Here is a 53,923-nt window from a genome sequence, read left to right as displayed (position 1 = left end):
CTCAGGTTGATGCTTACACTCCGCGGCTCCGCAAGCACTACGAAGAAGTGGTGCGTCCGAAGCTGATCGAGGAGTTCGGTTACAAGAACCCCATGGAAGTGCCGACGATCACCAAGATCGTCCTCAACATGGGCGTTGGCGAATCGACCGGCGACTCGAAGAAGGCGTCCGTTGCGGCTGCCGATCTCGCGCTCATCGCCGGTCAGAAGCCGGTGATCACGAAGGCCCGCAAGGCGATCTCGCAGTTCAAAGTGCGCGAGCACATGCCGATCGGCTGCAAGGTCACGCTCCGCAAGGCTCGTATGTACGAGTTCATGGACCGTCTCGTGACGATCGCGCTTCCCCGCGTCCGCGACTTCCGGGGCCTGAACCCCAAGTCGTTCGACGGCCGCGGCAATTACGCGCTCGGTATCAAGGAGCACCTCGTGTTCCCTGAGATCAACTACGACAAGGTCGAGCAGGTTTGGGGTATGGACGTCGTCATCGCCACCACGGCGAAGACCGACGACGAAGCCCGGGCGCTGCTGCGTCACTTCAACTTCCCGTTCCGGCAGTGAGGACAACTGTCCTCAAACGCGGACACTGGAGATAGATCGAATGGCTAAGAAAAGCTCTATTGAGAAGAACAAGCTTCGTCGCAAGCTCGTGAAGAAATTCGCGGGCCGTCGCGAGCGCCTCCTGGCGGTCGCCAACGACGAGTCGAAGTCCATGGAGGAGCGCTTCGACGCGCGCCTCAAGCTGGCTGAGTTGCCGCGCAACTCGAGCCCGTCGCGCATCCGCAACCGTTGCGAGGTGTCGGGCCGTCCGCGTGCTTACTACCGTAAGCTCGGCATGTCGCGCATCGCTCTGCGCGAACTTGGCTCCCAGGGCATGATCCCGGGCCTTGTGAAGTCCAGCTGGTAAGGGAGGGCATCTGATGATCAACGATCCGTTGGGCGATATGCTCACCCGTATCCGCAACGCGCAGATGCGCCGTCGCGGTTCGGTCGTTACCCCTGGCTCGAAGCTTCGCGCTCGCGTCCTCGAAGTTCTGAAGACCGAGGGCTACATTCGCGACTACTCGCAGACCGAGTTCGGCAATGGCCGCACCGAGTTTTCGATCGAGCTGAAGTACTATGACGGCCAGCCGGTGATCCGCTCGATCGAGCGCGTCTCCAAGCCGGGCCGCCGGGTGTACTCATCCGTCGACACCATGCCGCGCGTCGCCGATGGCCTTGGCATCACCATTCTTTCGACGCCGCAAGGCGTGATGGCCGATCACGAGGCCCGGGAGAAGAACGTGGGCGGCGAAGTGCTCTGCAAGGTCTTCTAAGGCCTTAAGCATCAGCACAGAACCACGGAGATTCCAGAAATGTCGCGAGTAGGCAAAAAGCCCGTTACGGTTCCGTCAGGTGTGACGGCCACTGTCGACGGTCAATTGGTGAAGGTTAAGGGTGCGAAGGGCGAGCTTTCGTTCCTCGTGCCTGAAGAAGTGAAGGTTGTTCTTGAGAACGGCGCCGTGTCGGTCAATCCGCGCGACACGTCCAAGGCCGCCCGTTCGAAGTGGGGCATGTCCCGCGCTCAGGTTGCAAACCTGGTCGAAGGCGTCTCCAAGGGCTTCGAGAAGCGTCTTGAGATCAACGGCGTCGGTTACAAGGCTGCCGTTGCCGGCAAGATGCTGAAGCTCACGCTCGGCTACAGCCACGATATCGACTATGAAATCCCGGCGGGTGTGTCGATCACGACCCCGAAGCCGACGGAAGTCGTGGTGAACGGTATCGACAAGCAGAAAGTCGGTCAGACGGCCGCCGAGATCCGTGAATATCGCGGTCCGGAGCCCTACAAGGGCAAGGGCGTCAAGTACTCCGACGAGTTCATCTTCCGCAAGGAAGGCAAGAAGAAGTAAGGACGACGTATCATGGCTGAGAAGAAAGGCGCCGAAGATCGCCGCAAGGCTCGTGTGCGCCGTGCGATCCAGAAGGCAGCGAATGGTCGGCCGCGTTTGTCGGTCTTCCGTTCGTCCAAGCAGATCTATGCCCAGGTCATCGATGACGTGCGCGGCGTGACCGTCGCGTCGGCATCGACGATCGAGAAGGACCTTCGGGCCAAGCTGAAGACCGGAGCCACCGTCGAGGCGGCGAAGGAAATCGGCAAGCTCGTGGCGGAGCGCGCGGCGAAGGCCGGCGTGACGCAGGTCATCTTCGATCGCTCGGGCTACCTCTTCCACGGCCGCGTCAAGGCTCTGGCCGACGCAGCCCGCGAAGGCGGTCTCGATTTCTAAAAAGTATGATCCGGGCAAGTGGAAACCGGTTGCCCGACAAGATCATACGGCAGAATAACGGCGGGTAGTTTAAAAACACCCTTAGCGAGCGGGCCCGCCGCCCGCGCAAGTGAGAGGTCTCATGGCGAGAGAACCTAGAGAACGTGCTGATCGCGAAGAGCGCGACAGCGAATTCGTCGATCGGTTGGTCCACATCAACCGCGTCGCGAAAGTCGTGAAGGGCGGCCGTCGTTTCGGCTTCGCCGCCCTGGTGGTCGTCGGTGACCAGAAGGGCCGTGTCGGCTTCGGCCACGGCAAGGCTCGCGAAGTGCCGGAAGCCATCCGCAAGGCCACGGACGCTGCCAAGCGCTCCATGATCCGCGTGGCTCTCCGCGAGGGTCGCACGCTTCACCACGACGTCAACGGCCGCCACGGCGCCGGCAAGGTCGTGCTCCGCGCCGCTCCGCAGGGTACCGGCATCATCGCAGGCGGCCCGATGCGCGCCGTCTTCGAGACGCTGGGCATGCAGGACGTGGTCGCCAAGTCGCTCGGCTCGTCGAACCCGTACAACCTCGTCCGCGCGACTTTCGACGCGCTCAAGAACGAGGATAGCCCGCGTTCGGTCGCCGCTCGTCGTGGCCTGAAGGTCTCGGCGCTGCAGGCTCGCCGTCGCGACGCCGGTGACGGCGAAGCTGTCGGCGCTGACGCGTAAGGGAGGCTTTGACCATGGCGAAGAAGCCTGCTGCAGAAGCAGCCAAGACCATCACCGTTGAGCAGATCGGATCCCCGATCCGTCGCGAAGCCAAGCAGCGCCAGACGCTGGTCGGCCTCAAGCTCAACAAGCTTCATCGGACCTCGACGCTTGCCGACACCCCTTCGGTGCGTGGCATGATCGAGAAGGTCAAGCACCTCGTGCGCGTTGTCGACGGGCAGTGAGGAGAGCGTCATGAAACTTAACGAAATTCGTGACAACGAAGGCGCCACCAAGAACCGGATGCGTGTCGGCCGTGGTATCGGCTCCGGCAAGGGCAAGACCGGTGGCCGTGGTGTCAAGGGTCAGACGTCCCGCTCGGGCGTCGCCATCAAGGGCTTCGAAGGCGGTCAGATGCCTCTGCATCGTCGTCTGCCGAAGCGCGGCTTCAATAAGCCGAACGCGATCGTGCTGAACGAGGTCAATATCGGCCGCATCCAGCAGGCCGTTGACGCGGGCAAGCTCGATAAGAGCGCGACCGTGACCAACGAGACCCTGGTCGCCGCCGGCGTGATCTCCAAGCCGCGCGACGGCGTGAAGATTCTCGGCGTTGGCGAGCTGAAGGCGAAGCTGTCCTTCCAGGTTGCTGGTGCGTCGAAGTCGGCCGTCGAGGCGATCGAAAAGGCGGGTGGCTTGGTGACCCTTCTGGGCGCCGTTGCAGAGGCGTGAGCCTCACCCCACATTGACTGAGATCCAAGCGGCGGCCCGCGTCTGATCGCGCGGCCGCCGTTCTCGTGATAAGCGTCGCGTTTCTAACGCATCATCGGAAAAGTGCGGTCCGGTTTTGCGAGAGGTCATGCGGCATCAAGAGGTTGGAGTCTGATCATGCTTCCGTGGAGGCATGATCAGACTCCAGTATTTCGGGGACGGAACAATGGCTTCAGCAGCCGAACAACTTGCGGCAAATCTCAACTTCGGCGCGCTTGCCAAGGCCGAAGAGCTGAAAAAGCGCATTTGGTTCACGCTCGGCGCGTTGATCATCTACCGTCTCGGTACCTATATTCCGTTGCCTGGCATCAATCCCGAAGCTCTTCGGCAGAGCTTCCAGAGCGCCAGCGGCGGCGTGCTCGGCCTGTTCAACATGTTCTCGGGCGGCGCTGTCGAGCGCATGGCGATCTTCGCCCTGAACATCATGCCCTACATCTCGGCCTCGATCATCGTGCAGCTGCTCACGTCAGTGCTGCCGTCGCTTGAAGCCTTGAAGAAGGAAGGCGAGGCGGGTCGCAAGATTCTCAACCAATACACCCGCTATCTCACGGTCCTGCTGGCTCTGTTCCAGTCCTGGGGCATTGCGGTCGGTCTGCAGAGTTCCGGCACCATCGTGCAGGCGCCGGGTCTGTTCTTCCTCATCTCGACGGTGATCACGCTCACCGGCGGCACCATGTTCCTGATGTGGCTCGGTGAGCAGATCACCTCGCGGGGCATTGGCAACGGCACGTCGCTGATCATTTTCGCGGGCATCGTCGCCAACCTGCCGCGGGCCATCGGCGGCACGCTGGAGCTCGGCCGCCAGGGCGCGCTTTCTACGGGGCTCATCATCGGCGTTCTCGTGATGGCCGTGGCGATCATCTATTTCGTCGTGTTCATGGAGCGTGCCCAGCGCCGTCTGCTCATCAATTATCCGAAGCGCCAGGTCGGCAACCGGATGTACGAGGGCCAGACGTCGTTCCTGCCGCTCAAGTTGAACACCTCGGGCGTGATTCCGCCGATCTTCGCCTCGTCGCTCCTGCTGTTGCCAGCCACCATCGCCAGCTTCCAGACGGCCCAAGACGGCACCGGCTTCGTCGGCATGTTGACGACCTATCTCGGCCACGGCCGGCCGCTCTACATGCTCATGTATGCAGCGCTGATCGTGTTCTTCGCGTTTTTCTACACGGCGATCGTGTTCAATCCGCAGGAGACGGCCGATAACCTGAAGAAGCAGGGCGGCTTCATCCCGGGCATTCGCCCCGGCGAGCGGACAGCCGACTTCATCGACCAGGTGTTGACACGCATCACCGTTCTCGGTGCAGCTTATCTGGTGATCATCTGCTTGATTCCCGAGCTTTTGGTTTCCTATGCGGCGTTGCCGTTCTATTTCGGCGGAACGTCGCTGCTCATCGTGGTATCGGTCACGATGGACACTGTAGCGCAGGTTCACGGCCATCTGCTGGCTCACCAGTATGAGGGGCTCGTGAAGAAGGCGAAGCTCAAAGGCGCGCGGCGCCGCTAAGTAAGAAGCGACTCCTCGCCGTCAGGCGAGGATTCTCGACGAAGTTCAGGGGGGACGTCGATGAGAATCATCCTGCTGGGGCCTCCGGGCGCCGGAAAGGGCACCCAGGCTGTGCGCATGGTCGAACGCCTGGGAGTTCCGCAGCTTTCGACAGGCGACATGCTCCGCGCTGCCGTGGCCGCCGGAACGCCGGTCGGCGTCAAGGCCAAGGCGATCATGGATCGGGGCGATCTTGTCTCCGACGACGTCGTGGTGGGCATCATCGCCGACCGCATCGAGGAGTCGGATGCCAAGAAGGGGTTCATCCTCGACGGGTTTCCGCGCACCGTCGCGCAGGCTGAAGCCTTTGACGCCATGCTGGCGCAGAAGGGCATGAAGCTTGACGCCGTGGTCGAGTTCAAGGTCAACGAGGCTGAGCTCGTCGAGCGTATCGTCAAACGCGCCAAGGAAACCGAGGCACGCGGCGAGCCGGTCCGCAAGGACGACAACCCGGACGTCTTCAAGACCCGCCTCGAGGCCTACCGGAACCAGACAGCTCCGCTCTCTGCCTATTATGCGGGGAAGGGCGCTCTGAAGACCGTCGACGGCATGCGCCCGATCGACGAGGTCACCGAGGCCGTTCGGGGCATCTTGGGACGCTGAAGGGCAGGGGCGGCGAGCCCCTGCGTTATCCTTCGCCCTCAAATCTTTTATCATCTCCGATGAGCAGATCCCGCGCGTTCTTAGGCACAGGAAAGCCGTAGCCGGATCCGGGTTTCTCCCATGGAGCCGGCCTGTGTTGTGGTAATCGCTGAGGTAGATAAGAGCACCGATTATCTGGAGTGTCATAACGAGCGCCTGGACCTGGAGATGTCCGTATCCAGCCTTTGCTTCCACGCCATCGGGCCAGTCGATCTCGTGCCGGCACCACGAATAATTTTCGCTTCCTTCGGCACCGAAGAGGCGGATTTGAAGCGGTGTGATGGCGGTCTCGCGGACATAGGTGAGTTCGCGGGTCGCAATCGGCATGATAGCCGCACGGAAGTTGCTCAGCCGTCGAAACGCTTGTCATAGCCGATGAGCATGTCCCGCGCGTTCTTCGGCACGGGGAAGCCATAGCCATCATTGGGATCACCCCACTTGAGCCGCCCAGACTTGTGATAATCGCTAAAGTAAAGGCTCATCCCGATGCTTTGTAGCGTCAGGACTAATGCCTGGATCGCGTCTACCCCGTAGGCGACGCGTGACTCGATGCCATTCGGCCAACCAATAGCGTATTGGCACCCCCAATCTTTTTCGTTCTTCTCGGGAGAATAGAGGGATACAGGAACAGGCATGACAACGCCGTCCTCTGTCTCGTATTCAAGTTCTCGTGTCGCGATGAGCATAGGATAACCTAGTAATTTAAGGGTGGAATCGGATGACCGTTTTCGCACGCAACCTGGCGAACTTTAGCCTGGGCATAGCAACTCCTCATTGCAACAAGCCTGCACTGAAACAGATCTCGCTCATATTGCAACGCGCATTCGTCGATCTTCCGTCTCGCGGCCAAGGTGATCCGGCCCGCACCGTCGTTGATCTTGAGGCGCTCGGCTTGGGGTGAGACTTCCCTTTCCTGTCGCGGGCGGACGCTACCGCTACCACCGCCGCTCCAGCGACCTCCGCCCGGAGAGCCGGCTGGCACGCGTGGCTGAGTAGCGTCATATCGGCGCTCAAGGAAACGCCGTGACCGGATCTCGGCGACCTGCCGGCGAAGTGAGTTGATATCGGATCGGAGATTCAGGAAGCGCTTTCGTAGCTGGCTATCGTGGGGCATTCTTGTCGCTCAAAGTATCAAACAATGGCGATATAATGTATCCCTTTAGGATCATTGTCAAGAACATAACGAAAACATATGTTCGGCTGGCATTTTCTCATTGGGGCGCCGCCTTGCAAGAGCGGAGTGTCGCAGTCGTCGGCAAAGGATCTTGACGCGGGGGCATTGATCCGGTAGGCAACCCGCTCCCGTAAAGGAAAACGTGACCCGGAGGGCTTCGAGAGGGGCCGCTCCGGATTGTCGTGTTTGAATTAGCCCGCGCATGGGCCGGCCTCCACCGGACGCGCGATAACGCCACCTGAAGCGCAAGCTTCGACCACATGGAGATGACGATGGCCCGTATAGCAGGCGTCAATATCCCGACCAACAAGCGCGTTGTGATCGCGCTTCAGTATATTCACGGCATTGGCCCCAAGAAGGCTCAAGAGATCGTCGAGAAGGTCAACATTCCGGCCGAGCGCCGCGTGAACCAGCTGACTGACGCCGAAGTGCTTCAGATCCGTGAGACGATCGACCGCGATTACATCGTGGAAGGCGACCTGCGCCGCGAAGTCTCCATGAACATCAAGCGTCTCATGGACCTCGGCGCGTATCGTGGCCTCCGCCACCGCCGCAGCCTGCCGGTCCGCGGTCAGCGCACGCACACGAATGCCCGTACCCGCAAGGGCAAGTCGAAGCCGATCGCCGGCAAGAAGAAGTAATTTTCCTGCGGCCATCCTTTGAGGGTGGCCCTCTTTCCCGAGCGCCTGGCATGACGGGCGCGTTTGAAGGACCTTTAGAATGGCTAAAGAAGCGACCCGCGTCCGCCGCCGCGAACGCAAGAACATCGTCTCCGGCGTGGCGCACGTGAACGCCTCGTTCAACAATACCATGATCACCATCACGGACGCCCAGGGCAACACGATCTCCTGGTCTTCCGCCGGTGCCATGGGCTTCAAGGGTTCGCGTAAGTCGACCCCTTACGCCGCGCAGGTCGCGGCTGAAGACGCCGCCCGCAAGGCCTCCGAGCACGGCATGCGCACCCTCGAAGTCGAGGTGTCGGGTCCCGGCTCCGGCCGCGAGTCCGCGCTGCGCGCGCTCCAGTCGGCCGGTTTCACCGTCACTTCGATCCGTGACGTGACGCCGATCCCGCACAATGGCTGCCGCCCGCGCAAGCGTCGCCGCGTCTAAGATCATCCAGCGCGTGGGTTCGCCCACGCGCGTTCCGGTTTAGAGGGTGGGTTCAGGCCTGCCCTCATTCCGTACCTCAAGAGGTGTGGTTGTGATCCAAAAGAACTGGCAAGAGCTGATTAAGCCGAACAAGCTGGAAGTTGCTCCCGGCGACGACCCGAAGCGTATCGCGACGGTTGTCGCGGAGCCGCTCGAGCGTGGCTTCGGTACGACTCTCGGCAACTCGCTGCGCCGCGTCCTCCTGTCGTCCCTCCAGGGCGCAGCGGTCACGTCGGTTCATATCGACGGCGTGCTGCATGAGTTTTCGTCTATCCCGGGCGTCCGCGAGGACGTGACCGACATCGTCCTCAATGTGAAGACGGTCGCCATCAAGATGCAGGGTGAAGGTCCGAAGCGCATGACGCTTCGTAAGACCGGCCCCGGCGCCGTGACGGCGGGCGACATCAACACGGTCGGCGATGTGCAGATCCTGAACCCGGAACTCGTGCTCTGCACCCTCGACGAGGGCGCGGAAATCCGCATGGAGTTCACGGTCGACACCGGCAAGGGCTATGTCCCCGCCGAGCGCAACCGTGCTGAGGACGCCCCGATCGGCCTCATCCCGGTCGACTCGCTCTACAGCCCGGTCAAGAAGGTGTCGTACCGCATCGAGAACACCCGCGAGGGTCAGATTCTCGACTACGACAAGCTGATCATGACGGTCGAGACCAACGGCGCCGTGACCCCGGAAGACGCAGTGGCTTACGCCGCGCGCATCCTCCAGGACCAGCTCCAGGTCTTCGTCAACTTCGAAGAGCCCCGCAAGGAAGAGGCTGCCGCCGCCGCGCCGCAGCTGCCTTTCAACCCGGCGCTCCTCAAGAAGGTCGACGAACTCGAGCTTTCGGTCCGTTCGGCGAACTGCCTGAAGAACGACAACATCGTCTATATCGGCGACCTCATCCAGAAGTCCGAGGCGGAAATGCTCCGCACCCCGAACTTCGGCCGCAAGTCGCTCAACGAGATCAAGGAAGTTCTCGCTTCCATGGGCCTCCACCTCGGCATGGACGTGCCGGGCTGGCCGCCGGAGAACATCGAAGATCTCGCGAAGCGCTTCGAAGAGCACTACTAAGCTTAAATTCAGGGCCGACCGCGTTCCTCGCGGCGGCCCTGTTTGTCGACCCGCCTGAAGGCGGATTCAAAAGAGAGACGGTCGTTCCTTGGCCCGGCGACCGGAAGATTTAGGAGATAGCCATGCGTCACGGATTCCGCGGTCGTCGTTTCAACCGCTCGTCAGAACACCGCAAAGCAATGTTCGCCAACATGGCGGCTGCGCTCATCAAGCACGAGCAGATCGTCACGACCCTCCCCAAGGCGAAGGACCTGCGTCCTGTCGTCGAAAAGCTGATCACTCTCGGCAAGCGCGGCGACCTGCATGCCCGCCGTCAGGCCATGTCGCAGCTCCGCGACGAGGGCATGGTCAAGAAGCTCTTCGCAGTGCTAGGCCCGCGTTACCAGGACCGCCAGGGTGGTTACACCCGCGTTCTGAAGGCCGGCTTCCGCTACGGCGACAACGCCCCGATGGCGGTGATCGAGTTCGTCGACCGCGACGTTGAGGCGCGCGGCAAGGATTCGGGCCCGTCGCAGGCGATGGCAGAAGCTGCTGAGTAAGCGCTCGGAGCATAGAATTTCATCAAGGGCGGTCTTCGGGCCGCCCTTTTTGTTTGTAGGTTAGGTAGCTGACTGTCCTGAAATTTGGCGTTTCAGGCACCACGTTTTATCGAAGCTTGTCGTTGCTCAATGGATTCGCCATGCGTTCAGTTTCGCTTCGCCTCTCGGTCCTCGCTGCCTCGTTGTTTCTCGGATTATCCGGGGTGCAAGCGCAGCAGCGGGCCGTCCCCGACAGCAAGGCTCAGGTCCAGCTCTCCTTTGCCCCTGTCGTGCGCCAGACCTCCGGCGCGGTGGTGAATGTCTATGCCAGCCGTTCCGAGCGGCGGCAGAATGCGGGCATGGAGGAGTTTTTCCGGCGCTTCTTCGGCGACAGCAGCCCCAACATGCCGCCGGGGCGCTCCCAGAGTTCGCTTGGGTCCGGCGTGATCGTGGATGCCTCCGGTCTCGTGATCACCAACAACCACGTCATCGAGAACATGAACGAGGTGAAGGTGGCCCTCGCCGACCGGCGCGAGTTCGAGGCGGATATCGTCTTGCGGGACCCGCGCACGGACCTCGCGGTGCTCAAGCTCAAGAACCCGGCGAACCTTCAGGTCATCGAATTGGGTGATTCCGAGGGCTTGCAGGTCGGTGACCTCGTGCTCGCCATCGGCAACCCCTTCGGCGTTGGGCAGACGGTGACGCAAGGCATTGTCTCCGCTTTGGCGCGGACGCAGGTCGGTGTGTCGGATTATCAGTTCTTCATTCAGACGGATGCGGCCATCAATCCGGGCAATTCAGGCGGGGCGCTCATCGACATGAGCGGCCGGCTCGTCGGCATCAACACCGCGATCTATTCGCGCTCCGGCGGCAATATCGGCATCGGATTTGCTGTTCCGTCGAGCATGGCGCGTGTCGTTCTCGACTCGGCGAAGGTGGGGTCGCGCAATGTGGTCCGGCCCTGGCTCGGGGCGCGGCTGCAGCCGGTCGACGGCGAGATTGCGGCGAGCCTCGGCCTGGAGCGTCCGACGGGCGTTCTCGTGACTTCCGTCTATGACAAGGGGCCGGCGGTGGAAGCCGGTCTCAAGCGCGGCGACGCGATCCTGGCTGTTGATGGCCAGCCGATCGATAACCCGGACGCCTTCGGCTATCGCTTCACCCTCAAAGGCACCCGGGGCGAGACGCCGCTGACGATCTTGCGCGGTGGCAAGCAGACCCACATCCAGGTCAAGCTGCAGCCGCCGCCGGAGAGCCCGCCTCGCGAACCGGTTCGTATCCGCACCCGCTCGCCGCTTTCCGGTGCGACGCTGGTCAACATGTCGCCCGCCGTGGCCGAGGAACTACAAATCGACATCGGGGATGACGGCGTGATCGTCTCCGATCTGGATGAAGGCAGCGCCGCCGCGAGCGTCGGCTTCAAGAAGGGCGATCAGATCGTCGCCATCAATGGCGAGCGCCTCGCGTCCACGAAGGATGCCGATCGCGTGATCGGGCGGGCCAACGGCTACTGGGAAGTCACGGTCAACCGGGGAGGGCGGGTCTTCACGACCGTGCTCGGACGGTAATGGGCTGGACGGTTTCGAACGAACTTACGCCTGCTGAAATCGACACGGCCTATCGCTGGATCGCAGAGAGCTACTGGGCGAAGGGGCAGCCGCGCTCGTTCTTCGATCGCTCGCTTGCCAACTCGCTTTGCTTTGCGTTGCGGGATCGCGAAGGGGCTTTGCGGGCCTTCGCCCGTGTCGTCAGCGACAAGGCGACGTTCGCCTATCTGTGCGATGTGTTCGTGTGCCCCACGACACGCGGGCAGGGTGCCGGAAAGGCTCTGATGCAAGCGATCATGAATCATCCCGAGCTGCAGCTCCTCCGGCGCTGGATGCTGGTGACGCGCGACGCGCATGGGCTCTATGAGCAATACGGCTTTGAAGCCCCGGCAAACCCGGAGAGCTTCATGGTCCGCGCCGATCCCGACCTTTATGCGCGCCTGGGCCCGCATCATCCATGAGTGACCTCTTCGCATCCGCCGGCCTCGACCAGAACGCGCCTCGGCCTCTCGCCGACCGGATGCGGCCGACCAAGCTGTCAGAGGTCGTGGGGCAGGATCATCTGGTTGGGCACGATGGTATTCTGACGCGACTCATCGCCTCGAAGTCCCTCGGCTCGCTGGTGTTCTGGGGACCACCGGGCACCGGCAAGACGACGGTGGCGCGACTTCTCGCGCATGAGACGGATCTGCATTTCGAGCAGATCTCGGCAATCTTCTCCGGTGTGGCCGATCTCAAGAAGGTCTTTGAAGCGGCCCGCCATCGCCGCTCCATGGGAACGGGGACGCTCCTCTTCGTCGACGAGATCCATCGCTTCAACCGGGCACAGCTCGACGCCTTCCTGCCTGTCATGGAGGACGGCACGATCACCCTGGTGGGTGCTACGACGGAAAACCCGTCCTTCGAGCTGAACGCGGCGCTCCTCTCCCGGGCGCGGGTGCTAATCTTCAAGGCGCTCGACGAGGAGGCGATCGGGAAAATCCTGCTCCGGGCCGAGGAGGTCACCGGAAAATCCTTGCCGCTCGATGAGGAGGCACGGGCCTCTCTCGTGCGCATGGCCGATGGGGATGGACGGGCGGTGCTGACCCTCGCGGAAGAGGTCTGGCGTTCGGCAAAACCCGGCGAAATGTTTGACGCGGAGCAGTTGCAGGAGATCATCCAGCGCCGCGCGCCGATCTACGACAAGGGGCAGGAGGGCCACTACAACCTCATCTCCGCCCTGCACAAAACAATTCGTGGGTCCGATCCGAATGCGGCGCTCTACTACCTCGCTCGCATGCTCGATGCCGGCGAGGACCGGCTGTTCATCGCGCGCCGTCTGGTCCGCATGGCGGTTGAGGATATCGGGTTGGCCGACCCGCAGGCCGTCGTCATCGCCAATGCGGCCAAGGACGCGTTCGACTTCCTTGGCTCCCCCGAGGGCGAACTCGCCTTGGCGCAGGCCGCGGTCTATCTCGCCACCGCGCCGAAATCGAACGCCGTTTACACAGCCTACAAGGCAGCAACCCAGGTAGCGAAGGAGCACGGCTCCCTCATGCCGCCCAAAACCATTCTCAACGCGCCGACCAAGCTGATGAAGCAGATCGGCTACGGCGCGACCTACCGCTACGACCACGACGAACCGGATGCGTTTTCGGGCCAGGATTACTGGCCGGAGAAGCTGGGAGCACAGCAATTCTACGAGCCGGTGGATCGGGGCTTCGAGCGGGAGATCAAGAAGCGGCTGGAGTGGTGGGCACGGTTGCGACGTGAACGACGGGACGGCGAGGTTTGAGCCGTTTCAATCCTGGAGCCGTCGCGAGGAAGTGTTAAGCTAGAAGCCATGCAGTCGTATCTTCTCGTCTTCCTCGGTGCCGGGATCGGCGGCGCTCTGCGCCATGGGGTCAATCTCGGTTGCGCCCGCTATTGCGGCATCGCGTTCCCGTGGGGGACGCTGACTGTCAACATCCTTGGCTCCTTCATCATGGGAGTCATCGTTGGCTGGCTGGCCTTCAAGGCCGGGGAGGGGTGGAGCCAGCATCTGCGCCTGTTCCTCACCACTGGCATTCTCGGCGGGTTCACCACTTTTTCGGCTTTCTCCCTCGACGCCGTGCTCATCTGGGAGCGGGGCGATGCCGGTCTCGCCGCCGCTTACGTCGCGGCCTCGGTCCTGCTGTCCCTTGCAGGGCTCGTGTCGGGACTGATGCTCATCCGCGCGATGGCGTCCTAGAGTTTCGTCCGGAAAAGCATGCTCCGACCGGAGGCGCGGGCGATGGATCGCAACGAGCATCGATGATCACGGAAGAGTGTTCACCTTTCGGTCCCTGTTCCAGCGTCATGATGTCCCGTCATTTGAATAACTCGTCGTCTCAAGTGTTCTTCTGGAGAAAGGTCAGAACGTCCTGATCGGAGGACATTGTTATGCGTTTCGCATCCCAGTTTAAGACGAGTTCCAAGGCCTTGCTCGCAGCCGCCGTGTTCGGTGTCAGCGCCATAGCGCTCGCCGCGCCGGCAGAAGCGCGTATGGGAGGGTTCGGTGGTTTCCACGGAGGAGGGTTCGGTGGTTTCCACGGAGGAGGATTCGGCGGGTTCCATGGCGGGGTTGGTGGGTTCCACGGAGGGGGCGGCGGGTTCCGCCCACCCATTTTCCTGCATCCGGGCTTCCGCGGCGGCGTCCATCCGGCCTTTGCAGGCCGCCCCTTCGTCGGGAACCGAGCATTCTTCGTACACCGCCCCTTCTTTTCTAACCGGACAGCCTTCGTGCACCATCCCTTCTTCTTCCACGGGCACCGCTTCTTCAATAACAATGCATTCGCGGTTGGACTTGGCAGCGGTGCGATCCTGGGTGGTCTGGCCTACGACTATCCCTATTACGACTATCCCTACTACGACACCGGGTATGGCGAGGATTGCTATTACGTGCGCCGTCGTATCGTGAACCCGTGGGGATCCGTTGTCTGGCGCCGCGCGCTGGTTTGCGACTATTGAGCGGGGTATCTAAGGCGGCTCGTCGAGAGGCATGACTTTTCCGTCGCCCGGCGCTCTCCTGGGCGCTGGGCGTTCTTCATGAAGAAGTTGGATTGATCTCCATCGCTTGATTGCCGCCCGCGCGGCGCTCTGATACCCACATTCTCATGACGAATAACGGTTCAGGACGAAATGGTGCTCGCGGCGGGCGAGCGGGATCACGGCAGGGCTTTCGCTCCCGTGATGACAAGCCCGCGCGCTCGAGCGCGCCAGCAAAGCAACGGACATCGAAGCCCGTGAGCAAGGCGGCCGTGAGTAAGGCGGCGGCGCGCCCCGCGCCCGCGCCACGGCCCAAGCCCGCGACGGAGGCTCCGCGCCAGCCGACGCGGGCGCAGGCGAAGGCTGCCGCGCAGGAGACCTTGGCGACGGGCGTGCAGACCCTCACGGTCGAGCCCGATGAAGCGGATATGCGCATCGATCGGTTTCTCGTCGCGCGTTTCCCGCAACTGGCCTTCACCCACATTCAACGCATCGTCCGCAAGGGCGAACTGCGCGTCGATGGCAAGCGGGCTAAGCCGAACGAGCGACTGGTCGCTGGCCAGAAGGTCCGCGTACCGCCGCTGAAGCTTGACCAGCCGAGGCCGGTGTCGCGCAGCTCCGCGAAAGATCAGGACGATCAGGAGTTCCTGAAGTCGATCACGCTCTATGAGGACAAGGACGTTCTCGTCATCAACAAGCCCATGGGGCTGGCGGTCCAGGGCGGCTCGGGCACCACGCGCCATGTGGACGGTCTGCTTGAATCCCTACGCGATGCCGAGGGGCAAAAGCCGCGCCTCGTGCACCGGCTCGATAAGGACACGGCGGGCTGCCTCGTCATCGCCAAGACGCGCTTTGCGGCTTCCACCATGGCGAAGTCCTTCCGCGCACGCACCACGCGCAAGATCTATTGGGCGCTGGTCGCCGGTGTCCCCCGCGTGCGGCAGGGACGAATCTCGACCTATCTCGCCAAGGAAGAGGGCGGCGAGGGCGATTCCCGCATGAAGGTCGCCCGCCATGGCGACGAGGGCGCCAGCCACGCGCTGACTTATTACGCTGTGGTCGACACGGCGGCGCACAAGCTCGCCTGGCTCTCGCTGAAGCCTGTCACCGGCCGCACTCACCAGCTGCGCGCCCACGCGGCGCATATCGGCCATCCCATCGTCGGCGATCCGAAGTATTTCGACATCGAGAACTGGGAGTTGCCGGGCGGAATTCAGAACAAGCTGCATCTTTTGGCGCGGCGTATCGTCATCGCCCATCCCCGGACGGGCAAGCCCATCGACGTCACCGCGCCGCTGCCGCCGCATATCCAGCAGAGTTTCAACCTGCTCGGCTTCGATGTCGGCCGCTACGATCCGATCATCGACGCGCCGGAAGAGTAAGCAAGATCCGGGAAAGTGGAGCCCGGGTTTCCGAAAAGATCATGCGCGATCAAATATTGAGAGGTCTAATCCTGATGTCGGTCAGGATCAGACTCTAAAGCTCCGCTTCCTTCCTCTGATCTCCGTCGGGTCGCACTTTTGCCGCCCGACCGCGTTATCCTCCAATATCTCAGTCCGCCGCTATGGCGGGCTGGGTCTTTGGAAGGAGGAGATCGATGGAACACAAGCATCTTGATCAGCTCCGTACCGTCGCCGACGTTCAGCCGAGATCATTGACCCGGCAAGAGCGTCTCGAACGTTGGATCGGGCTTCTCGAGCGCGATCCGACACGGCGGCTGAACTCTCTTGGCGAAATCGAATACAAGCCACCGGAGGAGCGGGCTCTCATTCGGGAAGACAACTCACCCCTGACAGTTGCCTTCGAAGATCCGGTTCTGCGGGCCGACGGCCTGGGGAGCGACAGGCTCGGCGATGCCATGAACTTCTTCGAGCTGTCCGACGGACAGGCGCATTATGCCCTGTGCTCCTGCCTCAGTGGGCGACACATGGAAGCGTCTTCGTTCGCCCAACGGCTGCGCAATACGATGACGGACGCCAATTGGCGTCTCGGAGCATGGGCCTTGGCCGGTCTCGCGCTGAGCCTGCCGGGGGTCATCTACCTGTTTCACTAGGGCGGGACTTGCATATCCGCTGCGACACATGATCGGGAGGCAGACCAGCCTCCCGATCAGCGCTGTTTGACTGTTGCGATGTGGTCCACGATGAAGGACAACGCGGCAGACGAACAGGCGCTTGAATCATGCTTCATATCGAACCCGTGACGCTTTCGACGGACAAGCTTGTCCTGCGGCCTTTAAGCGTCGAGGATATTCCCGCCTTGGCTGAGGCGGCGGCCGACGGGGCCCAGTGGGAAAAGAAGACCACGACCGTGCCGAGGCCGGAGGGCTTTGCGGCCTATGTGCAAAAGGCTCTGGAGCTTCAGGCCGCCGGGTTGGCGCTTCCTTTCACGACGGTCGTGAAAGACGGCGGGCGCGTCGCGGGTTGCACGCGATATATGAATATCGATGCCGCCAACCATCGGGTCGAAATCGGCACCACCTGGATCGCCGGATCGTGGCAGCGGACCTTCGTCAACACTCATGCGAAGTTCTTGATGCTCCGCCATGCGTTTGAAAACCTCGACTGTCTCGCCGTGGAGCTTCGGACGCATCGCCTCAACGATCAGTCCCGCACGGCCATCGAGCGCCTGGGAGCCAAGCTCGACGGCATCCTGCGACAACACATGATCATGCCGGACGGGCATGTCCGCGATACGGTCGTCTACAGCATTATCCGCGAGGAATGGCCCGCCGTGAAGGCCGGGCTCGAGCGGCGGATGACGGATCGCCCATGAAACTCGTTCTCTTCGATGTCGACGGCACGCTCGTCGATAGTCAAAACATCATTGTTGCCGCGCAGCAGGTCGCCTTCGCCGCGCATGGATTGGAAGCGCCGAGCCGGGAGCGGTCGCTCTCGATCGTCGGTCTGTCCCTCATCGAGGCCTTCACCATGCTTGCAGGGCCGCATGCGCCGGTCGAGAGCCTGACTCAATCCTACAAGGACGCTTTCGCGACGCTGCGGTTGGACCCGGCTCATGCCGAACCGCTGTTCCCCGGTGCTCTCGACTGCCTCGATTGGCTAAGCAAGCGCGAGGACGTGATCTTGGGGATTGCGACCGGCAAAACCCGGCGCGGCGTGGCGCATCTGCTCGAACGCCATGAGTGGCACGGCGTTTTCTCCACCATCCAGACGGCGGATGATGCGCCCTCGAAGCCCCATCCGGCGATGATCCAGCAGGCGATGGCCGAAGTCGGCGTCGAGCCGCATGAGACGTTGATGATCGGCGATTCGAGCTTCGACATGGCGATGGCCCGCGCGGCAGGCGTGCTGCCGGTCGGCGTGTCCTGGGGCTTCCAGCCGGTGACGGCGCTCAATGAGGCCGGGGCTCACCATATCGTCGATTCCTATGCCGAGCTTGGGACGATCCTGACCGGTTTTCTCAGGTCCCCCTCGCAGGCGGCCAATCCCGCTCCCATGTCACTGTCATGACCGATCAACGAGACTGGTTCCCCCCGACCGACGAGCCCAACCCGATGCGCGCTGCGCAGGCGGGGATGAAACCGCCCTTGCCGAAGCGCTTCTATAAGGAAGCGAGCGTCGAGGCGCGCGACGGCTTGCATTTTCTCACCCTCGATGGCCGCACGGCGAAGACGCCCGGCCGTCAGGCCCTGGCGGTGCCCTCTCGCGGCCTCGCGGAGGCCTTGGCGGCCGAATGGGCTGGACAGGGAGCGGAGATCGATCCGGCCACCATGCCGGTGACCCGCATCGTCAACTCCGCCATCGACGGCGTCGCGCCCCGGAAGGTCGAGGTGATCGACGATCTGGCTCGCTACGCTGGGTCCGATCTGATCTGCTATCGCGTGGGCGAGCCGGCGCGTCTGGCCGAAGCGCAGGACGCCGCGTGGGCTCCGATTCTCGATTGGGCGAGGGAGGTGCATGGCGCGCGCTTCGCGCTCGCCGAGGGCGTGATGCACGTGGCGCAGCCGGATGAAGCCGTCGCGGCCCTTCGCAAGGCTATCGAGGATTTCGACTCGCCCTTCGCTCTGGCGGCCTTGCACGTGATGACGACGCTCAGCGGGTCGGTGCTGATTTCGCTCGCTCATGCCTCGCAAGCGATCGATGTGGAGCAGGCGTGGGCCGCCGCCCATGTGGACGAGCTGTTCCAGGAAAGCGTCTGGGGCGAGGATTACGAGGCGATGGAGCGCCGCCGCAGGCGCGAAGCCGATTTTCGCGCGGCCTCGCAGGTTTTCAATCTGGTCGCCCGATAGAAAAGAAGCCGCCGGCGATGTTCTCGCCGACGGCCAACGGAGCTTGATTAACCGCGCTGGAAGCTGATGCCGCACTTCTTCTGGATGGCGGCTTGCTCGATGGCCTGCATCTGACCTTTGAGGCGCGCCAGTTCCGCCGTCTTGGCATTGTCGCCACCGACGAAGAAAGCTGCCGGCCAGAAGATGACGACTGCGGCGGTGGTCGCCACCGTGTCCTTCGTGCGCTGCGAATCCTGCGCACCAGCCGCTGCCGCTGCGGCACCGCTCAGGCGCTGGGCCTCTTGGCTCAATTCCTTGCAGGTATAGCTCTGGTAGGAGATCGGCGAGACATAGGATGCCGCCACGTCCTCAGAGCGGCTCGCGCACCCGGCGACGGTCAGCGATGTGACGGCGGCGAAGGCCGCGATTGTGTGGATATGCTTCATGTTTTGCCACTTTATGGGATAACGTTACATGCGCTATCTAGCCTCCGGTCCCGACCCGCGAAGTGACGTGGAGCACATCCATAGTGGGATGTTTGGCCCCGCGCGGCTGTGCTAAGCGATGAGGAAGGTTCTTCTCTCGATGCTCAGAGATCACGCATGAAAGACATTCTCGAACGGCTCGAAGACAGGCGTGCCCAGGCGCGGCTCGGCGGCGGCGAAAAGCGGATCGCGGCGCAGCATGCGCGCGGCAAGCTCACCGCCCGTGAGCGCATCGAGCTGCTGCTCGATCACGGCTCGTTCGAGGAGTTCGACATGTTCGTCGAGCACCGCTCGACCGATTTCGGCATGGAGAAGGTGAAGATCCCGGGTGACGGCGTGGTGACCGGCTGGGGCACGGTCAATGGCCGCACGGTGTTCGTCTTCGCCAAGGACTTCACGGTTTTCGGCGGCTCGCTCTCCGAGACGCATGCCCAGAAGATCATCAAGATCCAGGACATGGCGCTGAAGATGCGCGCGCCGATCATCGGCCTGTTCGATGCGGGCGGCGCGCGCATTCAGGAGGGCGTCGCGGCGCTCGGCGGCTATGGCGAGGTGTTCAAGCGCAATGTCATCGCCTCCGGTGTCATTCCGCAGATCTCGGTCATCATGGGGCCATGCGCTGGCGGCGACGTCTATTCGCCGGCCATGACCGACTTCATCTTCATGGTGCGCGACCGCTCCTACATGTTCGTCACCGGGCCGGAGGTGGTGAAGACCGTCACCAACGAAACCGTGACCTCGGAAGAACTCGGCGGCGCGAAGATTCACACCACCAAGTCGTCCGTGGCCGATGGCGCTTACGACAACGATGTCGAGGCGCTGCTGCAGGTCCGCCGCCTGATCGATTTCCTGCCCGCGAACAATCTCGACGGCGCGCCGGAAATCCCGAGCTTCGACGATCCGAACCGGGTCGATGACAGCCTCGACACGCTGATCCCCGACAATCCGAACAAGCCCTACGACATGAAGGAGCTGATTCTCAAAGTCGTGGACGAGGGCGACTTCTTCGAGATTCAGGAAGCCTTCGCCAAAAACATCATCACCGGTTTCGCCCGCATCGAGGGCCGCACCATCGGCATCGTGGCGAACCAGCCGATGGTGCTGGCGGGCGTGCTCGATTCCGACGCCTCCCGCAAGGCGGCCCGCTTCATCCGTTTCTGCGATGCGTTCAACATTCCGGTCGTGACCTTCGAGGACGTGCCCGGCTTCCTGCCCGGTACGGCGCAGGAATATGGCGGCCTGATCAAGCACGGCGCGAAGCTTTTGTTTGCTTACTCCGAGGCGACCGTGCCGCTGGTGACGGTGATCACGCGCAAAGCCTATGGCGGGGCCTACGACGTCATGGCCTCCAAACATGTCGGCGGCGACGTGAACTACGCCTGGCCGACCGCGCAGATCGCGGTGATGGGCGCGAAGGGCGCGGTGGAAATCATCTTCCGCAGCGACATCGGCGATCCCGACAAGATCGCCGCCCGCACCAAGGAATACGAGGACCGCTTCATGTCGCCCTTTGTGGCGGCGGAGCGCGGCTACATCGACGAGGTGATCATGCCGCACTCAACGCGCCGACGCATCGCCCGTGCGCTCGCGATGCTGCGCGCGAAGGAAGTCGAGCGGCCGTGGAAGAAGCACGACAATATTCCGTTGTAAGAAACGCCAGGGACAAATTGATCTCATCCGCAATGACCACTCCATCCGACCGCTCCTGGGTCTCAACCGCCATCCAGATCATCGAGGCGGATTTCAATCGCTCGTCGGATACTCATCTCCTGCGCGTGCCACTGTCTGGTGTTCCCGGCGCCGCGCTTTATCTGAAGGACGAGTCGACCCATCCTTCGGGCAGCCTCAAACATCGGCTGGCGCGTTCGCTGTTCCTGTACGGATTGTGCAACGGCTGGATCGGGCCGGAGACGACCATCATCGAAGCCTCGAGTGGATCGACCGCCGTGTCGGAGGCCTATTTCGCGCGGATGCTCGGCTTGAGGTTTATCGCGGTCATGCCCCGCTCGACCTCTGCCGAGAAGATCGCGCAGATCGCCTTCTATGGGGGCGAGAGCCATTTCGTGGATTCTCCGGCCGAAATGTACACGGAGAGTGCCCGCCTAGCCGAGGCGCTGGGCGGCCATTACATGGATCAGTTCACCTTCGCCGAGCGTGCAACGGATTGGCGAGGCAACAACAACATCGCCGAGTCCATTTTCAGCCAGATGGCCCATGAGGAACATCCGGTTCCCGCATGGATCGTGGTGGGAGCGGGGACGGGCGGCACATCGGCGACGCTCGGACGCTACATCCGCTATCGCCGCCTGCAGACCCGCCTGTGTCTTGCTGATCCGGAAGCATCCGTTTTCCATCGTCATCTGGCCGACCGAAGCGTCTGCACAACCTCGGAAGCGCCGTCGCTGATCGAGGGCATCGGACGCCCTCGCTGCGAGCCCTCCTTCATTCCCGAATTGATCGACGAGGCCTATGCGGTGCCGGACGTGGCAAGCATTGCAGCTGCTCGCGTCCTGTCCCGCCGGATCGGTCGTTCATGCGGCGGATCGACCGGCACCAATCTATGGGCGGTCGCTCAGATCATCAGCGATATGGCGAAACGCGGCGAGCGGGGATCGATCGTAACCCTCCTGTGCGACTCAGGAGAGCGCTATCGCAGCACCCATCTCGACGATGCGTGGCTCAATCAGCGCGGCATCGAGACGGGCCCTGCCGAAGAAGCGATGGACCGCTTTTTCGAAACAGGCCTTTTTACCGCCATGACCGGTCCTGACGCGCGATGGTCCCGATCCTGAGGAGCATGCGCAGCCTCCGGTGAAGGATGGCCCGGCGCTGCGCACCTCCCAGGATGAGAGGCTCCGAAGCCGATTGGGAACCTTAAAGCTCCCGGTTCGTCAACCAATCCCGCGTCAGCAGAACGTCCTGCTGCGATAGCCCGTGTCCGACCGGCAGAGTCTTGTGTCGCACCTCGGCTCCGGATGCGCCAAGCGCGGCCGCCAACCGGCTTGAGTTTTCTACCGGAATGATCGGGTCCATCTGCCCCGACAGCATCAGCACCCGCTTGCCGGAGAGATCGACCTTCGGCGTCTCGCTCAACGGCACCATCGCGCGCAGCAGCACGGCACCAGCGAGCGCCTCCGGCCGCAGCATCAGCATGGCGGCGGCGATGTTGGCGCCGTTGGAGAAGCCGACGGCGATGGGGGCGTTAAGGCCGTAGGCTTTGCGGGCTTCGGCGACGAAATCCGCGAGTTCGTGCGCGCGCGCCTTCACGTCCGCTTCGTCGAAAACGCCTTCCGCCAGACGCCGGAAGAAGCGGGGCATGCCGTTCTCCAGCACCTTGCCGCGCGGTGAGAGCAGAGCGGAGCCGGGGGAGATGGTTTGGCCAAGCGGGATCAGGTCGTCCTCGTTGCCGCCAGTGCCGTGCAGCAACAGCAGAGGAGGGCGGCCCGGTTCCGTTGTGGGCACATAGCGATGAATGAAGGAAAGCTCGGTCATGGTTTTCAACTTTCTCCCTCGCCCCTTTGCGGGAGAGGGTGCCCTGCGCGGGCTGGGCGGGAGAGGGGTGCCAGAGCGAGGACGGACCCTCTCCGGCTCACTTCGTTCGCCACCCTCTCCCGCGGAGGGGAGAGGGTGAGGCGGGGTTACGCCAACTCGGGCAGCTTGGCCTCGAGCTCGCTGCGGCGGGATTCGAGGAACGCGGGCAGTTTCAGTTCGTGTCCCAGCGCGTCGATGTCCTCGTCCACGGCGAAGCCGGGAATGTCGGTCGCGATCTCGAACAGAATGCCGCCGGGCTCCCGGAAATAGACTGAGCGGAAATAGTTGCGGTCGCGCTGCTCGGTCGTCTTGATGCCGTGGTTTTCAGCCAACCGTTTCACCATCTCGGCCTGCGCGGCGTCATCTTCCGCGCGGAACGCGATGTGGTGCACGGAGCCACCGCCCATGCGACCAGGCAGGAAGCCCTTCGCCGACCGGACATCGACCGTTCCGCCCATGGCAGCATCGCTCGTGTAGCGGATCAGCGAGCCGTCGCGGCCGGTTTCCCTAAAGCCGAAGACGTCGGTCAGGATCGCGCCTGTCTGTGCGGCGTCTTCGACGAGCAGAGTGACACCCTCGAAGCCCTGAATCGCGTATTCCGCAGGGATACCGCCTCCAGCCCAGGCCGACGCATCATCGGCATTCGGGATGCCGACGAGGGCGAGGCTCGTGCCGTCCGGGTCCTTGAAGGTCAGGACGGTCTGGCCGAAGCGTTTCTCCACCGCGCCGTGCGCGACGCCCTTTTCCAGGAAGCGATGTGCCCAATAGCCGATGGCGGCTTCCGGCACACGAAAGGCGGTTTCCTGCGTCGTGCCGACTCCGGCGCGTCCCGGCGCCACGTGCTCCCACGGAAAGAAGGTGAGGATCGTGCCGGGCTGGCCGAGGCCGTCGCCGAAATAGAGATGGTACGTGCCGGGATCGTCGAAATTGACGGTCTTCTTAACCAGGCGCAGGCCCAGAACCTGCGTATAGAAGGCGAGATTGCGGCGCGCCGGGCCGGCAATGGCCGTGACGTGATGAATACCGTGATGCCGCATGGCGTGGATCTCCTTAACACCTGAGCGCGAATTCGCGCCGCTTGGCCGGGAGATAAGTACCATTCGCCCGCAACAAAGTGCGGAAAGGGCGACCTTGCGGGATTGCAAGGGTCGAACGCCGATGCGGCCAAAGCGATGCGGTTTCTAGGGAATCTCCGGCGGAAAGATTCCAGCAACCAAAGAGTCTCAACAACGCTTAACCTCAACGGCGATTCAGATTTGGCTGTTAACGGTTTAGCCCGTGACTCCGTGTGAAAGTCATCCTCGGATAAGAGATCAACCGGCATCAAACAATAAGCCGGGGGGAGTCAAACAGATGATTAACTCTAAGCTTCGCGATTTCATCGAGAGCGTCATCGATAACAAGTATATCTCGGCCGATGACGTGAAAGAACTTCAGCGGAACGTGCTTGACGACGGCATCATGACTCGCCTCGAGGCCGAGGCGCTGCTCGCCCTCGACCGTACCCTCGATGCCGATGAGAGCTGGGGCCCGGCGCTGACGGTCCTCGTCGTCGACTTCGCGGTGTGGGGCCTGCGCCCGACCGGCGCTGTCAACAACGATGACGCCCTGTGGCTGGCGACTGCGCTGGATATGGCTGGCCCAACGGAAACCGCCATGAACATCGCCTATGCGGTTCTCGATGAATCGGACCGTGTGGACACGGCACTGCTCGACTTCATCATGCGCGGCCGTCAGCATGCGCGGCTTTGCCGCCTGGCGGCCTGACCCGTCGTTTCGCCTCTTACGCTAAATGCTGAAGCTCATGCCGCTTTCCGAATGCAAGGATGTGCAGTAACGGGAATAGGACATCTCTTGCTTGAAGCGTTCGAGGGCTCATGTTCGACAAGATCCTGATTGCCAACCGTGGCGAGATCGCGTGCCGCGTCATCAAGACGGCCCGGCGCATGGGCATCAAGACGGTTGCGGTCTATTCCGATGCGGACCGCGATGCGCTCCATGTGGAGATGGCCGATGAGGCGGTGCATATCGGACCGGCTGCGGCGGCGCAGTCTTATCTGGTGATCGAGAAGATCATCGAGGCCTGCAAACAGACCGGCGCGCAGGCGGTGCATCCGGGCTACGGTTTCCTGTCCGAGCGTGAGGCTTTTCCGAAGGCGCTGGCGGAGGCGGGCATCGTCTTCATCGGCCCCAATCCGCACGCCATCGCCGCCATGGGCGACAAGATCGAGTCGAAAAAGGCGGCGGCTGCCGCCAAGGTCTCGACCGTCCCCGGCTTTCTCGGCGTGATCGAGAGCCCGGAACAGGCCGTCCCCATCGCCAACGAGATCGGCTATCCGGTGATGATCAAGGCCTCCGCCGGTGGCGGCGGCAAGGGCATGCGCATCGCTTACTCCGCGGACGAGGTGGCGGAGGGCTTCGCCCGCGCCAAGTCGGAAGCGGCTAGCTCGTTTGGCGACGATCGGGTCTTCATCGAGAAATTCATCACCGATCCGCGCCACATCGAAATCCAGGTGCTCGGCGACAAGCACGGCAACGTGATCTATCTCGGCGAGCGCGAATGCTCGATCCAGCGCCGCAACCAGAAGGTCATCGAGGAGGCCCCATCCCCGCTGCTCGACGAGGCGACCCGAAGGCTCATGGGCGAGCAGGCGGTCGCTCTCGCCAAGGCCGTCGGCTACGACAGCGCCGGCACGGTCGAGTTCGTGGCAGGCCAGGACAAGTCCTTCTACTTCCTCGAAATGAACACCCGCCTGCAGGTCGAGCATCCGGTGACCGAGATGATCACCGGCATCGACCTTGTGGAGGAGATGATCCGGGTTGCGGCGGGCGAGAAGCTGCGGCTGGCGCAAACGGATGTGAAACTCAACGGCTGGGCGGTGGAAAGCCGCATCTATGCAGAAGACCCGGTGCGCAACTTCCTGCCCTCCACGGGCCGCCTCGTGACCTATCGCCCGCCGCACGAGGGCGAGGAGCACGGCGTGACCATCCGCAACGACACCGGCGTGTACGAGGGCGGCGAGATCTCGATCTATTACGATCCGATGATCGCCAAGCTCGTCACCCATGCGCCGACGCGCGCGCGGGCCATCGAGGCGCAAGGAAAGGCGCTCGACGCCTTCGCCATCGACGGCATCCGCCACAACATCCCGTTCCTCTCGGCCTTGATGCAGCATCCGCGCTGGCAGTCGGGCCACCTCTCGACCGGCTTCATCGCCGAGGAGTTCCCGCAAGGCTTCAAGGCCCCCGCGCCTGAAGGCGAGATCGCCTTGCGCATGGCGGCGGTCGCCGCCGCCATCGACCATCTGCTGAACGAGCGCAAGCGCCAGATCTCCGGCCAGATGCGCCCCACTTCCGCCGTGCGGTTCGACCGTGAGCGGGTGGTCATGCTCGGCCGCGAGCGGCGCGACGTGGTGATCGAGGACATCGACGGCGGCATCGCAGTTCTCATCGAGGGCCAGGCCCGGCCGGTCTCCTCGTCCTGGAAGCCGGGTGACCCGGTCTGGACCGGCACGGTCGGCGGCGAGGCCATCGCCGTGCAGGTGCGTCCGCTCCTTAACGGCATGCTTTTGTCCCATGCGGGCGCGGCGGTGGAGGCGCGCGTCTACACCCACCGCGAGGCGGACCTCGCCGCCCTGATGCCGGAGAAGGTCGAGGCCGATACCGGCAAGAAACTGCTCTGCCCGATGCCGGGCCTCGTCAAGGCGATCAGCGTCAAGCCGGGGCAGGAGGTCAAGGTCGGCGAGCCACTCTGCATGGTCGAGGCCATGAAGATGGAAAACGTCCTGCGCGCCGAGCGCGACGGCACCATTGCCAAGATCCACGCCAAGGAAGGCGACAGCCTCGCCGTCGATGCCGTGATCCTGGAATTCGCGTGATAGGGGTCCCATGCGTCACCCGAGGATGACCTTTTAGAAAACAGGACGCCTTAGGAACGCCATGCCGCTCTACTTCGCCTATGGCTCCAACATGGACCAGGCCGACATGGCCAAACGCTGCCCTGGCTCGAAAGTGGTTGGGGTGGGACGATTGATGCGCCACCGCTTCGTCATCTTCGATGGCGGCTATGCGTCGGTCGTCCGCGATCCGCAGCGCGCGGTCTGGGGCGTGGTGTGGGATCTGGCCTTGGGTGATGTGCCCGCGCTCGACCGCTACGAGAACCTGTCCACGGGACTCTACACCAAGGTCATTCAGCCGGTTCTGACTCCGCAGGGGCCGCGCAGGGCGATTGTCTATGTCGCGCGAAGCGCCAAGCCCGGCACGCCGAAGCCAGGCTATATGGAAGGGGTCGTGGCGGCAGCGGAGGAGGCGGGTTTACCCAAGGATTATATCCATGGGCTTGCGGCCTTGCTGCCGCATGTGCAGCCGTCCTCGCCGCCGGAGCAGCCCAAGGTCCGCCCGCGCTGGAGTTCTCCCGCCAACGTGTCGCGCAAGCCGAGCGAGCTTTGACGCGTAACCCCTGTCATTGCGGGCCGCGCAGCGGAGCCCGCAACCCATAAACACCGAGCGCTCCGATGAAGGCGCCGCATGCCGCCCTTTCTGGAGGTGCTGGGGCTATGGATTCCGGCTAACCGCCCTTCGCTTGCCGCCTATCCGGGCTTATGATGTTGGACATGACGTTGAACCGAACTCTCCATGTACTCATCCACGGACGCGTCCAGGGCGTCGGCTTTCGCGCCTGGACACACCATCAGGCGGAACTTCATGGGCTTAACGGCTGGGTCCGCAATTGCCGGGACGGGTCGGTCGAGGCCCTGTTCTCGGGACCTGATGCGCTTGTCGAGGCGATGCTGAAAGCCTGCCAACAGGGGCCGCGCGGCGCGGTGGTCGAGCGCGTTGAGGTGGTCGAAGACCCGAATATGGCCGACGATCCGAACGGCGACGCCGAAGACGAGGGCTTCAGGGTTCTGCCAACCGTTTGAAGGTATTGGAACTGCTCCGTCCGGCGAAGCGTTTTGTCGTTTCGGTTCGGCGAACGGAGATACCGATGGCGACGCCTCGCAAAACGGAACGACGCGTTCTGAGCCACGACGAGTTTGAACTGGTCCAGAACACGCACCACCCCGCCCTTGCCCAGCTGGACAAGAAGGATCTCGACCGGGTCACCAAGCTTCTTCGGGAGCGCCGTGACCGTGCCCAGGACATCCTCAACCGGCAACGGCGCGACATCCGCACGAAGGGACTCGGCCGGACCACATTCGCCGAGGAGGAGCGGGGGACACGCCGGAAGAAAGCTGTGCTGCGCGAGGCGCTCGGACGCGTGAGCAAGGAGCAGTCCAGGCGAAACGCGAAGGCCGGTCTCAAGCAGAGCGCCCGCAGGGCGCTTGCGCTGAAGCGGTCCACACCGGCCTCGAAGACCCCCTCGGCAGGCCACACACCCGATGAAGGCATGAAACCAAAGACGAGCGCGCGGCGAGACCAGATCGTCAATCCGATGGATGCCGGTCGTGTCTCGCAGAAGGGCAAGGTGGCCCAAGCCAAGCGTGACAGCCGCTAGAGCGCGGGCTCCGCGACCATCTCACTCGGAGCGATCATAGAGCTGATTATCGCTGTTTCGGTGGCGGGACCTCCACCGGTCCGCCTGCCTCCTTCCACGCCTTGAACCCTCCATCGATATGGGCCACGGGCTTCAACCCCATGTCCTGCGCGGTCGCCGCTGAGAGAGCGGAGCGCCAGCCGCCGCCGCAGAAAAAGACGAAGGCCTTGTCCTGCGCGAAAACCGGTTTGTGATAGGGGCTTTCCGGGTCGATCCAGAATTCCAGCATCCCCCTCGGACAATGCATCGCGCCGGGCATCTGGCCATCCCGGTCGAGCTCGCGCGGGTCGCGCAAATCGACGAACACGGTGTCGTCGCGCCCGTGCAGGGTGAGCGCGTCCGTGGCGGACAAGGTTTTGATCTTCGTCAGCGCCTCCTCCAGCATCGCTTTGTAGCCGCGTTTGATGGTTTGGGGCATCGCCGTGCTCCGCTTTAAAGCTTTGAACAAACTGGGCATGGTAGAGATAGAGTCAACGGGAGGCGACGGTGCTGGGTTTCACGGTTCTTGACTATGTGGCGATGGGCTTCTTCGGTGTTGCGTGGTTCGCCTATCACGCCGCGGTCGAACTCACGCCTGCGGGACACAGAAGCCTCAACGCCGTGATGAACCAGTACCGCTATCGCTGGATGGAGCAGCTGGTGGTGCGCGAGAACCGGATCGTCGACACCACGATCATGGCCTCATTGATGAACGGCACCGCCTTTTTCGCCTCGACCTCATTGATCGCCATTGGCGGCGTGCTGGCGCTTCTGCGGTCCGCCGATGCAGTCTTGCCGGTTTTCGCCAATCTCCCCTTCGGCCAAGCCACGACGCCGCTGATCTGGGAAGTGAAGGTGATCGGGCTCGCGATCATCTTCGTCTACGCCTTTTTCAAGTTCGCCTGGTCGTACCGCCTGTTTAACTACATGGCGATCATCGTCGGCGCGGTGCCGGTTTTGAACGAAGGCAACCGCGAGGAAGGGCTGGCGGTGGCCCATCAGGCCGCCAGCATGAACATCGTCGCGGGCAAGCATTTCAATCGCGGCCAGCGGGCCTTCTTCTTCTCACTGGCCTATCTCGGCTGGTTCATCGGCCCTTATGTTTTCGTGGTGGCGACGGCTGCCGTACTCTATGTGATGTGGCGACGCCAATTCATCTCGGACGCCCGGCTTGCGGCGTTAGGCAGGAACCATGTCCAAGAACCCGACGCCGGAAGACCTTGAAGCCGCCATGCTTTCGCTCCTGAACGAGCGCGGCACGGATCGGACCATCGGCCCGACAGATGTCGCCCGCGCGCTGGGCGGCGATCATCCGGACGGTTGGGGGCCTCTCATGCACCCTGTCCGCGCGACCGCCGTGCGCCTGATGAAGGAAGGCCGCGTGGTCATCCTTCGAAAGGGACGCCCCGTTGATCCGGATGACTTCAAAGGCGTCTATCGGCTGACCTTGCCGCCCGCATCTTGAGGTCCGGGCAGCAGGGCTGACGTGCGGCCGGCGGCGTAATAGGCGACCAGACCGGCCCATTCCTTGGTGCCGATATCGAGCCGCCGTAAGCCATCGGAGATGAACGCGAAAAAGCGCTGTTTCGTGACGCTTCCGCTGGTCCGGTAATCGACCGGGTAGGGGACCACCGGAAACCCGGCCTTCTCGAAGATGCCGACCGAGCGCGGCATGTGCCAGGCGGAGGTCACCAGCAGCCAGCGTTCGCCTTCCTTCGGCTTGGCGATCTCGCGAGAAAACACCGCGTTCTCGTAGGTCGTTCGCGAACGGTCCTCGATGATGAGACGCGCCCGATCGATGCCGAGGCTTTCCAGGAACGAGGCGATGATGGGCGCTTCCGCGATGCCTTCTCCGAAGACCGTTCCGCCGCCGCCTGAAATGAGAATGCGCGCCTTCGGGTAAAGGTGCGCAAGCTTGATCGTATCGATGAGACGCTCAGCCGATTCATTGGCGACGATGGTGCCCCGCGCGGCGGATTCCGCCGCCTCGACCGAGCCACCGAGCAGGATGATGCCATCGACCGGTTTTCCATCGTCATGAAAGGGCGGAAACCGGTTTTCCAGCGGGATGAGGATGTAATTGGCGATCGGGAGCAGGCCCAGGGCAGCGGTCGCCAGCGTGAATGACAGCGCAAGCCCGATGCCGAGACTCCGCGCGGAAGGAACGAGGGCGATCATGAGCCCCAGCAGGATGAGGCTGATGAGCAGGTTTGACGGCGTGGCGAAAAACCAGGCGATTTTCGAAACGTAGTAGAACACCGGCCATCCTTCCGCGATGTCGTTTAGGACTTGCCGGATTCGGCCTCATAGCGGGCCTTCGTTTCCGCGTTGGGCGGATAGAGGCCGGGGAGGGGAACGCCTTTCTCGACTTCGCGCATGATCCAGAGCTCCAGGCTCTCTTGTTCCACAGCGGCCTTGGCGACCTCCTCGACGAGGGCTGCCGGGATCACGACAGCACCGTCACCGTCCGCCACGATCACGTCATCCGGGTAGACCGCCACGCCGCCGCAGCCGACGGGCTCCTGCCAGCCGACAAAGGTCAGGCCTGCGACGGAAGGAGGCGCTGCGACGCCCGCGCACCAGACCGGCAGACCCGTGTCATCGACGCCGGCCCCGTCCCGCACCACGCCGTCCGTGACGAGGGCGGCGACGCCACGCTTTTTCATGCGGGCGGTGAGAATGTCGCCAAAAATTCCCGCATCCGCGACGCCCATGGAATCGACCACGGCGATGCAGCCTTCCGGCATATCCTCGATGGCCGCGCGGGTGGAGCGCGGCGAAGACCACGATTCCGGCGTCGCCAGATCCTCGCGCGCGGGAACAAATCTCAGCGTGAAAGCTCGCCCCACGAGCCGATCGCGCGCGTTGAAAGCCGGCATCGGCCCCTTCATCCAGCAGCGCCGAATGCCCTTCTTCAACAACACGGTCGTGATCGTGGCGGTGGAAGATGCGCGCAGCGCGTCGGCGATGGCTTTGTCGAGGGTCATGGGAAGATCACCCGTGCTGGAGCGAGGAGGAGTGCGAGAATGTCGATTATGAAGGATCGCACACGCGTTGCCAGCGCAATATCTCAGCCAGCCCGGCGAGCCGCGAGGTCCTCCAGATCAAGCCGTCTTCTCGAACAGCTCGCGCCCGATCAGCATGCGTCGAATTTCGCTCGTGCCTGCACCGATTTCATACAACTTCGCGTCGCGAAGCAAGCGGCCCGTCGGATAATCGTTGATGTAGCCGTTGCCGCCGAGGAGCTGGATGGCGTCGAGGGCGCATTGAGTGGCCTTTTCGGCGGCGTAGAGGATTGCGCCTGCGGCGTCCTCGCGGGTGGTCTCGCCGCGATCGCAGGATTTGGCGACTGCGTAGACATAGGCCTTGGCGGCATTCATCGTCACATACATGTCGGCGACCTTGCCCTGCACCAGCTGGAAGGTGCCGATGGGTTGGCCGAACTGCTTGCGCTCGTGGATGTAGGGGAAGACGATGTCCATGCAGGCCTGCATGATGCCGATGGGACCCGCCGCGAGAATGGCGCGCTCATAATCGAGGCCGGACATGAGCACGTTCACGCCCTTGCCGACCTCCCCCAGCACGTTCTCTTCCGGCACCTCGCAATCCTCGAACTTCAGTTCGCAGGTATCGGAGCCGCGCATGCCGATCTTGTCGAGTTTCTGATGGGTCGAGAAACCCTTGTAGCTCTTCTCGACGATAAAGGCCGACATGCCGCGCGCGCCGGCATCCATGTCCGTCTTGGCATAGACGACGAGCACGTCCGCTGATGGGCCGTTGGTGATCCACATCTTGCTGCCGTTGAGCACGTAGCGATCGCCGCGCTTGTCGGCGCGGGTGCGCATCGACACCACATCGGAGCCGGAGCCCGGCTCGGACATGGCGAGCGCGCCGAGATGCTCACCCGAAATGAGCTTCGGCAAATAGTGGCGCTTCTGCTCCTCGCTTCCGTTGCGGCGGATCTGGTTGATGCACAGGTTGGAATGCGCGCCGTAGGAGAGGCCGACCGACGCCGAGGCGCGGGAGATTTCCTCAACCGCGATCACGTGTTCCAGGTAGCCGAGGCCGATGCCGCCATATTCCTCCTCGACCGTGATGCCATGCAGGCCGAGTTCGCCCATCTGGGGCCAGAGGTCGCGGGGAAACTCGTTGGTGCGGTCGATCTCCGCCGCCCGGGGCGCGATCTTGTCCTGCGCGAAACTGCGGACGGTCTCGCGAATGGCATCGGCGGTCTCGCCGAGGTCGAAATTGAAGACTTTGGCGGTATTCCGGATCATGCGTTCCTCCAACCTCCGCTCATCGACCCGCAAGAGACGGAATCGCGATGGATGATTTGCTTTTCTATCGGGGTATTTTGGTCAGCATTGCTGTCCTTATCAAGCAGGTTCTACAGGAAAAGTAGGGGGTGGAGGCCAGGGTTCCCGGAAAAACAAAAAGCCCGCCGGTCGATAATCTCCGGCGGGCTTCGGGTTTGTTCTCTCTCAGCCGATCAGAGAATGAAATCGCTGAGCTTGAGGAAGGCGGGTTTGTTCTTGAGATGGATCTCGAACTCCGCCGCCGCGTCCTTATCCGTGTTGAGAGAGAGGATGCCCTTCTTGGCGTCGTAGCGCATTTGCCCGGCGGCCGTGAACTTCTCCTTGGCGGAGAGGAGGGTGTTGAAGGAATCGTCCCCCTTCTTGCGCGTATTGGCGTCGATGCCGCTCAAGTCGATTTTGTCCGCGCCCTGCATGAAGTCGAGGATGACATCGCGGTTCTTGCCGGGGCTGCTGTCGCTCTTGCCGCTGAAGCGGAAGACGTCGGCACCCGCGCCGCCTACTAGGATGTCCGTGCCCGCGCCGCCATCCAGCGTGTCGTCGCCAGCGTCGCCAAACAGCTTGTCGTTGCCCTGGCCGCCGAGAACCAGATCGTCGCCGTCGCCGCCGCGCAGGACGTCATTGCCCTTGCTGCCGGTAATGACCTTGTCCTCGGGGTGAGGGGGCTCATTCGGATCGACATCATCGCTCGGAACCGGCTGAACCACCTTCAGCACATCCTGCAAGGTCCACTCGCTCCCATCCGAGAAGACCAGCTTCTCGATCTGGCCATTCTTATGTGGCTCGTCGTTGAAATAGCCCTCGACGATGAGCGTTTGGCCGTTGAGCTCGATGATGAGCGGATAACCCTTTTCGGCGGGCTTGCTGTAGAACTTCGGCCGATCGGGCCTGGCGTCGATGACGATCCGGTCATCCCCGCCGTAATCGCGCACGACGTCGCTGCCCTTGCCGGGACCCCAGATATAGGTGTCGTTGCCTTTGCCGCCTTCGAGCAGGTCATTGCCCGCGCCGCCATCGATCGTGTCGGCAAAATCCGTGCCGACCAACTGCTCGTCATTGGCCGTGCCGATGATCAGCTTGCCGGTCGGAGCAGGTTCGGGATTCGGGTTCGGGTTCGGGTTCGGGTTTGGATTGGGGTTCGGGTTCGGGTTCGGGTTCGGGTTCTCAACCGGAACTGGCCGAACCACTTTCAGCACGTCCTGCAAGGTCCACTCTGTGCCATCCGAGAAGACCAGCTTCTCGATCTGGCCATTCTTGTAGGGCTCGTCGTTGAAATAGCCCTCGACGATGAGCGTTTGGCCGTTGAGCTCGATGATGAGCGGATAACCCTTTTCGGCAAGCTTGCTGTAGAATTTCAGCTGATCGGGCTTGGCGTCGATGACGATCCGGTCATCGCCGCCATAATCGCGCACGACGTCGCTGCCCTTGCCGGGTCCCCAGATGTAGGTGTCGTTGCCTTTGCCGCCTTCGAGCAGGTCATTGCCCGCGCCGCCGTCGATGGTGTCGGCAAAATCCGTGCCGACCAACCGCTCGTCATTGGCAGTGCCGATGATCAGCTTGCCGGTCGGAGAAGGATCGGGATTCGGATTCGGGTTCGGATTGGTCTGCTCGAGAGCTGCGAGAACCTCGTTCAAGCCCCAGACGGTGCCATCGGAGAAGACGAGCCTCTCGATGTGCCCGAAACCTTCGATGTCGTCGAAGTAGCCCATGATCATGAGGGCATCGTCGTCACCGAGAGTGATGAAAAGACCCGCTCTGTCGGTGGCCTCGAAGAATTTCACCTCACTGGGCAGGGCGTTGATGAGGACCTGATCGAACCCGCCTGTATCCGCGATGAGATCGCTGCCGCTACCGCGGCCCCAGAGGTAGGTGTCGTCGCCCCAATCGCCTTGAAGCCGATCATTGCCCGCACCGCCATCGATGGTGTCGTTTCCTTCGGTCCCGAAAATGTAATCGTCGAACGGCGAGCCTTGAATATAGCGGCCAACGTTCGGATCGGGATTCGGGTTCGGATCAGGGTTGGGGTTCGGGTTCGGATTTTCAACCGGAACCGGCTGAACCACCTTCAGCACGTCCTGCAAGGTCCACTCGGTGCCATCCGAGAAGACCAGCTTCTCGATCTGGCCATTTTTGTAAGGCTCGTCGTTGAAATAGCCCTCGATGGCGAGCGTTTGACCGTTGAGCTCGATGATGAGCGGATAGCCCTTTTCGGCGAGCTTGCTGTAGAATTTCAACTGATCGGGCGTGGCGTCGATGACGATGCGGTCATCGCCGCCGTAATCGCGCACGACATCGCTGCCCTTGCCGGGGCCCCAGATATAGGTGTCGTTACCGTAACCGCCTTCGAGCACGTCATTGCTCGCGCCGCCGTCGATGGTGTCGGCATAGTCCGTGCCGACCAACCACTCCTCATTGGCCGTGCCGATGATCAGCTTGCCGGGCTGCGAAGGGTCGGGCGTCGGAGGCGGATTGTGCTCAAGCAATTGGAGCACCTGTTCCCGGGTCAGGATCTTGTCCTTGAAAACGAGCTGCTCGATGCGGCCATATTCCCCGCCTGTGAAGTAGTCCGTCGCGCAGGCGGTGTTCCCGCCGCGTTGGATGAGGAGGTTGTCGCCCAACCGTTCGAAGGTCACTTCGCCTAAAAGTGAATCGAAAACGATGCGGTCGTCGCCGATCGCATCCCGGATGTCGGTGAAGCCGTAATCCCAATTGATGATGTAAGTGTCGTTGCCGCTGCCGCCCGCGAGCAGGTTTCGTCCCGCGCCGCCGTTCAGCACGTCATGACCCGCACCGCCAATCAGCTCGTCGTTACCCGCACCGCCGATGAGAACGTCGTTGCCGTAGCCGCCATTCAAGTTGTCGTTGCCGCCATTGCCGATGATCGTGTCGTGCCCGTTGCCGCCGACGAGGGTTTCCGCGGCCTCGCTGCCTTCGATGAGCCGGTTTAACTCCGGCGGCGTCCAATCCCCCTGCAGGACATGGATGACATCCGTCATGCTCCATTGCACGCCGTCGTCGAACACGATGCGCTCGATGTGGTGGTTTTCCGGCGTGCCGAGGAAATAGGACATGATGGTCAGCGTCTGGCCATCGAGATGGAGATTGATGCTGCCCGGTGAAGGCTGTGTCACCGTCACGTCGGACCAGTTCGCGTGGATGCGCAGCACGTCGTTGGCGCCGCCGTCATCCGCGATGGTGTCGTTGCCGTAGCCGCGACCCCAGACGTAGGTGTCGTTGCCAAAGCCGCCAAGCAACACATCGTCGCCCGCGCCGCCGTCGAGGGTATCATCACCGCCGCCGCCTTCGATCGTATCGTTTCCGGTCCAGCCGACGAGGAGATCGTTCAATGCGGACCCGACGATGCTGTCGTCGGAAACGGACGTCAAAGTCTTGGCTTGGCTCATTTTTTGCCCCAACGCAGTGTGTCCACGAGGTCTGAGGGCCTTAAGAGCGCGCACGAACCAAGCAGCGTCCCAAACGGAACATTGCGCGAAGTTATATAATAACAAAAATGGCCTAGCAACCGGCGGTTGGGAATTTCATCCGTGCCGCTTGTGGGTAAGGGGCTGAGGACCGGCCCTTACTCGTCGATGTTTGCCGTCTGAACGCCGTTGCTGATGTCGCGGCAGATACCGAGCGGCTGGAGCCGCTTGTGGTCGCGTGGGTCACAAGCACTGGCCACGAACATCCGCCACTGGTTCTCGGTGCCGTAGAAGGTGTTGCGGTCGATGTCGCCGCTGACGCCCGGCACGCGGCCCGTGGTGGTGAACTGCCAGAAGGTCCAGCGGCGGTCGGCATAACGCTCCTGCGGCTCGGCCGCGACGCTGCGGATCCAATAGGGGTAATCGTTGAACTCGCCTTCCAGGATGTCCTTATGGAAGGTGATGTCGGTGTAGATGATCGGCCGCTTGCCCGTATGCGCTTCCATCTCGCGCAGGAGCACGTTGATCATCGACAGCGCCTGCTCGCGCGGAACCTTCTTCGGGCAGTTCACCGACTCGCCGTTCCATTCCACGTCGAGGACCGGGGGGAGAGCCTCCGGATCCTGCGGCACGTTCTTCTTGAACCAGACGGCCTGTTCGTGAGCCGGACGGCACCAATAGACGAAGTGATAGGCGCCGCGCGGAACGCCGGCATTCTTGGCGCCCCACCAGTTTTCGAGGAAACGGTTGTCCACATGATCACCGCCCTCGGTGGCCTTGATGAACGCGAATTTTGTGCCCGCCTGACGGAGCGCGGCCCAATCGACCTTGCCCTGCCATTTGGAAATGTCCACGCCGTGAATCGGCAGACGGTGCGCCGAGGCGACGCCGGCGTGGGGCTTGATGTCACTCTTGGCCGGATAGCGGCTGTTGGGCGCGATCGCGCAGGAGGCGAGGCCCAGGCTCAAGGCCGCGAGAGCGCCGAAGCGAAGGGCGCGAAGAAACGGCGGCAGGCCAGAGTTCTTGGAACGGCTGGGGGAGCGGCGGCGAGTCTTCATTGGCTCAACTACATTACGCGTGACTTGAGTCATCACGGATGCCCCAACTCCGTTAACGGATGATTACGAAAACGGAGCTGTCACGGGAATTAGGCATGATTTCAGAAAAGGAAAGCCAAGCTTCCTGATCAAAAACAAAGGGCCGTTGAAAACTCACTCCGGCGACCCGGAGTGACGGGGTGATGCTGGGAAAATCTAAAGGTGGAACCAGGCGGTCGCAATTCCCAGAAAGGAGAAAAATCCGACGATATCGGTGATGCTCGTCACAAACGGACCTGAGGACACGGCGGGGTCGACGCCGAGCCGATTGAGGGTGAGGGGGACGAAGATGCCGCCGAGCGCCGCGAACATCAGGACGCTGATCAGCGCCAGGCCGATCACGAAGCCGAGTTCCACCGATTGAAACCACGTGCCCGCGAGGGTGCCCATGATGGTTGCAAAGACCAGCCCGTTGAGCAGGCCCACGGCGGCCTCGCGGCGGATGATGCGCCAGGCGTTCGCGCGTCCGAGCTCGCGGGTCGCGAGTGCCCGGACGGCCACCGTCATGGTCTGCGTTCCGGCGTTGCCGCCCATGGAAGCCACGATGGGCATGAGGATCGCGAGCGCCACCATGCGCTCCAGGGACTCCTGGAACATGTTGATGACATTCGCCGCGACCAGTGCCGTGCACATGTTGGCAAAGAGCCAGGGAAAGCGGCTTCTCTGCGTATAGAAGACATCGTCCGATAGCTCTTCGTCGGAGTTCACGCCGCCGAGCGCCTTGATGTCGGCGTCGGCCTCTTCCTCAAGCACGTCGACGATATCGTCGACCATCATGACGCCGACCAGCCTGCGTTCTTCATCCACGACCGCCGCCGAGACCAGGTTGTAGCGCTCGAACAGGCGCGCGACCTCTTCCTGGTCCTGCGTCGCCTGCACCAGGTCTGGCGCGTCGTTCATGATCTCCTGGATCGTGACCGGCCGTTTGCTGCGCAACAGCCGGTCGAGAGCCACCGCGCCGAGCAGGTGGCCGGAAGGATCGATGACGAAGATCTCATAGAAAGTCTCGGGCAGATCCGAGCCTTCGCGCATGAAGTCGATGGTCTGGCCGACTGTCCAGAACGGCGGGACGGCGATGAACTCCGTCTGCATGCGCCGACCGGCGCTGTCCTCTGGATAATCGAGTGAGCGCTGAAGTGCGACGCGCTCCATGGGCGGGAGCTTGTCGAGAACCTCCGCCTTGTCGTCCTCGTCCAGGCTTTCGAGAATCGTGACCGCGTCATCCGATTCGAGATCGCGGACGCCCTCGGCCACGGTCTCTGTTTCGAGTTCTTCGAGAATCTCTTCGCGGACGGCGTCGTCCACTTCGGTGAGCGCGGTGAAGTCGAAGGCGGACCCGAGCAGCTCGATCAGGCGAGGGCGTTGGTCTGGCTCCAAGGCTTCGAGGAGATCGCCCATGTCGGATTCGTGAAAATCCTCGACGAGTTTTTGCAGCGACTCCGAATCCGACGCCTCGATGGCATCGGTGACGGCGGCAAGGAAGTCCTGGTTCAGCTCGCCTTCGTCGTCTCTGAAGATCGGTTGTTCAGCTACGGCACCCTCGGGCGTCGCAAGCGGCGTCATTTCTTCGACGTCCTGCATGGGCCTCTCCTCAGAAGGTAATCGGCGATCCTCGTTGGGGCAGGGACGAGCCCGCGCTATGTGCCCAAAAAGATCAGATCGGAGAATCGGTTAGTCGCTGTTCTTGAGAGTCGGATTCCGGCTCTTGAGAAAGCGATTCAATCTGCCTTTAGCCTCGCCAGGGATGCGATCAACAAAAAAGGCCCCGAAAACGGGACCTTTTTTGTTGGCGCCCGAAGGCGTCCTTAAAAGTTTGGTGCGGCCAAGAGGACTCGAACCTCCACGGGTCTCCCCGCTACCACCTCAAGGTAGTGCGTCTACCAATTCCGCCATGGCCGCGGAACCTTTAAGATCAGGGGTGTTTCCCCTGACGAGGCGCTCCCTGTAGCAGGCTGATTACACGGCTGCAAGCCCGTTCGTCACGGACAGGGCAAAATGTTCGCGAAAAAACACCCAACGGCAGAATATTCATGATTAACAATGGTTTATGTTATATCTCTCACTGGTCGGCCGCGCCTCGAAGATTTGTGCTGGGCTCGAAAGATCCCTATTTTTCATTGAAATCGAGGCTGTTTTTCCCGGCCGCAAATCAAGTGAGAACGATCTTGGCGCAAGTCCGCGATACGCTGGAAACAAACTTCCTGGCCGAAGCCGGCTCGGAGTCCGTGGAATGGGTCATCACGGAGGGGCTGACGGGCTATCAGGAGGCGGTGGCGTTCATGGAGGCGCGTGCGGCCGAGATCGCCGAGGGCAGGGCGCGTGAGCTGGTCTGGCTCGTCGAGCACCCGCCGCTCTATACGGCCGGCACGTCAGCGCAAGAATCGGACCTCGTCGATCCGGAACGATTCCCGGTCCATCAGACAGGGCGGGGCGGGCAATATACCTATCACGGTCCCGGTCAGCGCGTGGCCTATGTCATGCTGGACCTCAAGCGCCGCACTCCCGATCTTCGCCGCTATGTGGCGGCTTTGGAAGCCTGGCTGATCACGACCCTCGACGTCTACAACATCCGTGGCGAGCGGCGCGAGGATCGTGTCGGCGTCTGGGTGCGGCGGCCCGATAAAGGGGAGACCGCCGAGGACAAGATCGCCGCCATCGGGATCCGGGTCCGCCGCTGGGTGACGTTTCACGGCATCAGCCTGAATGTCGAACCGGACTTGTCGCATTTTTCGGGCATCGTGCCCTGCGGCGTGACCGAGCACGGGGTGACGAGCCTCGTCGATCTCGGGCGAATTGTGACAATGCCGGAGGTGGATGCCGTGATGCGTCGAGCCTTCGAGGAAATTTTCGGGCCGACCGAACGCGCCGATCCGCCCTTACTGACGGACGACTAAGGTCATTTTCCGGTCTCCGATGCTGCCGCGCTCCTCGCCAAGGGCGCGCCGCGCCCTAAGCTTGTCTTAACGGCTTGACCATTGGCGGACCGCAACATGCAACGTGCCCTCCTTGCCTCCTTCATCGCCCTGACAGCATCGGCCTGCTCCCATACCCTTACGCCCGAGGAACTGGTTCACATCGTCGATTCTCCCGCCGACGTCCGGGTGTGCCTCCACGTCGCCGATCTGAGTCCGCTTGTGGCGACGGTGCCCGGCTTCGTGAGCGTCAAGGAGGCCATGGTGGCGCAGACCGTCGCGCTCGGCGGCACGCATCTCTACCTGAAGAGAATCACACCGGATTGGTTGTGGGTGCAAGGCATCGTCTACGATTGCACTCCGGGGGCCTCTCGCCGCGAGGTCGTGATCCGCGCCAGGGGATAGTCTTCCGCCATGATACCTTTTACGGCCGGGACAAGAGGTGACGGCCTCTTGCATCCCGCGCGCTTGCGTAACACCTTCCGACACCGCCTCCGATCCGGGGCAGCATCAGCCAAGGAGCCCGACGACGTGCCGGTCATCGCTACATCCGCCGATCTTTCGTCGGACACCGCGCGGGACAACCGCGCCGCTTGGGCTGATCTAACCCGCGACCTTCAGGTCAAGCGCGCTGCTGTCGCCGAAGGCGGCCCGGCCAAGGCGCGGGAGCGTCATCTGGCGCGCGGCAAGCTGCTGCCCCGCGAGCGCGTGACCCGGCTCCTCGACCCCGGCGCGCCGTTTCTTGAACTGGGTTCTCTTGCTGCCAATGGCATGTATGACGATGCCATCCACGGAGCCGGAATCATCACCGGCATCGGCCGCGTCTCTGGTCGTGAGGTCATGATCGTCTGCAACGATTCGACGATCAAAGGTGGCACCTACTATCCGATGACGGTGAAGAAGCATCTGCGCGCGCAGGAAGTTGCGCGCGAGAATCGCCTGCCGTGCATCTATCTGGTCGATTCCGGCGGCGCGAACCTGCCCCACCAGACTGAAGTGTTTCCCGACCGCGAGCATTTCGGGCGGATCTTCTACAATCAGGCGACCCTGTCCTCGATGGGCATTCCGCAAATCGCCTGCGTCATGGGCTCGTGCACGGCGGGTGGCGCCTATGTGCCCGCCATGTCGGACGAGACGATCATCGTCCGGCGGCAGGGCACCATCTTTCTCGGCGGGCCGCCTCTGGTGAAGGCGGCGACAGGCGAGGTGGTTTCGGCGGAGGATCTCGGCGGCGCGGAGGTCCACGCGCGTCAGTCCGGTGTGGCGGATCACTATGCCACCGACGATGTTCACGCGCTTGCCATCGTGCGCCGCATCGTCGGCACACTCAACACGCGCAAGGTGATCGACCTCGACCTCGCTGAGCCGGTCGAGCCGAAATACGACATCGCGGATCTGGACGCGATCGTCCCGACCGATCTCAAGAAACAATATGACATTCGCGAGGTCATCGCCCGCCTCGTCGACGGCTCCGAGTTCGACGAGTTCAAGCGCCTTTACGGCACGACCCTCGTGACGGGGTTTGCTAGGCTCTGGGGTATGCCGGTGGGCATCATCGCCAATAACGGCATCCTGTTTTCCGAGAGCGCGCTGAAGGGCGCGCATTTCATCGAACTGTGCTGCCAGCGGCGTATCCCGCTCCTGTTCCTGCAGAACATTTCCGGCTTCATGGTCGGCCGGCAATACGAGGCGGGGGGCATCGCCAAGGATGGGGCGAAGCTCGTGACCGCCGTGGCCTGCGCCCAGGTGCCCAAGATCACGCTGCTTGTCGGCGGCTCTTTCGGGGCGGGCAATTACGGCATGTGCGGCCGCGCCTATTCCCCGCGCTTCCTCTTCACCTGGCCGAATTCACGCATCTCGGTGATGGGCGGCGAGCAGGCGGCGAGTGTTCTCGCCACCGTGCGGCGCGACAACATCGAGGCCGAGGGCAAGGCCTGGAGCGCCGAGGAGGAGGAGGCCTTCAAGGCTCCGGTCCGCGCCAAGTACGAGGAGGAGGGGAGCCCTTATCACGCGACCGCGCGTCTGTGGGATGACGGCATCATCCTCCCTTGCGAAACCCGCCGGGTTCTGGCGCTCGCGTTCTCGGCGGCGCTGAACGCCCCCGTGCCGGAAACGAAGTTCGGCGTGTTCAGGATGTAGGCTACAGGCCCCCATGCCGAGGGGCCCAAAAATGTTGCCTGGCGGCAACACCTTCAAACCTTCCTCGTCATGCCGCTCTTGGCCCAAGCTCCGCCGCGAAGCCGCCATAAACCACGCGCACCTCATGGGGCTCGTTAAAGTGCTTCTAACCCAACGCTTTTTGGCGGACCGGCTCCGAACAAACTCGATTTAGCATAAGACAGCTTTGTCGGGTTGGGGTCGTTGCGTCGGCGGCGGTGCACATGGCAGATCACAACAGTTCCGTTATCCCTCGGAAATAGCGTGAGACGCCAAACCGGGAGAGAGAAGTTCCATGGATGCGCGTTTGATCGACAAATCGAAGCTGCCGAGCCGTCACGTGACGGAAGGGCCGGCTCGTGCGCCGCATCGCTCGTATCTCTATGCAATGGGCTTGACGAAAGAGCAGATCGGCCAGCCGCTCGTGGGCGTCGCCACCTGCTGGAACGAGGCTGCCCCCTGCAACATCTCCCTGATGCGCCAGGCTCAGGCGGTGAAGAAGGGCGTTGCTGCCGCCCATGGCACACCGCGCGAGTTTTGCACCATCACTGTGACCGACGGCATCGCCATGGGCCACAAGGGCATGAAGGCGTCGCTCCCGTCCCGCGAGGTCATCGCGGACTCGGTCGAGCTCACCATGCGTGGCCACTCCTATGACGCGCTCGTCGGCATGGCGGGCTGCGACAAGTCCTTGCCCGGCATGATGATGGCCATGGTGCGCCTCAACGTGCCGTCGATCTTCATCTATGGCGGCTCGATCCTTCCGGGTTCCTTCCGTGGCCGTCCGGTGACGGTGCAGGATCTGTTCGAGGCGGTCGGCAAGCATTCGGTCGGCGAGATGTCGGACGATGACCTGACCGAGCTTGAGCAGGTGGCCTGCCCCTCGGCGGGCGCCTGCGGTGCTCAGTTCACCGCCAACACCATGGCGACGGTTTCCGAGGCCATCGGCCTCGCCTTGCCGTATTCGGCCGGCGCTCCGGCGCCTTACGAAATCCGTGACCGGTTCTGCGCCATGGCGGGCGAGATGGTGATGGAGCTTATCGCCAAGAACATCCGCCCGCGCGATATCGTGACCCTCAAGGCGCTCGAGAACGCGGCGACGGTGGTCGCGGCCTCCGGCGGCTCGACCAACGCGGCGCTGCATCTCCCCGCCATCGCGCATGAGGTCGGCATCAAGTTCGATCTGTTCGACGTGGCCGAAATCTTCAAGCGCACACCCTATATCGCCGACCTGAAGCCCGGCGGGCGTTATGTGGCGAAGGACATGTTTGAAGTCGGCGGCATTCCGCTTCTCATGAAGACCCTGCTCGACAATGGCTACCTGCACGGCGACGTGATGACCGTGACCGGCCGCACCATGGCTGAGAATCTCGGGTCGGTGAAATGGAACGACAACCAGGACGTTGTGTATCCGGCGAATAAGCCGATCACCGCCACCGGCGGCGTCGTTGGCCTGAAAGGTAACCTCGCTCCCGAGGGTGCGATCGTGAAGGTCGCTGGCATGCCCGTCGAGAAGCAGGTCTTCCGGGGCCCGGCCCGCTGCTTCGACGGCGAAGAGGCCTGCTTCGAGGCGGTCAGCAAGCGCCAGTACAAGGAAGGCGAGGTTCTCGTGATCCGCTATGAGGGCCCGCGCGGCGGACCCGGCATGCGCGAGATGCTGTCCACGACGGCTGCTCTCTACGGTCAGGGCATGGGCGACAAGGTGGCTCTCATCACCGATGGCCGCTTCTCCGGCGCGACCCGTGGCTTCTGCATCGGCCATGTGGGGCCGGAGGCGGCGGTCGGCGGTCCCATCGGCCTGATCAAGGACGGCGACATCATCGTTCTCGACGCGATCGAGGGCACCATCGCGGTGGAGCTTTCCGACGAGGAGTTGGCCCGTCGCCGCGCCGAGTGGAAGCCCCGCGAGACCACGGCGACCTCGGGCTATCTCTGGAAATACGCGCAAACCGTCGGTCCGGCGCGGGATGGGGCTGTGACCCATCCGGGCGGAGCGGCAGAAAAAGAAACCTATGCGGACGTCTAGTCTCATCGCAGCCACGCTGAGCGTGGCGTTTCTCGGCACGGGCGCGGCTTACGCGCTCGATGCCGCGCCGCGCCCGCAGCCGCTCGCGCCATCCCTTTCTCCGGCCATCAAGTATGGCTCGGCGCGGGAGGCGCTGCGCAATGGCATGCGTGACTACAATGCCGGCGATAAGCGGGGTGCGGCCCAGGCGCTGGAATATGCGGCCGGCCAGGGGCATACGCTCGCCCTGTGGAAGCTCGGACGCATGTATGCCGATGGCGACGGCGTCCAGCACGACGACCTCAAGGCTTTCGAATATTTCTCCAAGCTCGCGGACCAGAATGCGGACGAGACGCCGGATTCGCCGAACGCGGCCGTGGTCTCCAGCGCTTTCGTCGCGCTCGGCACCTATTTCCTCGATGGCATCAAGGGCACCTACGTGGCCGCCAATCCCGCCCGCGCGGTCGAGATGTTCAACTACGCGGCGTCTTATTTCAGCGACCCGAACGCGCAATACAATCTCGCGCGCCTCTATCTGGAGGGAACCGGCGTCGACAAGGATTCACGCCTCGCGGCGCGCTGGTTCAACCTCGCTGCCGAGAAGGGACATCACGCGTCCCAGGCGTTGCTCGGGCATTTGCTGATGAACGGCCAGGGCGTTCCGCGCCAGCGGGCCAAGGGCCTGATGTGGCTGACGCTCGCTCGCGAGGCCAGCACGGATTCGGCCAAGGACCAGTGGATCACGGGGCTCTATGATGAGGCCTTCGCGGCAGCGGGCGAAAGCGACCGCAAACTCGCGCTCGCCCTGCTGGAACAATACATTCAGTCCCGCCGGTAAGCCCGCCTCATCGAACCGCTCCCGTCTAACAACACCCCGTCATTCCGGGGCGAGCGTCAGCGAGAGCCTGGAACCCATAAACGCTGAGCTTTACGAATAAGACGCACCAATAGCCGTCGCGCCTTGTCCTGACCCGCCGACGCTTAGGGGTTCCGGGCTCCCCTACGCCGCCCGGAATGACCGGGCTGTACGCTCGCCCGGATAGCCGTCAGAACTCACTCGATGTCGAGGTCGATCATCACCGGCACATGGTCGGACGGCTTTTCCCAGCCGCGCACATCCTTGCGAATGGCCGATGTCTTCAGTTTGTCCTGCGCCTGCGGAGACAACAGCAGATGGTCGATGCGAATGCCGTTGTTCCGCTGGAACGCGCCCGCCTGATAATCCCAGAATGAATACAGGCCCGGCTGGTCGCTGCAGGCGCGAACGGCGTCGATGAACCCGAGGTTCAAGAGTTCCCGAAACTTCGCCCTGCTTTCCGGCTGAAAGAGCGCATCATTGACCCAGGCCGCCGGGTCGGCGGCGTCCTTCGGCTCGGGAATGACGTTGTAATCGCCGGATAGAACAAGCGGCTCCTCCAGGGCAAGGAGGCGGCGCGCATGGGCGCGAAGGCGGTCCATCCAGGCGAGCTTGTACTCGAATTTCGGCGTTCCGATCGGGTTGCCGTTCGGCAGGTAGATCGAGGCGACCCGCACGACGCCCGCCGATGTTGAAATGACGCCCTCGAGGTAGCGGGCCTGCTCGTCCCCGTCGTCCCCCGGCAGTCCGCGCCGGATATCCTCGAGCGGGCGCTTGGAGAGGATCGCGACCCCGTTATAGGTCTTCTGGCCATGGGTGTGGACATTGTAGCCGAGCGACTCGATCTCAGCCCGTGGAAAGGCCTCGTCGACGCATTTCAGCTCCTGCAGACACAGGACATCCGGCTCGGCGTCTTTCACGAAGGTGGCGAGGTGGTCCAACCTCTGCTTGATCGAGTTCACGTTCCAGGTGGCAATCCGCATCACGGTCGTCTCACATAAGATCCACCCGCTTCATCGGATTTTCGTCGAGAGCTGGCAAGGCTTTCGTACTGTTCTTGTTGAAGCCGAGCGCCATCGACCATGCCGCGTCTGCGGGCGCTGCGGTGGGAATATTGGGAAAACTGCCGATTTCCGGGCCACCTGACCGTCCTATGTATAGGCCGATGATCCATCGAGGAGGCGCGCATGTCGAAGTTTGTGGCCGAAGCGTTCGGTACCGCCATTCTGGTTCTTATCGGGTGCGGAGCAATCGTCATCGGTGGCTACGGTCCGAGTTTCCCCCTCGGCATCGTTCCGGTCGGTTTGGCCTTCGGGCTGAGCATCATGGCGATGGTTTATACGATCGGGCCGGTATCAGGCTGCCATATCAACCCGGCCGTCACCGTCGGCGTCGCGATGGCAGGACGCATGCCGTGGAGCGAGGCTGCGGGCTATATCATCGCCCAGGTGATCGGCGGTTTGGCGGGGGCCCTCATTCTGTATGGCCTCCTGTCCGGCAAGCTCGCCGGCTATGATCTCGCCAAGAGCGGCCTTGGGCAGAATGGCTGGGGCGCGGATTATCTCGGTGGATACGGAGCCGGCTCAGCCTTCATCGTGGAGGTGATCGCGACCTTCATCTTCGTCTTCACGATCCTGCGCGCCACCGCGGTCGATCAGTTCGGCGCCGTTGCGGGTCTCGCCATCGGTCTCACCCTTTTCATTCTTCACCTTGCCTTCATCAACGTCACCGGCTTGTCCGTGAACCCCGCCCGGTCGCTTGGACCCGCAATCGTCGTAAGGGGGCAGGCGCTGGCTCAGGTCTGGCTGTTTATCCTCGCCCCTGCTATCGGCGGTGCGCTGGCTGGTCTCGTCGATCGCGCGAGCGGGACGGCCCGGTGGACTTCTGAGCGCGCACTGAAAGAGGTAGCGTGAACATGGCGGCGGTTGAAATCCACGGCTATGCCATCGTGTCGGATGACGACCGCATCGCCGATGCCGGTGGGCATATGCCCGCCATTCTGCGCAACGATGCTGATTGGGCCTATTTCCAAAAGGAACTCGATGGTTCCGCAGTGACAGCGCTCGGGCGGCTCGGGCACGAGGCCAATCCGAATCCGAAGGGGCGTCTTCGCATCGTGCTGTCGTCCTCATCGACCGGGCTCGAGCAGCGTCCCGATGGCTGGTGGTGGAATCCGAAGATTGTGACGTGGAGCGATGCGATCCGCGCCGTTCTGCCGGACGGCGGACGCGTCGCAGTGCCCGGCGGACGGCGGGTTTTCGATCTCTTCCTGGATATCGGGTACGACGCCTTTCACCTGTCTCGTGCGGAAGGAACCCGGATTCCCGGCGGCGTGGCGCTGTTTTCTCGCTGTGACGAGGGCTCGAACGCGGAGGAGGTTTTGTCCGGCGGTGGCCTGCGGGCAGGAACGCGCGAGGTTCTCGACCCGACGATTCCCGTCAGCTTGACCATCTGGCGACGCTGATTGGGGAAACCAGCCCGGTCCCGTGGAGTTAACCCACGGCAAATCCTAGGAGACACTGATGGGTTATCGCGCCTTGTCAGCCGCAATCGTGGCCGGTGGCCTTGTCGCAGGGGCCGCCTGGGCGCAGTCGGAGGTTCCTTCCGGTAGAGTTGCGCCGTCGCCCGCCGCGCCCCCAACCACAACACCTCCGCCGCTCACTCCCATGAAGGGGATGCCAGGCGTAAACAAGCCCGGCCCGGTTTCAGGCACGGGCAAGCGGCCTGACAATCCGGCCGGTGTGTCGCGGGAAGATAGATTGAATCGAGACAACGATGCGCTCGATCGCCGGATCAAGCGGGGCATCTGCATCGGGTGTTAGGGCGCGGATTGACGCCGACCGCGCGCCCCATTCCGTGATGGACTGGCCCGCAGGGCGGCGGTCAAGCAGCCTCGTGGAGCGTCGGATAATCCGTGTAACCCTTGGCGTCGCCGCCATAGAAGGTGGCGCGGTCGGGCTCGTTCAGCGGTGCATTGAGACGGAAACGCTCGACGAGATCCGGATTAGCGATGAACAATCGCCCAAACGCCACCAGATCCGCGCGGCCGCTTGCAATGGCCTCGGCTGCCATCTCAAGGTTGTAGCCGTTATTTGCGATGTACGCGCCGCGGAAGGAGCGGCGCAGGGCTTCATAATCGACGTTGACGGCCCGGCGGTCGCCCTGGGTCGCGCCCTCGATCATGTGAATATAGCCGATCCCCAGATCGTCCAGCCTCTTGACCACGTGACCGAACAGGCTTTGCGGATCGGTATCCGCGGCGTCGTTCACCGCGGCAGGGGACAGACGGATGCCGACCCGGCCCTTGTCCCAGACCTTCAGGATCCTCTCCATGACCTCCACCGTCAAACGGGCGCGGTTTTCGATGGACCCGCCATAGGCGTCGTTGCGCTTGTTCGAGCCGTCCTTCATGAACTGGTCGAGCAGGTAGCCGTTCGCGCCATGGATTTCGACCCCATCGAAGCCCGCTTCCTTGGCGTTGCGGGCGGCCTGCTCATAGTCCTGCAGGATGCCGGGAATTTCGGACAGGTCGAGTGCGCGCGGATCTGACACATCCACGAAGCCGTTTTCAAGGAATGTCTTGGTGTTGGCGCGAATAGCGGAGGGGGCGACAGGTGCTGCGCCGTTCGGTTGCAGAGACACGTGAGAAACGCGGCCCACATGCCAGAGCTGAATGAAGATGCGGCCACCCACCTTGTGAACCGCATCCGTCACCTTGCGCCAGCCGGCGACCTGCTCGCGCGAATAAATGCCGGGTGTGTTGATGTAGCCCTGACCCTGCTGCGAGATCTGCGTTGCTTCGGAGATCAGAAGACCCGCGCTGGCGCGCTGGGCGTAATAGGTGGCGGTGAAATCCTGCGGCACAAGTCCCGAGGGGGCGGCCCTGTTGCGCGTGAGCGGGGCCATCGCGATGCGGTTGGGCAGCGTCAGGTCGCCAAGGGTGAAGGGCTGAAACAAGACGTTCGGGTCTGCACTCATGTTAAAGCCTCGCTTGTGCTGTGAATTATTCAAAAGCACCGACTTTACGAGATAATGAGACACGCGCCTGATGCAATGGAGGGGCAGCCATGCGCGCCGCTTATGGCTACGCTTTAAGACGCTGCCTCTCCGTTGCGGTTCGCCAGAGCGGACTAACCGCCGACGCTTGCCTCATTGAGCTGATTGATCTCCGCAGCATCAAGACGAAGCGTTGTGGATGCGATCAGATCCTTCAACTGCTCCAGGCTCGTGGCGCTGGCGATGGGGGCCGTCATTCCCGGCCGAGCGATAAGCCAGGCGAGGGCGACCTGGGCGGGATTGGAATTGTGTCGGCCTGCCACCTCATCGAGCGCGGCGAGGATGCGCCGGCCCCGGTCGTTGAGGTAGGCGACCATCCGGCCCCCGCGAGGGCTCTTTCCGAAATCGGCTTCCGAGCGGTACTTGCCCGTCAGAAAGCCGCTGGCGAGGCCGTAAAAGGGGATCGCACCGATCTCGTTTTCGCGGCACAAAGGTTCCAGCTCAGCTTCATATTCGGAGCGGTCATAGAGGTTGTATTTGTTCTGAAGGCTCTCATAGCGGGGCAGGCCGAGCTCCGCGCTGATCTCGAGCGATTCCTTCAATCGCGCTGCACTGAAATTCGAAGCGCCGATGACCCGCACTTTTCCATCGCGGATCAACTCCTCGTACGCGCCCAGTGTTTCCTGCTGCGGCGTTTCCAGATCGTCGCGATGGGATTGGTAGAGATCGATGTAATCCGTATGAAGACGCTGCAACGACGCTTCGACCGCCGAGCGGATATAGGCCTTCGACAGGCCTTTCTTGCCCGGGCCCATCTCGGAGCCGACTTTGGTGGCCAGGATGATCTTGTCGCGATTGCCGCGCGCCTTCATCCATTTGCCGATGATGGTTTCCGACTCGCCGCCCTTATTGCCGGGCACCCAGATGGAATACACGTCCGCCGTGTCGATGAAGTTCAGCCCGGCATCCACAAAGGCGTCCAAAATCTTGAACGAGGTCGCCTCATCCACCGTCCAGCCAAAGACGTTGCCGCCGAGGCAGAGGGGAGAAACCATGAGGCTCGAACGGCCAAGTCGACGTTTATCCATTGTGATCTCCTGATCTGATGCCGATCTGTAGCGGGGCCGCCATTCTCAACGGAGGATGGGGGCCATGCTTTCCGATGCCTACTATACCTTTCCTAACGCGCGCTGACTCGCAACGCCCCGCTCAAGCAAGCCTCCTGGACCTCATCGACATGCTTCCCATCTCCGTCCTCGACCTGTCTTTCGTGACATCCGGCTCAACACCCGCTCAAGCCTTACGAAACACCCTTGATCTTGCCCGCCATGCGGACGGCCTGGGATACACCCGCTATTGGGTTGCCGAGCATCACAACCTGCCTTCAGTCGCCAGTGGCGCGCCGGAAATCATGATCGGCCAGATCGCCGCTGTGACCGAGCGCATCCGGGTCGGGTCCGGTGGAGTCATGCTGCCGAACCATGCGCCGCTCATGGTGGCGGAGCGTTTCAAGCTTCTGGAGGCGCTCTTTCCCGGCCGCATCGATCTCGGCCTCGGACGCGCGCCCGGAACGGACCCCGTCACCTCCTACGCCTTGCGCCGCTTTCAGGAGGAGAGGGGGCGCGATGACTTTCAGGAGCGCTTGCAGGAGTTGATGTTGTTGGAGAACCGGCGGATTCCAGAGGGGCATCCGTTCCGCAAGATCGAGGTCATGCCCTCCGGCGTGCCGCTGCCGCCGATCTGGTTGCTGGGTTCGAGCGACTACAGCTCTCATCTCTCCGCGCAGCTCGGAATGGGTTTCGCATTCGCCCACCACTTCGCAAGCCACGATGCCACCGATGCAATGCTGAGCTACCGCAACGGCTTCACGCCCTCCGAGTGGCGGCGCGAGCCTCATGCCATTCTCACTGTCGCGGCGATCTGCGCGGAGACGGATGAAGAGGCCGAGCGGATCGCATCAAGCGCGGATCTCAACGTATTGCGGCGCATGCGCGGCGAGTATGGCCCGCTGCCAAGTCCTGAGGAGGCGCTGGCCTATCCCTACACCTCGTCCGAGAGGGAGGCGATCCAGCGCAACCGCGCGCGGCTCTTCGTCGGCTCGCCTGAGAGGCTGCGGACTTTGGTGACGCCGCTCATCGAGGCGACGAAAGCCGACGAGTTGATGGTCACCGCCGCGATTCATGATCATGGGGCGCGCAAGCGCTCCTATGAATTGGTCGCCGTTGTTTTCGGCCGGAAAGGCGGCTGAGCGCGGGCTTCCCTCAAGCCCGCGTATTCTTCAGGCCAGCCCATGACAGGGCCAGGCCGTGAGCGAGGAGATCGCAGGAGACCAGAAGTCCGATGGCCCATGCGCCGGACAGCGGCCATTGGGCGATCAGCAGAGAGCCCAGGATGAGCGACACGACGCCAGCCAGCATCAAGGCTCCGCTGGAGCGTTTGGTCTTGTCGAAGAAGAACCAGGACGCTTTGAGAATTCCCGATGCGATGAACGCGACGCCGAGCACCAGGGTCAGAACGAGCGTGGCCCTGAGCGGGTTGAAAATGACCCATAGTCCGGCTGCCGCGTAGATCAGTCCCAGCACGATGCCGGGCACACGTTGAGGCTTGCCCTCGTTGGTTGAGCCGATCGCATAAGCCTCGAGGCACTGCATCACGCCGGCGGTGAGGAGCAGAACGCCATACCAAAGCACACTGACCACGGTCAGGCCAAAGGTGAAGTAGAGGCCGATAAGCCCGAGTACGATGGCGAAGGCGCCAGCGGCAAGCAACCAGGGGCCTTGCGATTTTCGCCCCCTAGGGAGAGCGGTCACGGTTGCCATGGCAAAGCTCCTTTCTTTCGCGACATCATCGCTGCTATCCGCTTCCTGTTGCGCCGCCGCGCGGGCGGAGCCGGCCGTTCTGGCGCCCGCGCGAACGCTGAGCGGGATGCCAGGATTCATCTTCATCACCTATGGCAGACCGGCACCGTGACCAGATGGAGAATGGTCTCCACCGGGATCGCGCCGATCACGATGCCGATCTCACCGTCAGTGTTGCTGTTCCGCCAGGTTTTTCGAAGATCCTGAACCCGGCTCTGCCGGCTGGGGCGGTTTCGGAGCGCCTTTGATCCGCTCGCGGGTTCGTTGGACCAATACATAGAGCGGCGGGATCACGAAGATGCCAAGGAGCGAGGCCGCCAGCATGCCGCCGAAGACCGACGTACCGACCCCGCGACGGCTCAGCGCCGCTGCCCCTTGCGCGATCACAAGTGGGATCAGGCCCAGGATGAAGGCGAAGCTCGTCATCATCACAGCGCGGAAACGCAGTCGCGCGCCATGCTCGGCAGCCTCCTCGATGGGAGCCCCTTTCTCGCGCAGATCCTTCGCGAACTCGACGATCAGGATGGCGTTCTTCGCCGCCAGGGCGATGAGAACGACGATGCCGATCTGGGCATAGATGTCGTTTGGCCGATTGAGCACCCAGAGAAGGAACATCGCCCCTGCGAGGCCAACCGTTACCGACAGAAGCACGCTGATGGGGATGGAAAAGCTCTCGTAGAGGCCGACCAGGAAGAGATAGGCAAAGAGCACGGCGAGGGCCAGAATGAACCCCGTCTGGCCCGCCGCCTCCTTCTCCTGCAGGGCTGTTCCGGACCACTCATAGCCGTAGCCGGCGGGCAGGGTCTTGGCGATGCGCTCCATGGCGGCGATGGCCTCGCCGGATGAGCGCCCCGGGGCCGGGGAGCCGTTGATCGTCGCCGAGCGATAGTTGTTGTACCGGTTGATGGCCGCCGGGCCGAGGCGCGGCTCGACATCGGCGATGGCCCGCATCGGCACCATCGTGCCGGCGGCATTGCGGACATTGATGCGGTAGATGTCCTCGATATCCATTCGATCCGCCGCCACGCCTTGGATGATCACCTGCCAGGTGCGGCCGAAAATGTTGAAGTCGTTGACGTAGTACCCGCCGAGCGTCGCCTGGAGCGCCTGGAATATGTTGCTGAGCTGAAGGCCGAGAGTCTGCGCCTTGTCACGGTCGATGTTCAGGTAGAGCTGCGGCGTGCTCGTCGAGAAGGTGCTGAAGACGTTGGTCAGTTCCGGTTGCTGGTTCGCCGTGGCCACGAAGCCGCGCATGGTGGCGGCCAGTTCGTTTGATGAGCGCCCCTGGAGATCCTGCAATTGGAACTCGAACCCGCCGGTCGTGCTCAGGCCGATGATGGCCGGCAGATTGAAAGGAATGGCGATGGCCTCTCGCAGACCGAGAGTCTCGCGCCGGACTTGCGCGATCAGCGCATCGGCATGGGCGGCTGGGGCGATGCGTTCCTGGAACGGCTTCAGGAGCACGATCATGAAGGCGCTGTTCGACTGGGCGATACCGTTGAGAAGGGAGTAGCCCACAATCGTCGTCACGTCCTCGACGGCGGGCGACGCCCTGACGATGTCTTCGACTTTTGCGGCCGCCTCGGTTGACCGGCCGATGGTCGATCCATCCGGCAGGCGGACTTCCACGAAGAATGCGCCCTGATCCTCCTCCGGCAGGAAGCCGGTCGGCGTCAGCCTGCCGAACAGATACGCGGCACCGGCCGCCATTCCGACGAAGACAAGTCCGAGGATGGCGCGCCGGAGGATCCAGGCCACAGCGTTCCCGTAGGCATTGCGCACCCTGTCGATGGTGCGCGAGACATAGCCCATGATGCCCCCATGCCCGCTCCGCTGCTTGAGAAGGATCGAGCAGAGGGCGGGGCTCAGCGTGAGGGCATTGAGAGCGGAGATCAGCATCGCCACTGATACGGTGACGGCGAATTGCTTGTAGAGCTGGCCCGTGATGCCGGGGATGAAGCCGACCGGCACGAAGACCGAGAGCAGCACCAACGTGATCGCGATGATCGGGGCCGTGATCTGGCCCATGGCGATCTTCGTGGCTTCGGGAGCGGGTAGGCCGGTCTCCTCCATCACATGCTCGACGTTCTCCACGACGACGATGGCGTCATCCACGACGATGCCGATGGCGAGCACCATGGCCAGAAGAGAGATCGTGTTGGCCGAAAAGCCGAGCGCCAGCAGGATCGCGAAGGTTCCGATGAGAGAAACCGGCACGGCGATCAT

58 protein-coding genes, 1 tRNA gene and 1 pseudogene (2 of these 60 cut by a window edge) are annotated in these 53,923 nt (G+C 62.7%); 42 read left to right on the top strand and 18 right to left on the bottom strand.

All coding sequences use genetic code 11. From position 1 onward, the window contains the following. From rplE to I2H38_RS12650, 10 genes are all read left to right on the top strand, one after another. Positions 1 to 557, top strand: partial view of a 50S ribosomal protein L5 gene (gene rplE, locus I2H38_RS12695; RefSeq protein WP_196272213.1) — the 3' portion only. Its footprint begins 10 nt before the window's first position; 557 of the gene's 567 nt are visible here — the last part of the coding sequence; its start codon lies beyond the left edge, outside the window; it ends in the stop codon at positions 555 to 557. A gap of 40 nt (positions 558 to 597) precedes the next feature. Beyond that, complete coding sequence (rpsN, locus tag I2H38_RS12690) at positions 598 to 903, top strand: 30S ribosomal protein S14 (RefSeq protein ID WP_196272212.1); 306 nt, start codon at positions 598 to 600, stop codon at positions 901 to 903. A 13-nt stretch (positions 904 to 916) separates the two neighbouring features. Further along, positions 917 to 1,312: a 30S ribosomal protein S8 gene (rpsH, locus tag I2H38_RS12685; protein ID WP_196272211.1), complete on the top strand. Its 396-nt coding sequence runs from the start codon at positions 917 to 919 to the stop codon at positions 1,310 to 1,312. 39 nt (positions 1,313 to 1,351) lie between these two features. After that, a complete protein-coding gene (rplF, locus tag I2H38_RS12680) occupies positions 1,352 to 1,885 on the top strand; it encodes a 50S ribosomal protein L6 (RefSeq protein WP_196272210.1) in 534 nt (177 codons plus the stop codon). A gap of 12 nt (positions 1,886 to 1,897) precedes the next feature. Then, positions 1,898 to 2,260, top strand: coding sequence for a 50S ribosomal protein L18 (gene rplR, locus I2H38_RS12675; protein ID WP_196272209.1), 363 nt, complete (start codon positions 1,898 to 1,900; stop codon positions 2,258 to 2,260). Positions 2,261 to 2,381: 121 nt separating this feature from the next. Next, positions 2,382 to 2,951, top strand: coding sequence for a 30S ribosomal protein S5 (gene rpsE, locus I2H38_RS12670; protein WP_196272208.1), 570 nt, complete (start codon positions 2,382 to 2,384; stop codon positions 2,949 to 2,951). A gap of 14 nt (positions 2,952 to 2,965) precedes the next feature. Next, complete coding sequence (rpmD, locus tag I2H38_RS12665) at positions 2,966 to 3,175, top strand: 50S ribosomal protein L30 (RefSeq protein WP_196272207.1); 210 nt, start codon at positions 2,966 to 2,968, stop codon at positions 3,173 to 3,175. A 10-nt stretch (positions 3,176 to 3,185) separates the two neighbouring features. Then, complete coding sequence (rplO, locus tag I2H38_RS12660) at positions 3,186 to 3,659, top strand: 50S ribosomal protein L15 (RefSeq protein ID WP_196272206.1); 474 nt, start codon at positions 3,186 to 3,188, stop codon at positions 3,657 to 3,659. A 205-nt stretch (positions 3,660 to 3,864) separates the two neighbouring features. Further along, positions 3,865 to 5,202 (top strand): preprotein translocase subunit SecY, encoded by a 1,338-nt coding sequence (gene secY, locus I2H38_RS12655; RefSeq protein WP_196272205.1) that lies wholly within the window; start codon positions 3,865 to 3,867, stop codon positions 5,200 to 5,202. A 60-nt stretch (positions 5,203 to 5,262) separates the two neighbouring features. Continuing rightward, positions 5,263 to 5,844 carry an adenylate kinase gene (locus I2H38_RS12650; RefSeq protein ID WP_196272204.1) on the top strand — a complete coding sequence of 194 codons (582 nt, stop codon included), beginning with the start codon at positions 5,263 to 5,265 and terminating at the stop codon, positions 5,842 to 5,844. A gap of 174 nt (positions 5,845 to 6,018) precedes the next feature. Here the strand turns inward: I2H38_RS12650 and I2H38_RS21505 are convergent. Next, positions 6,019 to 6,210, bottom strand: a pseudogene (locus I2H38_RS21505) (DUF6968 family protein); the annotation flags it as partial. Positions 6,211 to 6,230: 20 nt separating this feature from the next. Then, on the bottom strand, positions 6,231 to 6,569 hold the full coding sequence (locus tag I2H38_RS12645; RefSeq protein WP_196272203.1) for a DUF6968 family protein: 339 nt from the start codon (positions 6,567 to 6,569) through the stop codon (positions 6,231 to 6,233). A gap of 32 nt (positions 6,570 to 6,601) precedes the next feature. On the opposite strand from I2H38_RS12645, the gene I2H38_RS12640 reads away from it, so the two are divergent. The 15 genes from I2H38_RS12640 to I2H38_RS12570 all read left to right on the top strand — a co-directional run bounded on the left by I2H38_RS12640 (position 6,602) and on the right by I2H38_RS12570 (position 18,571). After that, positions 6,602 to 6,784 (top strand): hypothetical protein, encoded by a 183-nt coding sequence (locus I2H38_RS12640; protein ID WP_196272202.1) that lies wholly within the window; start codon positions 6,602 to 6,604, stop codon positions 6,782 to 6,784. 545 nt (positions 6,785 to 7,329) lie between these two features. Then, positions 7,330 to 7,698: a 30S ribosomal protein S13 gene (gene rpsM, locus I2H38_RS12635; protein ID WP_114769229.1), complete on the top strand. Its 369-nt coding sequence runs from the start codon at positions 7,330 to 7,332 to the stop codon at positions 7,696 to 7,698. A 79-nt stretch (positions 7,699 to 7,777) separates the two neighbouring features. Continuing rightward, the gene (rpsK, locus tag I2H38_RS12630) at positions 7,778 to 8,167 is read left to right on the top strand and encodes a 30S ribosomal protein S11 (RefSeq protein WP_047186967.1); all 390 of its coding nucleotides are present in this window, start codon (positions 7,778 to 7,780) and stop codon (positions 8,165 to 8,167) included. 85 nt (positions 8,168 to 8,252) lie between these two features. Continuing rightward, a complete protein-coding gene (locus I2H38_RS12625; protein WP_196272201.1) occupies positions 8,253 to 9,275 on the top strand; it encodes a DNA-directed RNA polymerase subunit alpha in 1,023 nt (340 codons plus the stop codon). 122 nt (positions 9,276 to 9,397) lie between these two features. Further along, complete coding sequence (rplQ, locus tag I2H38_RS12620) at positions 9,398 to 9,814, top strand: 50S ribosomal protein L17 (RefSeq protein ID WP_196272200.1); 417 nt, start codon at positions 9,398 to 9,400, stop codon at positions 9,812 to 9,814. Between the two features lie 140 nt (positions 9,815 to 9,954). Then, on the top strand, positions 9,955 to 11,358 hold the full coding sequence (locus tag I2H38_RS12615; protein WP_196272199.1) for a Do family serine endopeptidase: 1,404 nt from the start codon (positions 9,955 to 9,957) through the stop codon (positions 11,356 to 11,358). After that, positions 11,358 to 11,798: a GNAT family N-acetyltransferase gene (locus I2H38_RS12610; RefSeq protein ID WP_196272198.1), complete on the top strand. Its 441-nt coding sequence runs from the start codon at positions 11,358 to 11,360 to the stop codon at positions 11,796 to 11,798. The genes I2H38_RS12615 and I2H38_RS12610 overlap by 1 nt, the downstream gene beginning before the upstream one ends. Further along, on the top strand, positions 11,795 to 13,111 hold the full coding sequence (locus I2H38_RS12605) for a replication-associated recombination protein A (protein WP_196272197.1): 1,317 nt from the start codon (positions 11,795 to 11,797) through the stop codon (positions 13,109 to 13,111). The genes I2H38_RS12610 and I2H38_RS12605 overlap by 4 nt, the downstream gene beginning before the upstream one ends. Positions 13,112 to 13,159: 48 nt before the next feature. Next, positions 13,160 to 13,546 (top strand): fluoride efflux transporter CrcB, encoded by a 387-nt coding sequence (gene crcB, locus I2H38_RS12600; RefSeq protein WP_196272196.1) that lies wholly within the window; start codon positions 13,160 to 13,162, stop codon positions 13,544 to 13,546. 191 nt (positions 13,547 to 13,737) lie between these two features. Beyond that, a complete protein-coding gene (locus I2H38_RS12595) occupies positions 13,738 to 14,304 on the top strand; it encodes a hypothetical protein (protein ID WP_229426676.1) in 567 nt (188 codons plus the stop codon). 146 nt (positions 14,305 to 14,450) lie between these two features. Beyond that, positions 14,451 to 15,704 (top strand): RluA family pseudouridine synthase, encoded by a 1,254-nt coding sequence (locus I2H38_RS12590; protein WP_196272195.1) that lies wholly within the window; start codon positions 14,451 to 14,453, stop codon positions 15,702 to 15,704. Between the two features lie 215 nt (positions 15,705 to 15,919). Further along, on the top strand, positions 15,920 to 16,375 hold the full coding sequence (locus tag I2H38_RS12585; RefSeq protein WP_196272194.1) for a hypothetical protein: 456 nt from the start codon (positions 15,920 to 15,922) through the stop codon (positions 16,373 to 16,375). Positions 16,376 to 16,503: 128 nt separating this feature from the next. Then, positions 16,504 to 17,097 (top strand): GNAT family N-acetyltransferase, encoded by a 594-nt coding sequence (locus I2H38_RS12580; RefSeq protein ID WP_196272193.1) that lies wholly within the window; start codon positions 16,504 to 16,506, stop codon positions 17,095 to 17,097. Further along, on the top strand, positions 17,094 to 17,792 hold the full coding sequence (locus I2H38_RS12575; protein ID WP_196272192.1) for an HAD-IA family hydrolase: 699 nt from the start codon (positions 17,094 to 17,096) through the stop codon (positions 17,790 to 17,792). Before I2H38_RS12580 ends, I2H38_RS12575 begins: the two co-directional genes overlap by 4 nt. After that, positions 17,789 to 18,571 carry an ATP12 family chaperone protein gene (locus I2H38_RS12570; protein ID WP_196272191.1) on the top strand — a complete coding sequence of 261 codons (783 nt, stop codon included), beginning with the start codon at positions 17,789 to 17,791 and terminating at the stop codon, positions 18,569 to 18,571. The genes I2H38_RS12575 and I2H38_RS12570 overlap by 4 nt, the downstream gene beginning before the upstream one ends. Positions 18,572 to 18,618: 47 nt before the next feature. On the opposite strand, the gene I2H38_RS12565 is transcribed toward I2H38_RS12570, so the two are convergent. Further along, the gene (locus I2H38_RS12565; RefSeq protein ID WP_196272190.1) at positions 18,619 to 18,996 is read right to left on the bottom strand and encodes a hypothetical protein; all 378 of its coding nucleotides are present in this window, start codon (positions 18,994 to 18,996) and stop codon (positions 18,619 to 18,621) included. 156 nt (positions 18,997 to 19,152) lie between these two features. Between I2H38_RS12565 and I2H38_RS12560 the strand changes: the two genes are divergently transcribed. Both I2H38_RS12560 and I2H38_RS12555 read left to right on the top strand, forming a co-directional pair. Next, a complete protein-coding gene (locus tag I2H38_RS12560; RefSeq protein ID WP_196272189.1) occupies positions 19,153 to 20,685 on the top strand; it encodes an acyl-CoA carboxylase subunit beta in 1,533 nt (510 codons plus the stop codon). Positions 20,686 to 20,717: 32 nt separating this feature from the next. Beyond that, positions 20,718 to 21,827, top strand: coding sequence for a PLP-dependent cysteine synthase family protein (locus I2H38_RS12555; RefSeq protein ID WP_196272188.1), 1,110 nt, complete (start codon positions 20,718 to 20,720; stop codon positions 21,825 to 21,827). 82 nt (positions 21,828 to 21,909) lie between these two features. Here the strand turns inward: I2H38_RS12555 and I2H38_RS12550 are convergent, their stop codons facing one another. Together I2H38_RS12550 and I2H38_RS12545 are read right to left on the bottom strand one after the other, a co-directional pair. After that, on the bottom strand, positions 21,910 to 22,527 hold the full coding sequence (locus tag I2H38_RS12550) for an alpha/beta hydrolase (protein ID WP_196272187.1): 618 nt from the start codon (positions 22,525 to 22,527) through the stop codon (positions 21,910 to 21,912). 146 nt (positions 22,528 to 22,673) lie between these two features. Next, the gene (locus tag I2H38_RS12545) at positions 22,674 to 23,603 is read right to left on the bottom strand and encodes a ring-cleaving dioxygenase (RefSeq protein ID WP_196272186.1); all 930 of its coding nucleotides are present in this window, start codon (positions 23,601 to 23,603) and stop codon (positions 22,674 to 22,676) included. Positions 23,604 to 23,919: 316 nt separating this feature from the next. On the opposite strand from I2H38_RS12545, the gene I2H38_RS12540 reads away from it, so the two are divergent. The 5 genes from I2H38_RS12540 (at position 23,920) to I2H38_RS12520 (ending at position 28,063) form a co-directional block, all read left to right on the top strand. Further along, positions 23,920 to 24,333, top strand: a complete 414-nt coding sequence (locus tag I2H38_RS12540; protein ID WP_196272185.1) for a hypothetical protein — start codon at positions 23,920 to 23,922, stop codon at positions 24,331 to 24,333. A 110-nt stretch (positions 24,334 to 24,443) separates the two neighbouring features. Continuing rightward, a complete protein-coding gene (locus I2H38_RS12535; RefSeq protein WP_196272184.1) occupies positions 24,444 to 26,444 on the top strand; it encodes an acetyl-CoA carboxylase biotin carboxylase subunit in 2,001 nt (666 codons plus the stop codon). A gap of 61 nt (positions 26,445 to 26,505) precedes the next feature. After that, entirely contained in the window at positions 26,506 to 27,015 is a 510-nt protein-coding gene (locus I2H38_RS12530) for a gamma-glutamylcyclotransferase family protein (protein WP_196272183.1), read from the top strand. Positions 27,016 to 27,179: 164 nt separating this feature from the next. Next, entirely contained in the window at positions 27,180 to 27,488 is a 309-nt protein-coding gene (locus I2H38_RS12525) for an acylphosphatase (protein WP_196272182.1), read from the top strand. Between the two features lie 65 nt (positions 27,489 to 27,553). Further along, positions 27,554 to 28,063: a hypothetical protein gene (locus tag I2H38_RS12520; RefSeq protein WP_196272181.1), complete on the top strand. Its 510-nt coding sequence runs from the start codon at positions 27,554 to 27,556 to the stop codon at positions 28,061 to 28,063. 46 nt (positions 28,064 to 28,109) lie between these two features. Here I2H38_RS12520 and I2H38_RS12515 read toward each other — a convergent pair whose 3' ends face one another. Beyond that, complete coding sequence (locus tag I2H38_RS12515; RefSeq protein WP_196272180.1) at positions 28,110 to 28,520, bottom strand: rhodanese-like domain-containing protein; 411 nt, start codon at positions 28,518 to 28,520, stop codon at positions 28,110 to 28,112. 68 nt (positions 28,521 to 28,588) lie between these two features. Here I2H38_RS12515 and I2H38_RS12510 point away from each other — a divergent pair, with 68 nt between their 5' ends. Next, positions 28,589 to 29,305 carry a DUF599 domain-containing protein gene (locus I2H38_RS12510; RefSeq protein WP_324617391.1) on the top strand — a complete coding sequence of 239 codons (717 nt, stop codon included), beginning with the start codon at positions 28,589 to 28,591 and terminating at the stop codon, positions 29,303 to 29,305. Beyond that, the gene (locus tag I2H38_RS12505) at positions 29,274 to 29,546 is read left to right on the top strand and encodes a DUF3253 domain-containing protein (protein WP_196272179.1); all 273 of its coding nucleotides are present in this window, start codon (positions 29,274 to 29,276) and stop codon (positions 29,544 to 29,546) included. The genes I2H38_RS12510 and I2H38_RS12505 overlap by 32 nt, the downstream gene beginning before the upstream one ends. Here I2H38_RS12505 and I2H38_RS12500 read toward each other — a convergent pair. The 7 genes from I2H38_RS12500 to I2H38_RS12435 form a co-directional block, all read right to left on the bottom strand. Continuing rightward, positions 29,516 to 30,340 carry a YdcF family protein gene (locus I2H38_RS12500; RefSeq protein ID WP_196272178.1) on the bottom strand — a complete coding sequence of 275 codons (825 nt, stop codon included), beginning with the start codon at positions 30,338 to 30,340 and terminating at the stop codon, positions 29,516 to 29,518. The genes I2H38_RS12505 and I2H38_RS12500 overlap by 31 nt on opposite strands. 23 nt (positions 30,341 to 30,363) lie before the next feature. After that, positions 30,364 to 31,068 carry a ribonuclease activity regulator RraA gene (locus I2H38_RS12495; RefSeq protein WP_196272177.1) on the bottom strand — a complete coding sequence of 235 codons (705 nt, stop codon included), beginning with the start codon at positions 31,066 to 31,068 and terminating at the stop codon, positions 30,364 to 30,366. A gap of 117 nt (positions 31,069 to 31,185) precedes the next feature. Beyond that, positions 31,186 to 32,358 carry an isovaleryl-CoA dehydrogenase gene (locus tag I2H38_RS12490; RefSeq protein ID WP_196272176.1) on the bottom strand — a complete coding sequence of 391 codons (1,173 nt, stop codon included), beginning with the start codon at positions 32,356 to 32,358 and terminating at the stop codon, positions 31,186 to 31,188. A 212-nt stretch (positions 32,359 to 32,570) separates the two neighbouring features. Continuing rightward, positions 32,571 to 35,798 carry a calcium-binding protein gene (locus I2H38_RS20715; RefSeq protein ID WP_210324789.1) on the bottom strand — a complete coding sequence of 1,076 codons (3,228 nt, stop codon included), beginning with the start codon at positions 35,796 to 35,798 and terminating at the stop codon, positions 32,571 to 32,573. A 176-nt stretch (positions 35,799 to 35,974) separates the two neighbouring features. Then, a complete protein-coding gene (locus I2H38_RS12445) occupies positions 35,975 to 36,874 on the bottom strand; it encodes a glycoside hydrolase family 25 protein (RefSeq protein WP_196272175.1) in 900 nt (299 codons plus the stop codon). A 195-nt stretch (positions 36,875 to 37,069) separates the two neighbouring features. Then, complete coding sequence (gene mgtE / locus I2H38_RS12440; RefSeq protein ID WP_196272174.1) at positions 37,070 to 38,494, bottom strand: magnesium transporter; 1,425 nt, start codon at positions 38,492 to 38,494, stop codon at positions 37,070 to 37,072. Between the two features lie 233 nt (positions 38,495 to 38,727). Further along, positions 38,728 to 38,812, bottom strand: a tRNA-Leu gene (locus I2H38_RS12435). Positions 38,813 to 39,114: 302 nt separating this feature from the next. Between I2H38_RS12435 and lipB the strand changes: the two genes are divergently transcribed. The 5 genes from lipB (at position 39,115) to I2H38_RS12410 (ending at position 44,825) form a co-directional block, all read left to right on the top strand. Then, positions 39,115 to 39,807: a lipoyl(octanoyl) transferase LipB gene (lipB, locus tag I2H38_RS12430; RefSeq protein WP_196272245.1), complete on the top strand. Its 693-nt coding sequence runs from the start codon at positions 39,115 to 39,117 to the stop codon at positions 39,805 to 39,807. 96 nt (positions 39,808 to 39,903) lie between these two features. Beyond that, positions 39,904 to 40,230 carry a hypothetical protein gene (locus tag I2H38_RS12425; protein ID WP_196272173.1) on the top strand — a complete coding sequence of 109 codons (327 nt, stop codon included), beginning with the start codon at positions 39,904 to 39,906 and terminating at the stop codon, positions 40,228 to 40,230. A gap of 126 nt (positions 40,231 to 40,356) precedes the next feature. Then, positions 40,357 to 41,964 (top strand): carboxyl transferase domain-containing protein, encoded by a 1,608-nt coding sequence (locus I2H38_RS12420; protein WP_196272172.1) that lies wholly within the window; start codon positions 40,357 to 40,359, stop codon positions 41,962 to 41,964. Positions 41,965 to 42,277: 313 nt separating this feature from the next. After that, a complete protein-coding gene (gene ilvD, locus I2H38_RS12415) occupies positions 42,278 to 44,008 on the top strand; it encodes a dihydroxy-acid dehydratase (protein ID WP_196272171.1) in 1,731 nt (576 codons plus the stop codon). Next, positions 43,995 to 44,825, top strand: coding sequence for a tetratricopeptide repeat protein (locus I2H38_RS12410; RefSeq protein WP_196272170.1), 831 nt, complete (start codon positions 43,995 to 43,997; stop codon positions 44,823 to 44,825). The genes ilvD and I2H38_RS12410 overlap by 14 nt, the downstream gene beginning before the upstream one ends. A 215-nt stretch (positions 44,826 to 45,040) precedes the next feature. Here the strand turns inward: I2H38_RS12410 and xth are convergent, their stop codons facing one another. Beyond that, complete coding sequence (gene xth / locus I2H38_RS12405; protein ID WP_196272169.1) at positions 45,041 to 45,826, bottom strand: exodeoxyribonuclease III; 786 nt, start codon at positions 45,824 to 45,826, stop codon at positions 45,041 to 45,043. Between the two features lie 204 nt (positions 45,827 to 46,030). On the opposite strand from xth, the gene I2H38_RS12400 reads away from it, so the two are divergent. Beyond that, positions 46,031 to 46,756 (top strand): aquaporin, encoded by a 726-nt coding sequence (locus tag I2H38_RS12400; protein WP_196272168.1) that lies wholly within the window; start codon positions 46,031 to 46,033, stop codon positions 46,754 to 46,756. A 2-nt stretch (positions 46,757 to 46,758) separates the two neighbouring features. Continuing rightward, positions 46,759 to 47,307, top strand: a complete 549-nt coding sequence (locus tag I2H38_RS12395) for a hypothetical protein (RefSeq protein WP_196272167.1) — start codon at positions 46,759 to 46,761, stop codon at positions 47,305 to 47,307. Between the two features lie 419 nt (positions 47,308 to 47,726). On the opposite strand, the gene I2H38_RS12390 is transcribed toward I2H38_RS12395, so the two are convergent. Then, complete coding sequence (locus tag I2H38_RS12390) at positions 47,727 to 48,821, bottom strand: alkene reductase (RefSeq protein WP_196272166.1); 1,095 nt, start codon at positions 48,819 to 48,821, stop codon at positions 47,727 to 47,729. A 152-nt stretch (positions 48,822 to 48,973) separates the two neighbouring features. After that, entirely contained in the window at positions 48,974 to 49,927 is a 954-nt protein-coding gene (locus tag I2H38_RS12385; RefSeq protein ID WP_196272165.1) for an aldo/keto reductase, read from the bottom strand. 149 nt (positions 49,928 to 50,076) lie between these two features. On the opposite strand from I2H38_RS12385, the gene I2H38_RS12380 reads away from it, so the two are divergent. Beyond that, complete coding sequence (locus I2H38_RS12380; protein ID WP_196272164.1) at positions 50,077 to 51,087, top strand: LLM class flavin-dependent oxidoreductase; 1,011 nt, start codon at positions 50,077 to 50,079, stop codon at positions 51,085 to 51,087. 13 nt (positions 51,088 to 51,100) lie between these two features. On the opposite strand, the gene I2H38_RS12375 is transcribed toward I2H38_RS12380, so the two are convergent. Continuing rightward, positions 51,101 to 51,778 (bottom strand): HdeD family acid-resistance protein, encoded by a 678-nt coding sequence (locus I2H38_RS12375; RefSeq protein ID WP_210324788.1) that lies wholly within the window; start codon positions 51,776 to 51,778, stop codon positions 51,101 to 51,103. Positions 51,779 to 51,865: 87 nt separating this feature from the next. Then, positions 51,866 to 53,923, bottom strand: the 3' portion of a protein-coding gene (locus I2H38_RS12370; protein ID WP_196272162.1) for an efflux RND transporter permease subunit. Its footprint extends 1,110 nt past the window's final position; 2,058 of the gene's 3,168 nt are visible here — the last part of the coding sequence; its start codon lies off the right edge, out of view; its stop codon occupies positions 51,866 to 51,868.

This window comes from Microvirga alba (genome assembly GCF_015694465.1).
GTDB lineage: Bacteria > Pseudomonadota > Alphaproteobacteria > Rhizobiales > Beijerinckiaceae > Microvirga > Microvirga alba.
The sequence above is the reverse complement of the archived record's forward strand: the minus strand, read 5'-3'. Positions and strand labels throughout refer to the sequence as shown.

What these genes read in the sequence shown, in the direction of transcription:
- crcB (WP_196272196.1), top strand. Translation starts at nt 13,160, where the DNA reads ATGCAGTCGTATCTTCTCGTCTTCCTCGGTGCCGGGATCGGCGGCGCT.
- I2H38_RS12560 (WP_196272189.1), top strand. Translation starts at nt 19,153, where the DNA reads ATGAAAGACATTCTCGAACGGCTCGAAGACAGGCGTGCCCAGGCGCGG.
- I2H38_RS12530 (WP_196272183.1), top strand. Translation starts at nt 26,506, where the DNA reads ATGCCGCTCTACTTCGCCTATGGCTCCAACATGGACCAGGCCGACATG.
- I2H38_RS12520 (WP_196272181.1), top strand. Translation starts at nt 27,554, where the DNA reads ATGGCGACGCCTCGCAAAACGGAACGACGCGTTCTGAGCCACGACGAG.
- I2H38_RS12400 (WP_196272168.1), top strand. Translation starts at nt 46,031, where the DNA reads ATGTCGAAGTTTGTGGCCGAAGCGTTCGGTACCGCCATTCTGGTTCTT.
- I2H38_RS12610 (WP_196272198.1), top strand. Translation starts at nt 11,358, where the DNA reads ATGGGCTGGACGGTTTCGAACGAACTTACGCCTGCTGAAATCGACACG.
- I2H38_RS12645 (WP_196272203.1), bottom strand. Translation starts at nt 6,569, where the DNA reads ATGCTCATCGCGACACGAGAACTTGAATACGAGACAGAGGACGGCGTT.
- I2H38_RS12545 (WP_196272186.1), bottom strand. Translation starts at nt 23,603, where the DNA reads ATGCGGCATCACGGTATTCATCACGTCACGGCCATTGCCGGCCCGGCG.
- I2H38_RS12410 (WP_196272170.1), top strand. Translation starts at nt 43,995, where the DNA reads ATGCGGACGTCTAGTCTCATCGCAGCCACGCTGAGCGTGGCGTTTCTC.
- rpsE (WP_196272208.1), top strand. Translation starts at nt 2,382, where the DNA reads ATGGCGAGAGAACCTAGAGAACGTGCTGATCGCGAAGAGCGCGACAGC.
- rpsM (WP_114769229.1), top strand. Translation starts at nt 7,330, where the DNA reads ATGGCCCGTATAGCAGGCGTCAATATCCCGACCAACAAGCGCGTTGTG.
- rplQ (WP_196272200.1), top strand. Translation starts at nt 9,398, where the DNA reads ATGCGTCACGGATTCCGCGGTCGTCGTTTCAACCGCTCGTCAGAACAC.
- I2H38_RS12375 (WP_210324788.1), bottom strand. Translation starts at nt 51,778, where the DNA reads ATGAATCCTGGCATCCCGCTCAGCGTTCGCGCGGGCGCCAGAACGGCC.
- I2H38_RS12495 (WP_196272177.1), bottom strand. Translation starts at nt 31,068, where the DNA reads ATGACCCTCGACAAAGCCATCGCCGACGCGCTGCGCGCATCTTCCACC.
- rpsK (WP_047186967.1), top strand. Translation starts at nt 7,778, where the DNA reads ATGGCTAAAGAAGCGACCCGCGTCCGCCGCCGCGAACGCAAGAACATC.
- I2H38_RS12590 (WP_196272195.1), top strand. Translation starts at nt 14,451, where the DNA reads ATGACGAATAACGGTTCAGGACGAAATGGTGCTCGCGGCGGGCGAGCG.
- xth (WP_196272169.1), bottom strand. Translation starts at nt 45,826, where the DNA reads ATGCGGATTGCCACCTGGAACGTGAACTCGATCAAGCAGAGGTTGGAC.
- I2H38_RS20715 (WP_210324789.1), bottom strand. Translation starts at nt 35,798, where the DNA reads ATGAGCCAAGCCAAGACTTTGACGTCCGTTTCCGACGACAGCATCGTC.
- I2H38_RS12555 (WP_196272188.1), top strand. Translation starts at nt 20,718, where the DNA reads ATGACCACTCCATCCGACCGCTCCTGGGTCTCAACCGCCATCCAGATC.
- I2H38_RS12535 (WP_196272184.1), top strand. Translation starts at nt 24,444, where the DNA reads ATGTTCGACAAGATCCTGATTGCCAACCGTGGCGAGATCGCGTGCCGC.
- I2H38_RS12575 (WP_196272192.1), top strand. Translation starts at nt 17,094, where the DNA reads ATGAAACTCGTTCTCTTCGATGTCGACGGCACGCTCGTCGATAGTCAA.
- I2H38_RS12395 (WP_196272167.1), top strand. Translation starts at nt 46,759, where the DNA reads ATGGCGGCGGTTGAAATCCACGGCTATGCCATCGTGTCGGATGACGAC.
- I2H38_RS12445 (WP_196272175.1), bottom strand. Translation starts at nt 36,874, where the DNA reads ATGAAGACTCGCCGCCGCTCCCCCAGCCGTTCCAAGAACTCTGGCCTG.
- I2H38_RS12570 (WP_196272191.1), top strand. Translation starts at nt 17,789, where the DNA reads ATGACCGATCAACGAGACTGGTTCCCCCCGACCGACGAGCCCAACCCG.
- I2H38_RS12385 (WP_196272165.1), bottom strand. Translation starts at nt 49,927, where the DNA reads ATGGATAAACGTCGACTTGGCCGTTCGAGCCTCATGGTTTCTCCCCTC.
- I2H38_RS12525 (WP_196272182.1), top strand. Translation starts at nt 27,180, where the DNA reads ATGACGTTGAACCGAACTCTCCATGTACTCATCCACGGACGCGTCCAG.
- rplO (WP_196272206.1), top strand. Translation starts at nt 3,186, where the DNA reads ATGAAACTTAACGAAATTCGTGACAACGAAGGCGCCACCAAGAACCGG.
- rpmD (WP_196272207.1), top strand. Translation starts at nt 2,966, where the DNA reads ATGGCGAAGAAGCCTGCTGCAGAAGCAGCCAAGACCATCACCGTTGAG.
- I2H38_RS12580 (WP_196272193.1), top strand. Translation starts at nt 16,504, where the DNA reads ATGCTTCATATCGAACCCGTGACGCTTTCGACGGACAAGCTTGTCCTG.
- I2H38_RS12490 (WP_196272176.1), bottom strand. Translation starts at nt 32,358, where the DNA reads ATGATCCGGAATACCGCCAAAGTCTTCAATTTCGACCTCGGCGAGACC.
- secY (WP_196272205.1), top strand. Translation starts at nt 3,865, where the DNA reads ATGGCTTCAGCAGCCGAACAACTTGCGGCAAATCTCAACTTCGGCGCG.
- I2H38_RS12505 (WP_196272179.1), top strand. Translation starts at nt 29,274, where the DNA reads ATGTCCAAGAACCCGACGCCGGAAGACCTTGAAGCCGCCATGCTTTCG.
- rplR (WP_196272209.1), top strand. Translation starts at nt 1,898, where the DNA reads ATGGCTGAGAAGAAAGGCGCCGAAGATCGCCGCAAGGCTCGTGTGCGC.
- I2H38_RS12640 (WP_196272202.1), top strand. Translation starts at nt 6,602, where the DNA reads ATGACCGTTTTCGCACGCAACCTGGCGAACTTTAGCCTGGGCATAGCA.
- rpsN (WP_196272212.1), top strand. Translation starts at nt 598, where the DNA reads ATGGCTAAGAAAAGCTCTATTGAGAAGAACAAGCTTCGTCGCAAGCTC.
- ilvD (WP_196272171.1), top strand. Translation starts at nt 42,278, where the DNA reads ATGGATGCGCGTTTGATCGACAAATCGAAGCTGCCGAGCCGTCACGTG.
- I2H38_RS12390 (WP_196272166.1), bottom strand. Translation starts at nt 48,821, where the DNA reads ATGAGTGCAGACCCGAACGTCTTGTTTCAGCCCTTCACCCTTGGCGAC.
- I2H38_RS12565 (WP_196272190.1), bottom strand. Translation starts at nt 18,996, where the DNA reads ATGAAGCATATCCACACAATCGCGGCCTTCGCCGCCGTCACATCGCTG.
- I2H38_RS12550 (WP_196272187.1), bottom strand. Translation starts at nt 22,527, where the DNA reads ATGACCGAGCTTTCCTTCATTCATCGCTATGTGCCCACAACGGAACCG.
- mgtE (WP_196272174.1), bottom strand. Translation starts at nt 38,494, where the DNA reads ATGCAGGACGTCGAAGAAATGACGCCGCTTGCGACGCCCGAGGGTGCC.
- I2H38_RS12615 (WP_196272199.1), top strand. Translation starts at nt 9,955, where the DNA reads ATGCGTTCAGTTTCGCTTCGCCTCTCGGTCCTCGCTGCCTCGTTGTTT.
- I2H38_RS12585 (WP_196272194.1), top strand. Translation starts at nt 15,920, where the DNA reads ATGGAACACAAGCATCTTGATCAGCTCCGTACCGTCGCCGACGTTCAG.
- I2H38_RS12515 (WP_196272180.1), bottom strand. Translation starts at nt 28,520, where the DNA reads ATGCCCCAAACCATCAAACGCGGCTACAAAGCGATGCTGGAGGAGGCG.
- I2H38_RS12605 (WP_196272197.1), top strand. Translation starts at nt 11,795, where the DNA reads ATGAGTGACCTCTTCGCATCCGCCGGCCTCGACCAGAACGCGCCTCGG.
- I2H38_RS12380 (WP_196272164.1), top strand. Translation starts at nt 50,077, where the DNA reads ATGCTTCCCATCTCCGTCCTCGACCTGTCTTTCGTGACATCCGGCTCA.
- I2H38_RS12425 (WP_196272173.1), top strand. Translation starts at nt 39,904, where the DNA reads ATGCAACGTGCCCTCCTTGCCTCCTTCATCGCCCTGACAGCATCGGCC.
- rpsH (WP_196272211.1), top strand. Translation starts at nt 917, where the DNA reads ATGATCAACGATCCGTTGGGCGATATGCTCACCCGTATCCGCAACGCG.
- rplF (WP_196272210.1), top strand. Translation starts at nt 1,352, where the DNA reads ATGTCGCGAGTAGGCAAAAAGCCCGTTACGGTTCCGTCAGGTGTGACG.
- I2H38_RS12595 (WP_229426676.1), top strand. Translation starts at nt 13,738, where the DNA reads ATGCGTTTCGCATCCCAGTTTAAGACGAGTTCCAAGGCCTTGCTCGCA.
- I2H38_RS12650 (WP_196272204.1), top strand. Translation starts at nt 5,263, where the DNA reads ATGAGAATCATCCTGCTGGGGCCTCCGGGCGCCGGAAAGGGCACCCAG.
- I2H38_RS12540 (WP_196272185.1), top strand. Translation starts at nt 23,920, where the DNA reads ATGATTAACTCTAAGCTTCGCGATTTCATCGAGAGCGTCATCGATAAC.